Raw genomic sequence first — 57,248 nt, forward strand, 5'->3', positions numbered from 1 at the left:
GGGGCGCGGTGTGGGCGGGGGGGGGGGGGGGGGGCCCCCCCCCCCCCGCGCCGATACGCACGACGACACCGTTTCGGCAGGCTGCGACCGGTGGCTCGACTCGGCACGCGACGAGGGCCGCGGCGAATGGCGCGGCTGGTGTGCGCGACGCGACGGCAGCGTCTTCTATGCGCACCTCGGTCTGGTGGTCCACGCCGACGGCATGGCCGTGGCATGTCACGACGTGACCGTGCGCCATGCGGCCGAGGAGCGCGCGGAGCAGGCCGAGGCCCGGCGCGCGCAACTGGCCAACGCGCTGCACGATCGTGCGGTCTGTGAACTGAGCCTCGATGGCACGATTCTGGAATGGAACGATGGCGCGACCGCGCTGACGGGGTATAGCGCGAGCGAGGCGATCGGCCAGCCCATCTCCCTGCTGTACTCGCGGCAGGACATCGCGGCCGGCAACGACCTCGCGGCACTCGAGGCGGTGCGCGCGCAGGGCGCGTGGAGCGGCGAAGACCGGCTGCAGCGCAAGGACGGTTCGCTCGTGCGCTGTGCCATCGGCCAGGTGCTGTCGCGCGACGCGGCAGCTTGTCCCACGGGCATTCTCTGGACCGCCCACGACATGACCGATGCCGCGCGATTGCGGGAGTTGGAGGGCGCGGGCCGTCGCGTGCAGGCTTTCCTGGCCATTCTCGCGCATGAACTGCGCAATCCGCTCGCGCCTATCCGCAATGCGGTGGACGTCATCCGCCTGACCTCGCCGGCGGACGGCCGTATTCGCCATTGCGCGGACATCATCGGCCGGCAGGTCCATCTGCTGACGCGGCTCGTCACGGACCTGATGGATGTAGGGCGCGTGACCACGGGCAAACTCAAGGTGCAGCTTGCCCCGACCATGTACAACGAGATCGTCGGCACGAGCATCGAGGCGATTCGCCCGGTCATCGAGGCAGCCGGACAGCGCATCTCGGTGACGTTGCCCACCGATCCGCTGTTCGTCAATGCCGATGCGGGCCGGCTGGGACAGGTCCTGTCGAACCTGCTCAGCAACGCGACCAAATACACCGCGCGCGGCGGCGCCATCTCGGTCGATGTCGTCGCCGAGGGCGGAAGCGTCATCACCACCGTGGCCGACACGGGCGAAGGCATCGCACCCGAAGCGCTCGATCGCATCTTCAACCTGTTCACGCAGGAGGGCGATGCGGCGGGACAACGCAGCGGTCTCGGCATCGGCCTTGCGCTGGCGCGCGCCGTGGTGGAAGCGCATGGTGGTGCGATTCAGGCCAGCAGTCCCGGCGAGGGCCGGGGCAGTACGTTCACCGTGATCCTCCCGGAGGTGGAAATGGACGGCGAAGCGGTGGTACGCGCGGTGCCCGAAGCAAGCGTCTCGCGCCGCGTGCTGATCGTCGACGACAACGCGGACTCGGCGGACAGCATGGTGGAACTCCTCGCGGTGCTCGGCCACGAGGCCCGCGCCGCTTACGGCGGCGCGCAGGCGCTCGAGGTGGTGCGCGACTTCATGCCCGACGTGGTGCTGCTGGACCTCGAGATGCCCGAGATGAACGGCTACGAGGTGCTTGCCGCCATGCAGGCCCACGGGCTGCGGGCGAGCGTGTTCGCGCTGACGGGCCGCGGTACCGCGGACGACCGGCGCCGCGCACTCGATGCGGGCTTCGCCGAGCATCTGGTCAAGCCGGTCACCGTGGAGTCGCTGAACGGCGCGCTGCGGGGCTAGCGCCCCGCATTGCCCGCATTGTCGGCATTCCCTGCGTTCACGCATCCCCGCTCCGCAGCGCGCGCACGCGCGCGGCAACGTCGCTGCGTGCGAACAGCGCCCGGACATCCACATCGATCCGCCGCTGCCAGTTCGGATGGCCGCTGATCGTGCCCGGGAGATTGGGCTGCTCGACCGCACCGGTCAGGTCCTCGATCGGCACGAGCCGCAGCGGCGTGCGCGTGCGTCCCAGCCACGCGAGGATGGCCTCGATCGGCGGCTCCTGTGGCGGAAGGTCGCGCGCTGCGCCGTCGATCATCCCGCCCTCGACGAGCGCATGCCATAACGCCGCCCGATCGGCCGCGCGCACGGCCATCGCGCTGGCCTCGGTTTCGCCGGGGCCCAGCTGCCCGAGGCTCGCGCGCCAGGCGATATCGCGGCCGGCCCACCAGCCCGCGATGCTCGGCAGATCGTGCGTGGTCGTCGTGGCCACCGCCTGCACCGGCCATTCCGCTGCGGGCACGAAGCGGGCGGTCGTCCCCGCCGGTGGCTCGGCATCCCGCTCGAACCACAGCACGTCGATGCCGAGCACGCCGCGCGCCGCGAGGGCGGCATTGAGCGATGCGGGCACGGTACCGAGGTTCTCGCCGATGACGATCGCGCGATGCCGCCACGATTCCAGCGCCACGAGCCGCAGCAGATCGTCCAGCGGATAGGTCAGATAGGCGCCTTCGCGCGCGGAAGCGCCCTCGGGCACCAGCCACATGCGCGCGAGGCCCAGCACATGATCGATGCGCAGGCCACCCGCATGCGCGAGATTCGCGCGCAGCATCTCGATGAACGCCGCGTAGCCGTGCTGGCGCAGCCCGCGCGGCGAGAACACCGCGACGCCCCAGTCCTGCCCGAGCGGGTTGTACACGTCGGGCGGCGCGCCCGCATGAAAGCCGTTGAGGATCTCGGCCTGCCGCGTCCACGCGTGGCTGCCACCGGGATCGGTGCCCACGGCGAGGTCCGCGATCACGCCGATGGCCATGCCGGCAGCGCGCGCGCGACGCTGCGCGGCGGCGAGGCCGTCCGCGGCCAGCCACTGCAGGAAGGTGTGGAAGGCCACGTCGTCGGCATGATCGCGCGCAAAGGCGGCCACGGCGTCGTCGTGAGGGTCCCGCCATTCGGCGGGCCAGTTGCGCCAGTCGGCACCCGCCTCGCCATCGCGCTGCAGGCGATGCTGCTGCATCGCCTCGAAGCAGGCGTGCGCGTGCAGGGCGCTGCCACCCAGCGCGCGAAACGCCGAAAAGCGTTGCAGCACGTCCGCCGGCAGAAGCTGCGCCTGACGTTCCCATAACCATCGCAGCACGGCATAGCGCGCGGGAGACAGCGCGAGCCAGTCGATTTCGTCGCGCGCCTCTGCCGCGCGGAACGCCTCGGCCAGCGACAGGGCGTCGATCGCCGTCGCGACCGCCTCCGCGCCGAATACCGCGGCGGGGTCGACATAGAGCGGATTGAAGAACAGCCGGCTCGACGGCGAATAGGGGCTATAGCGTGACGGCAGCGCGGCAAAGCCCGCATGCAGCGGATTGATCGCGACCGCCTGCGCGCTCGCCTTGGCCGCGGCTTCGCAGGCATCGGCCAGCGCGGTCAGGTCGCCGAGGCCGGTCGGGGCACCCCGCCGCAGCGAATAAAGCTGCACAGCCAGTCCCCATGGATGAGCGTCGGGCTTTCCGCCGCCATGCTCGTTCAGGGCATCCTCCACGCCGTAGCAGCGCGGCGGGGCGACGGCGATGGTGGTGTGCAGGTCGCCGAGTACCAGGCGGTGATAGCCGGCCGTGGCGATGGGCGCCAGCGCGAGGACGCTGCCGCTTCTGCCCAAACCGGTGTCCGCGGCGGAAGTCCATTCCACGCGCCGCGCCACGTCTTCCACGACGCTGCCGTCTTCCATCTCGATGCGATACGGCCGCTGCGCGATCGCCTCGCGCCAGGGCACATGCACGGGGCGATCGATGTCGGCGGTGATCAGGGGCGGCAAGCCATGCGCGGCGTCTTCGGCCTCGAGCCGCGCGCGCGAGGCTTCGCACTGGTCATCGGTCTCGCACGGCAGGCCCATGGCCGTCAGCACGGTGCGGATTGCCGCGGGCGACAGCGTCTGCGGCTGGCCCCACGCGTCGTCCCATTGGGTTTGCAGGCCTGCCTGCGTGGCCAGCGCCGCGAGCGGATCGGTGTGATGTGTCGTCATGTTCAGCCGTTCTCTTCCTTCGATACGTCTGCCGCGAGAAGTACCGCCCCGTGTGCGGGCACAAGCTGCATCGCGCGTCCGTCGTCGCCATAGCGGACAGGGGTTTCCTCGTCGCCGGGCGCGGTGCTGTCGAACAGCACGCGCCACTGCGTGCCGGGCGCGGGCGGATGGAACACGGCGTCCTCGCAGCCCGCGTTCAGGCAGAGGAGGATCACCTGCACGACGTCCTGCTGGGCATGGTCGTGCGCGGCGCGGCGCAGCGCCAGCGTGCGTTCCTCGGGGTTGGCCCACTGCTCGGGGCTCAGTTCGTTGCCATCGGGGTCGAACCACGCGATATCGGCGAGGCCGGGCGCGGGGCGCGTGCGGCCGTGCACGAAGCGGTTTTCCGTGAGCACGGGCAATTGCCGGCGCAGCGCGAGCAGACGCTTCACGCATGTGAGCATCGGCGCGTTCGCCGGATCGGCCGCGGCGTTCCAGTCGAGCCAGGAGAGGGGGCTGTCCTGGCAGTAGGCATTGTTGTTCCCTCCCTGGCTGCGGCCCCATTCGTCGCCGGCGGTGATCATCGGCGTGCCCTGCGACAGCAGCAGCGTGGTCATCAACGCGCGCGCGACGCGGGCGCGCGTCTCGCGGATGGCGGGATCGTCGGTCGGTCCCTCGACGCTGCCATCGGGACTCCAGTTCGCGCTCGCGTTGTCGTCGTTGCCATCGCGGTTGTCCTCGCGGTTCGCCTCGTTGTGCTTGTGGCTGTAGCTCACGAGGTCCGCGAGCGTGAAGCCGTCGTGCGCGGTGATGAAGTTGACGCTCGCCCATGGCTTGCGGTGGCGGCGGTCGAACAGGTCCGCGGAGCCTGTCAGCCGCGCCGCGAGCTCACCGCGCTGGCCGGCATCGCCGCGCCAGTAGCGCCGCACGTTGTCGCGGAACTTGTCGTTCCATTCGGCGAAGCCCGGCGGGTGATTGCCGACCTGGTAGCCGCCGGGACCCAGATCCCATGGCTCGGAGATGAGCTTCACGCGCGACAGGACGGGATCCTGCAGTAGCGCGTCGAAGAAGCCCGAGCCCGGATCGAACCCCTGCGCCTCGCGGCCCAGCGTGGTGCCGAGATCGAAGCGGAAGCCATCCACGCGATAGCACTGCACCCAATAGCGCAGCGAGTCCATCACCATCTGGAGTACGCGCGGATGCGACATGTTGAGCGTATTGCCGCAACCGGTGTCGTTGATGTAATGGCGTTCGTCGCCCGGCATCAGCCGGTAGTAGCTGGCATTGTCGAGGCCGCGCCACGATACCGTCGGCCCGAGTTCGTTGCCTTCGCACGTGTGGTTGTAGACCACGTCGAGGATGACCTCGATACCGGCCGCATGGAGCCGCCGGATGGCGACCTTGACCTCGTGCAGCTGGTTCGCGGACAGGAACTGCGGCTCGGGCGCGAAGAACGCGAGCGAGTTGTAGCCCCAGTAGTTGCGCAGGCCGCGCTCGATCAGGAAGCGGTCCTGCAGGAATGCATGCACGGGCAGCAGTTCGATGGACGTCACGCCGAGCGCATGCAGATGATCGACGAAGCGCGGATCGGCCAGCGCCTCGAACGTGCCGCGGACATGCGGCAGCAGGTCCTCGCGCTGCATGGAAACACCGCGCACGTGGGCCTCGTAGATCGTCGTCTGCGGCCAGGGAACGGCGGGTGGGCGGTCGTCGCCCCAGTGGAAGCTTTCGTCGACGACCACGCCCTTCGCCATCATCGGCGCGCTGTCGCGGCGGTCGGGCGTGAGGTCCGCGCGCGGGCTGTTGAGCCGGTAGCCGAACAAGGCGTCGGACCAGCGCACGGGACCCGAGAGCTGGCGCGCATAGGGATCGAGCAGCAGCTTGTGCGGATTGAAACGGTGGCCGCGCGCGGGCTCGTAAGGCCCGAACGCGCGAAAGCCGTACACGGTGCCGAGCGGAGCGTGGGGCAGGTATCCGTGCCAGATCTCGTCGGTGCACTCCGGCAGCTGCAGCCGTTGCATCTCGCGGCGGCCGTTGGCCGAGAACAGGCACAGGTCGATGCGGCTCGCATTGGCGGAGAACACCGCGAAGTTGACGCCTAGCCCGTCCCAGTGCGCGCCGAGCGGATAGGGCTTGCCGGGCAGCAGGCGGTCGATGGGTGCGCTCGCCATGAAGTCAGCTCCTTCCTGAGATGTCGTTACGGTTGTAGTGATTGTTCTTGGACCGGGGGCTCACCTCGTGCAGCAGTCTCAATAAACTTACCCCGCGAATCGCAATACCAGCGTCGCCAGCGGCGGCAGCGTCAGTTCGACCGACGCGGGCTGGCCGTGCGACGCCGTGTCGCCGGCTTCCACGCGCCCGCCATTGCCGATATTGCTGCCGCCATAGACACCGGCATCGCTGTTCAGGCATTCGTCCCATGCACCCGCGAACGGCACGCCGAGACGGTAGCCGGGCCGCGGCACCGGGGTCATGTTTACCACCACCAGAACGACGTCGCGGCTGCCCTTGCCGGCACTGCGCAGATAGGCGAACACGCTGTTCTGGTGATCGTCGCCGACCACCCACTGGAAGCCCTCCGGGTGGTGGTCCATCGCATGCAGCGCGGGCAGTTCCCGATAGAGCCGGTTCAGGTCGCGCACGAGCGAGTGCACGCCGCGGTGCTGAGGCTGGTCGAGCAGCGACCAGTCGAGTTCGTCGTCGTGATTCCATTCGCGCCACTGCGCGAACTCCCCACCCATGAACAGCAGCTTCTTGCCCGGATGCGTCCACATGAAGGCGTAGTACGCGCGCAGGTTCGCCAGCCGCTGCCAGTCGTCGCCGGGCATGCGGCCGATCATCGAGCCCTTGCCATGTACCACCTCGTCGTGCGACAGCGGCAGCACGAATGCTTCGGACCACGCGTAGACCATGCCGAACGTCATGTCCGAGTGGTGCCACGGACGATGGATCGGCGCGTGCGCCATATAGCGCAGCGTGTCGTGCATCCAGCCCATGTTCCACTTGAAGTCGAAGCCGAGCCCGCCCGATTCCACGCTGGCGGTCACGCCGGGCCATGCGGTGGATTCCTCGGCGATGGTCAGCGCGCCGGGGCAACGTTCGTGCACGACGGTGTTGAGATCGCGCAGGAAGGCCACGGCCTCGAGGTTCTCGCGGCCGCCATAGCGGTTCGGAATCCATTGGCCCGCCTCGCGGCTGTAGTCGCGATACAGCATCGACGCGACCGCATCGACGCGCAGCGCATCGATATGGAAACGTTCGAGCCAGTGCAGCGCGCCGGCGAGCAGAAAGCCGCGCACCTCGTTCCGGCCGAGGTTGTAGATCAGCGTGTTCCAGTCCTGATGGAAACCTTCGCGTGGATCCTCGTGCTCGTACAGCGCGGTACCGTCGAAGCGCGCGAGGCCGTGCGGATCGGTCGGAAAATGCGCGGGCACCCAGTCGAGAATCACGCCGATGCCGGCCTGATGGCAGCGATCGACGAACGCCGCGAACTGCTCGGGGCGCCCGAGGCGCGCCGTCGGCGCGAACAGCGACAGCGGCTGATAGCCCCACGATCCGCCGAATGGATGCTCGGTCACGGGCAGCAGTTCGATATGCGTAAAGCCGAGGTCGCGGATATACGGCACCAGCCTGTCCGCGAGAATCTCCCATCCGCGTTCCGGATCGTTCGCGGCACGCTGCCACGACATCGCGTGCAGCTCGTACACGGACATCGGCGCGGTATAGGGATTCGCGGAGGCGCGCTGCCGCATCCACTCGCCGTCGTTCCAGCCGAACGGCGGCGCGCTCTGGCCCGCGCAGGCGACCACCGATGCGGTGGCGGGCGGCGCCTCGGTGGCCAGCGCCAGCGGGTCCGCCTTGTCCGGCAACGGGGTGCCATCGGCACCGATCAGGTCGAACTTGTAGCGGGCGCCCGGGCCCGCGCCGAGCGCGGACGGGAGGAACAGTTCCCATACCCCGGAGCCGTGGCGCACGCGCATCGGATGGCGGGACGCGTTCCAGCCGTTGAAATCCGCAATCACGGATACGCGCTGCGCATTGGGGGCCCATACGGCGAACCGTACGCCAACCTCGCCATCGATGGTCATGCACTGCGCGCCGAGACAACTCCCGAGCTCGAGATGCCGGCCCTCGTTGATCAGATGCAGGTCCAGCTCGCCCAGCAGCAGGCCGAACGCATAGGGGTCGGCCGTGACCTGCTCGCTGCCGTCGGGCCAGCGGATGCGCAACCGGTAGTCGCGGGAAACGGGCTCGCCCTTGCCCCAGTTGGGTAGCCGGCCCGCAAAGACGCCGCCGCCATGGAGGCGCTTCATCTCCGCGACAGGCTTGCCGTCGGCGTCGGTGAGCCAGGCGCCCTCGGCACCGGGCAACAAGGCGCGCACGACCACGCCGTGGTCGTCGCGATGCGGGCCGAGCACGCCGAACGGGTCGGCCAGACGGCCGGCGAGCAGCGCCTCGATGACGGGATCGGGCAGGGTGGGCGTATCGGGCTGCAGGTCCATTTCTGCGGTGTCATGACTGGCCATCGGCGGCTCCGGTTCCCAGCAGTTTGCGCACGAGGCGGGCCAGCCCGCTGGCCGGCAGGTCGATCCAGGCGACCCGGTTGGCGGCTTCGTAGCCGACCTCATACGCCGCGCGTTCGAGCAGGAAGAGGTCGAGCAGCGGTTGCAGCTGCGCGGGTTCCGCCCACGGGCGCGACGCCTGGCGCATCGTCTGCTGGTAGCAATTGAGAAAGGCGCCGGTCGCCGCTTCGCGGAAGCGTTCGAGCAGCGCCGCGCGCCGCTCGGCCAGGGCCGGCGGCAGCGTGACGTGGGTGCGTTCGCGGCGATCGGTGCCGACCGTCGCGGCCGCGTAGTCGATCGAGCGCAGCAGGCCGGCCGCATCGCGCAACGGTGAGGTCTTGCGCCGGCGCACGTCGAGCGAATGGCGCGGCGAGCCTTCGAAGTCGACGATATAGGTGTCGTTCTGCGCGATCAGCACCTGGCCCAGATGGAAGTCGCCGTGAATGCGCGTCTGCAGCGTGCCGGGCGCCGCCGCGGCAAGCTGCTGGACCAGTCGCGGCAGCGCGTCGCGGGCGTTCATCAGCGTGTCGATGTCTTCGGCGAAGCTGCCGCGTGCCTCGCCGCGCCGCGCTTCCAGCAGCGACAGGGCCTCGTCGATCGACGCCATGGCCTCACGTGCCCACTCTTCCGCCTGCGCCTCGCCGGCCACCTCGGGCGCGAACGGCGCCTCGTCCGTCGGCTGGGCGAGCACCGCGTGCAGTTCCGCGACGCGCCGGCCCAGTGTGCCGATCATGGCCGCGTAGCCCTTCAGCGCTTCGTCGAAATCGTCTTCGCTGCGGTCGGCGGGCAAGGCGTCGTCGATAGACCGGCCGAGGTAGTCGAGGGTCCAGTCCCAGCCATCCCCCTGGTTGAGGATGTACCCCTGCAGCAGCATCAGCGTATGCGGCGTGCCCGCCGCGTTGGTGCGCACCACCTCGCCGAGCAACGGTGCCGAGTGGGTATAGCCGTGGCTCGTGAGGTAACGCGTCATTTCGGCTTCCGGATGGATACCGCCCGCGATACGGCGGACCATCTTCAGCACCCCGTAGTTGCCATAGGCCAGCGAGCTGTTCGTTTGCTCCGCGGACATCCATTGCACCGGCTCCTGCTCGAGCGGCACATTGGCCAGCCCCGGCTCCGCGAGAAATCGAATGACGCCATGCGAGGTCTCTGCCTGGGTGCCTTCGCGCAACGCGGTGACCACCTGCCGCGCGAACGGCTCGATCACGAAGCCGTCCGTGGCCATGCCCACTCGCGCGCCGCGGCGCACGCGGGCCATGGACAACCCATAGGCGAGCTGCGAGACCCCGTCCTGGCTTTCGCGGTCCCAGAGCAGCGCCACGGGCAACTGGTAGCACTCGGAGCGGTTCGACAGCACCACCTCCACTTCGCAATGAAACACTTCCTCGCCCGAGGTGGACTTGGCGAAGGGCCAGGCGTAAGCCACGTTCACCCGTTCGATCTTGTCCCCCTTGGACGCGAACCAGCGACGGCGCGCGAGGTAATGCGGCAGGACTTCGGTGGTGAGCGCGCGGCGCGCCGACTCGGTCAACTCCGAGCGGCCAGCCACGTTCTGCACGACAAGCGTAATCTGGTCGGTCATCTGTTCTGGCGCGTCAACGTGCCAGGAAGGCGGTTGCGCGTCTTCGCTGAGCACAAACCAATAGAATCCATAGGGCGGCAGCGTGAGCAGGTACGTGAGCTGACCGATGGCCGGGAACGGCGTGGCGCCGAGCATCTCCACGGGCACGCGGCCCGCGAACGCGGAGAGGTCGAGCTCCACGGCCTGTGGCGCGCGCGACAGGTTCGCCACGCACAGGATGTGCTCGCCGTTGTACTCGCGCAGGTAGGCGAGGATCTTGCGATTGCCGGGGAACAGGAAGCGCAGCGTGCCGCGGCCGAATGCGCGATGCTGGCGGCGCAGCGCGAGCATGCGGCGCATCCAGTTGAGCAGCGAATGCGGATCGCGGTTCTGCGCTTCCACATTGACGGCTTCGTACCCATACAACGGTCCCTGCAACGGCGGCAGCACGAGCCGTTCCGGGTCCGCGTGCGAGAAGCCGCCATTGCGGTCCGGCGACCATTGCATCGGCGTGCGCACGCCGTCGCGGTCCCCGAGGTGGATGTTGTCGCCCATGCCGATCTCGTCGCCGTAGTAGATGACGGGCGTGCCCGGCATCGAGAACAGCAGGCTGTTCATCAGCTCGATGCGTCGGCGGTCGCGTTCCATCAGCGGCGCCAGCCGGCGGCGAATGCCGAGGTTGATGCGCGCGCGGCGGTCGGAGGCATAGACCTCCCACAGGTAGTCGCGCTCGCTGCTGGTCACCATCTCGAGCGTGAGCTCGTCATGGTTGCGGAGGAAGATTGCCCACTGGCAGTTCGGCGGCACCTCCGGCGTCTGCCGCATGATGTCCGTGATCGGGAAACGATCCTCGCGCGCGATGGCCATGTACATGCGCGGCATCAGCGGGAAGTGGAACGCCATATGGCATTCGTCGCCGGCGATGCCGTCCGGGCTCGCGGCGCCCGTGGTATCCGCCGTGGCGCCGCCGCTCATGCCGCCGAAGTACTGCTGCGCATCCTCGGGCCACATATTGGCTTCGGCGAGCAGCAGGCGGCCCGTGTAGTGCTCGTCCAGATGGCGGCGAATCTGCTTGATCACCGCGTGCGTCTCGGCGAGGTTCTCGTTGCTCGTGCCCTCGCGTTCCACGAGGTATGGCACGGCATCGAGCCGGAGCCCGTCGACGCCGATATCGAGCCAGTAACGCATGACCGACAGGACTTCGTTGATGACCTGCGGGTTGTCGAAGTTGAGATCGGGCTGGTGCGAATAGAACCGGTGCCAGAAATACGCGCCGGCCTCGGCGTCCCAGCTCCAGTTGGACTTCTCGGTGTCGCAGAAGATGATGCGCGTGCCGGCGTAGGCCTGGTCGTTGTCCGACCACACGTAGTAGTTGCGCGCCGCCGAACCGGGCTTGGCCTTGCGCGCGCGCTGGAACCACGGATGCTGGTCCGACGTGTGGTTGATCACGAGTTCCGTGATCACGCGCAGGCCGCGCGCGTGGGCCGCCGTGACGAATCGCTTCGCTTCGGCCAGCGTACCGTAGTCGGGATGTACACCGCGGTAGTCCGCGATGTCGTAGCCATCGTCGCGGCGCGGGGACGGATAGAACGGCAGCAGCCAGACCGTATCGACACCGAGGTTGACGAGGTAGTCGAGCTTGGCGTGCAGTCCCGCGAAGTCGCCGACGCCGTCACCGTTGGCGTCATAGAACGACTTGATATGCAGTTGATAGATGACCGCGTCCTTGTACCAGAGCGGGTCGGCGTTGAGCAGGGCGGCGTTGGCGCGATCGGTTAGACGCTTCATGCCGTGTCTCCGGATGTTGTTGTCGGTTGTGGCCTGACGTGCCAGAGCGAGAACGGCAACTCGTGCGGATTCAGGCGAATATGCTGATGCTTGCCCTGCCACGTGAACCGGTGGCCGAACATCTGGTCTTCCACGAGCAGCGACGCGTCGTCGGGCAGACCCCACTCCCACAGCGGCAGTTCGATATCGGCTTCGCGCGGCGCGCGCGGGTCGAGGCTGATGGCCCCGAGCAGCACGTCGTCGCCGAATGCGCCCGTCTGCTCCGCACCGCTCGGCACGAAGCGCGCGAAGTACAGCACCGCGTCGTCGCTGGCGTGATAGAAGCGCAGACCCAGATGGTTCTGCAGCGCGGGGTGGTTGGCGCGGATCTGGTTGAGGCGCGAGATCTCGGCAACGATGTTGCCGGGCTGCCGCCAGTTGCGCGTGCGCAGTTCGTATTTCTCGGAGTCGAGGTACTCCTCCTTGGTGACGCCGTTGACGACGAGCGGCGCGCTTTCGCAGACCTCGAAGCCGTTGTACATGCCCCAGAGCCCCGACAGCAGCGCGGCCAGTGCCGCGCGGATCAGAAAGGCCGGCCGTCCACCTTCATGCAGGAAGTACGGGTTGATATCGGGCGTGTTGACGAAGAAGTGCGGACGGTAGAACTCGCGCATCGGGCCGCGCGTGAGCTCGGTCATGTATTCGATGAGCTCGGCCTTCGTATTGCGCCACGTGAAGTAGGTATAGGACTGCGCAAAACCGAGCTTGGCCAGTCGCGCCATCATCTTCGGGCGCGTGAACGCTTCCGCGAGGAACAGCGTATCCGGGTAGCGCGCGCGCACGTCCGCGATCATCCATTCCCAGAACGGCAGCGGCTTGGTGTGCGGATTATCGACGCGGAAGATGCGCACGCCCTGTTCGGCCCAGAACATCACCACGTCGCGCAACGCTTCCCACAGCTTGTCGCCGCCGGGCGTCGCATAGAAGTCGACGTTGACGATGTCCTCGTACTTCTTCGGCGGGTTCTCGGCATAGCGCAGCGAGCCGTCGGGCCGATGCTGGAACCACTCGGGATGCTCGCGCAGCCACGGGTGGTCGAGCGAGCATTGGATGGCGAAGTCCAGCGCGAGTTCGATGCCGAGGTCGGCGGCCGCGCGGCGCAGACGCTGGAAGTCCTCGAGCGTGCCGAGTTCCGGGTGGATCGCGTCATGGCCGCCCTCGGCCGCGCCGATGGCATACGGGCTGCCCACATCGCCGGGTTCGGCCTTGAGGCTGTTGTTCTTGCCCTTGCGGTGCTGAATGCCGATCGGATGGATCGGCGGGAAGTACAGCACGTCGAAGCCCATGGCGCGGATATCGGGCAGCCGGCGGATGACGTCGGCAAAGGTGCCGTGGCGCTGGGTATCCCCGCTTTCCGACCGCGGGAACAGTTCGTACCAGCTGGCAAAGCGCGCCGCGAGCCGATCGGCTTCGACGGGCATCGTCGTCGGGAAGCGGCTCAGGAACGGACGCCCCGACGGATGCGCCATCGAGGCGCGCATCGCGGCGTCGGTGCGCGGCGAGAGCAGGATCTCCAGCCGCAGCGCATCGTCGCCGCTTGCCGCGCCCAGATCGGCCACGATCGCACCGGCACCCTCGATCTGCGCCGACTCCGGTCCGGCCAGCGTGGCCAGCACGAGGCGCGCGCCTTCCTCGATCTCGAGCGTGATATCGACGCCGGCCTTGCGCTTCTTGCCGACTTCGTCGAGCCAGCTGCCGAAGCTGTCCTTCCAGGCTTCGACCGTATATTCGTGGCGGCCCATCGCCACCATCGGGAAACTGCCGCGCCAGCGATCGTTGACGATCGGCACCATGGGCGACGACTGCCACGTCGATTCACCCGGTGCGCGCCAGACGACCGCGGCGGCGAGCTTGTCGTGCCCATCCATCCAGATATCGGCGCTGACCTCGACGCATTCGCCGACGACGCGGCGTACCGCAAAGCGGCCGGCATCGCACGATGGCGTCAGGTTCTCGATGGCGACGCGCGGTGCGGCCATGGCATCGGCGGTGGCAAGCGCCGGCTTGGCCGTGCCGTTGGCCTTGGCTTTCGCTCCACGCTTGCGTGCCGGCTCGGCCGGCGCGCGCGCGGCAACCGGTGCGGGGATGGCGCGATAGATACGAATATCGGCGGGCGCCAGCGTAATGATGCCGCAGGGGTCCAGCGTGTCCTGCCGCGCGAGCGCGCTGCCGGGGCCGCCTTCGCTGGGCAGCAGCGTGGCCGCCGGCTGCGGCAGGCCCTGCAGGATGCGGTCGGCGCCGAACGACGCCGGATCATCGGTGCACGGGTTGAGCACGACCGTCAGCGCCGGCGGTTCCGCCGCCGCGGCATCGGGTGCGTGGCCATTCGCGAGGTGCCGGGGCAGGCGGGCCAGCACGGTCAGCGGCGCGTCGGGCCCGCTGAGCTGGCGTACGGCCACGGCCGGGCCCCCGCGCTGCGCGCCGATCCACGCATTGACTTCCATGACCTCGTGCGACAGATCGAACGGTGTGTCGTGGGCTTCCAGTTCGGCAATGAGTCCGCCACCGCCGGTCTCGAACCCGGCCGGTACCAGCAGACCGTCGCCGATGGCCGCCGCCGTCCACAGCGCGCGGCGCGCCGCGAGCACGTCGAGGCCATTCGGCGTGAGCGACGGCGCGGCCAGCACGCGACCGAACCGATGCAGGCGCGCGATTTCTTCGGTCAGCCACGCGCTGCGATAGTCCCACCACGGCAGCGAACAGAAGGCGCCGTCGAATGGTGCCTGCGCGAGGTCGTCGAGCTGCTGGGGCGTGGTGCCGGGCGTCCAGGCGAGAAAGAGTCCGTGTGGTCCCTGTGTTCCCTGTGTCCCCTGTGTCCCCTGTGCCGTGCCGCCACAGCGAACCTCGTCGATGAGCTCGGCCCAGTGGAGCCCGAGTACGCGCGTCGGCGCGCGGCAGCAGAACCCGGCCACGCCGCTCTCGAGCGCATCGCGGACCTGTGTGGCCCACCATTGCACGGCAGCGGCCGCCACGGCGGGATCGTGCCAGCGCAGGCGTACGCCGGGCAGATGGTGGTCGGTGGCATCGGGGCCGCCACCGGGGCGCGCGTGATCGAGCCAGCCGTCGTGATGCGCGGCGGCATCCTGGGGAAAGCGGTCGAGCGAGAGATCGAGCAGCACGCCGAGGCCGTGCCGGCGGCACGAGGCCGCAACGGCGGACAGCGATTCGGGCCGGTTGTGCGGCACCGACCATCCGGCTAGCAGCACATGGTCGAATCCGAGCGATGCGGCACGCGTCAGTGCGGCATCGTCGATGGGTCGTGAGTCGGACGGAGTAAGTTGGCAAATTCGCACGTGACGTTCCTTGGCGGCAAGCCTTGGGCCGGGAATTGGATCTGGCGAGGCATGCGAAGGCTGTGCCAGAACGTCAGCGTTGCGGGAAAAAACCGAAAAGCCTTGTGAGGCAAGGCGTTGGAGCGAGTGACGCGCGCGCTGCAAACCTTGGGCCGCGCCGTCCCATGTAATTCCTACATGCGGCAGGCGCGTCTTTGCGCGTTGCAGCACTCGGGCGCGGCAGGGCGCCCGACTCAGCTGGCGCGATACACGTCCAGACGGTTGTAGAGCGTCTTCAGGCTGATGCCGAGCGCGCGCGCGGCCTGGCGCTTGTCGCCGTCGTAACGGGACAGCGTGGCGAGGATGATCTCGCGCTGCGTGTCGGCGAGCGTGGTGCCCACGCGCACGCTGACCACACCATCGACCGTGGTCGGGCGGGGCGGCTGGTTGGCGAGATTCGGGTTGCCGATCTCCACGAGCTTGTCGGCGAGGATATACGCGCGATAGACCGCGTTCTTGAGTTCGCGCACGTTGCCGGGCCAGTCGTACCGCACGAGGCGCTCGAGCGTGCCGGGGGAAAACGTCTTGTCGGTCTGCTCCATCGCGTTGAACTCGGCGAGGAAATGCCGCGCGAGCGGGACAATGTCCTCCGTGCGCTCGCGCAACGGCGGAATCTGCAGCGGAAACACGGCAAGCCGGTACAGCAGGTCCTCCCGCAGATGGCCACTGCGTACGGCGTCCATCGGGTCGCGGTTGGTCGCGGCCAGAATGCGGACGTCGCTGACGAGCAGCGTATCGCCGCCCACGCGCTGGAACGTCCGGCTCTCCAGTACGCGCAGCAGCTTGATCTGCATCTCAAGTGGCATTTCAGTCACTTCATCGAGAAACAGCGTTCCGGACTGGGCCTGCTCGAAGTAGCCGGCTTTCTGTTCGAGCGCACCCGTGAATCCGCCCTTTTCGTGGCCAAACAGTTCGGACTCGATGAGGGTGGGAGCGATCGCGCCGCAGTTGACTGCGATAAACGGTCCCTGGCGGCGATTGCTGCGTTCATGCACCGCGCGCGCCACGACTTCCTTGCCTGCGCCGGATTCGCCAACCGCAAGCATCGTGACATCGGTGGCAGCCACGCGATCGAGCTGGTTCAGCAGCCGCTGCATCGCGGGAGACGTGGATTCCCATAGCAGAGAGACCTGGCCGGGCACGGCACGGCGAGCCGGCGCGCGGGGCGGCGGAGCAGTGCGGCTCGGAGGGCTGGTGACGGTAGTGGACACGGGTGTCGCCTGGGCCGGGACGCCTTGCCACTTCCATCGCTGCAACAGGGGCGGCAGGAGGAGGTCGCAATCGCGTCGGCATTGGTGGTTGATGGCTCTTATGCTATCTGTTGAGGCAAGCAGTGGCTACCGCCCGCGCACGGGTCGCGGCAAGGTCCGACAGCCGTGTCAGACGAACACTGGCATAACGCACCTGACGGCACCATTACACTTCGAGTTATCTTTCCGCCCTGCGCCCGCCGCCAACCCATCCGACCATGCCACATATTTTGATCGTTGACGACGACGAGAACGCTTGCGCCGCGCTGGCCGAGATTGTCGCGATCGAGGGCTTTTCGTCGGCAACGGCAGGCAACCTGCGCGAAGCGCGCCTTCAGATCGGCTGGCGCATGCCCGATGCGGTCCTTGCGGACCTGCGGCTGCCCGACGGCAGCGGCATGGAATTGTTCGGCGAAGTCAGCTCTGCCGGGGTCGAGGTCATCCTGACCACCGGCTATGCGAGCGTCGAGTCCGCGGTGGAAGCGCTCCGCATGGGCGCCACCGATTATCTGGTCAAGCCAATCAACGTCACGCGCCTGCAGGCCGTGCTCAAGCGCATCGCCACCACGGGCGAGCTGAAGGCGGAAATCCATTCGCTGCGCGGCGAACTGCGCCGCTATGGACGCTTTGGCCGCCTGCTCGGCAGTTCGGAGGCGATGCAGGCCGTCTACGATCAGCTCAGCAAGGTCGGCCCGACGGAGGCCACGGTACTGCTGATCGGCGAGTCGGGCACGGGCAAGGAGCTTGCAGCCCAGACCGTGCATGAACTCTCGTCGCGCCGCCGCCAGCCCTTCCTCGCCGTGAATTGCGGCGCGATCTCGCCCACGCTGATCGAATCCGAAATGTTCGGTCACGAGCGCGGCAGCTTTACCGGTGCCGACCGTCAGCACAAAGGCTACTTCGAGCGCGCCGACGGCGGCACGCTGTTCCTCGACGAAATCACCGAGATGCCGCTCGAGCTGCAGGTCAAGCTGCTGCGCGTGCTCGAGACCGGTACCTTCATGCGCGTCGGGACCAATCGCGAATGCCATGCGGACGTTCGCGTGCTGGCCGCGACCAACCGCAATCCCGAAGAGGCCGTGGCGGACGGCAAGCTGCGCGCCGACCTCTACCACCGGCTGAACGTATTCCCGATCGAGCTGCCGCCGCTGCGCGTGCGCGGCGACGACGTGGTGCAGATTGCCAACACGATGCTGGAACAGCTCAATGCGGAGCAGGGCACGCAACGGCGATTCGCGAGCAATGTGCTGGAGAGCCTGCGCATGCATTCGTGGCCGGGCAACGTGCGTGAGTTGCGCAACTTCGTCCAGCGCGCGTACATCCTGGCCGACCAGGACGTGATTACCGAGGTCCAGATTCCGCTGCAGGTGGCCGCGACGCCGTCGCCAGGCACGGCCGTGGTATCGGTGCCCGTGGGCATGTCGCTCGCGGACGCGGATCGCCAGTTGATCTTTGCGACGCTCGAGCAATGCGCGGGCGTCAAGAAGCACGCCGCCGAGATTCTCGGCATCAGTCTCAAAACGCTGTACAACCGGCTCGAAGACTATGCGGCCAAGGGTGAGCTGCCGGAATGGCTGCGCGCCTCGCGTAACGGCGACAACAGCCCGCCGGCCGCATGACGACACCATAATGGCCGACGCAATGAACTCTCCCATTCCCAACGCTTCCAGCGGAAGCGCTGTGGGCACCGTTACGGCCGAAGATCCGTCACGTATTGCGCCGCACATCGAAAGCGCGGCGGAAATCTCCACCCTGATCGAGCAGGCCGCGCATGACCTGCGCTCTTCGCTCAACGCCATCCAGAGCTGGAGTTATGTGCTGGACCGCTCCGTCGAGACGCTGCCGCCGCCTGCGCAGCGCGCGCTCGAAGGCATGCGCTCGGGCATGCAGCAGCAGCTCGCGCTGATCGAGGAAATGGAAGAGGCGGTACGCCTGCTCTTCGACGAGGCAAAGCCCACCTGGGAGACGACCGATCTGCAGGTCGCCACCGAACAGGCGATTTCGGACAAGCGTGCCGCCGCGGAAGCGCGTGGCGTGCAGCTTATGCCGCTCTCCAGCGAACTGGGCGGCGGCGACGACTTCGTCGTCCAGGGCGATGCATTGCGCCTGGCGCCCCTTCTCCGTCATCTGCTGATTCACTGCGTGTGGCGGGCGCCCACCGGCGGCACGGTGACCGTGTTCCTGACGGCGGAGGCGAACTATGTAAAGTTCCGCATCTCCGAAAGCCAGCCTGTCGACCGCACGCGCGGTGCGAGCCGCCTGGCCACGCTGACCGATTTCTTCGGCCGCAGGCTGCCCGTCGATGGCACCCCCACGCCACGCCAGAGCACCGCGCTGCTGCTGACGCGCCGCATCGTCGAGATGCAGGGCGCGGAACTGACCGCCGAAAATATCAACTGCGATGCCGACAACGTCACCGTCTGCATCGCCGTCCGCTTTCCACGCGTGCAGTCCTGAGTGCGGCGCGCGTCCGCGCGGTCCTCGCTCGTCCATTTTCCCCACGCATCGCCATTTTCAAACGCGCACCCGCCCACGCGGGTGGCGCGCGCACCTCGCGCGCATTTCTTACCTGTCTCGCGCACAATGTGCATACCCATGGACGTGGGTTTCCGCACGAATGCGGGCAATGCTCCCGATGCCGATCTGGCGCGCAGTTTGCATGATGGAGGGGGAGCCAACCAAAGGCTCCAACCGAAGGAGAGACCGCCATGCAAAAAGCCAATGCTTCCGCACAGGCCAGCAAGGGACCGCAGAAGTCCTCGGCAACCGCTGGCAAGGGCAAGCAGCAAAAGCCCGATACGTATCAATCGGCTGTCGATGAATCGCTGGACATGACGTTTCCCGCGAGCGATCCGATTTCGCCGGGCGCCGCCGCACATGCCGAGAAAGAGACACAGACCCGCCGCGACGACGTCGACTGGACGCTCAAGCGCGGGAGCGACCATCAGCCGGCGGGCGAGAAGCCCGCAGCCCATCGCAAGGGCTCCACGGACAAGTCGCCCGGTAAAACGGGCAGCAAAACTTGAACACGGAGGGAAACGATGTCTACGATCATTGCAGGACGCTTCGAAACCTTCGCCCGTGCCGAGAACACTGCCAACCGCATGCTCGAGCAGGGCTTCCGCAAGGATGACCTGAGCATGTTTTACGTCAATCCACCCGGCCAGCACGGCACTTACCCGATCGGTGGCGATCGCGCGGTCGATCCGGCCGCGCGCAACACCGGGAAAGGTGCGGGCCGCGGCATCATGCTCGGCGCCGCGGTCGGCGTCGGCGTGGGCGTATGCGCGTGCGCCGCGATGCGGGCGTGGACGGAGGCGCCGCTGCAAAGCTGGCTGCTCGTGCTCGTCCTCGCGTTGACCACCGGTATCGGTGCCTATGTCGGCTCCCTGGTCGGCGCCCTGAGCCAGACGAGTACCGCGCGCCGCGATCCGCGCACCGGCGAGGCCCGCGTGCGGAATGCCGGCGTCCTGTTGGCCGCCCATGTATCGCCCGATAACACAGCCCTTGCCACCCAGCTGCTGCATACCGGCGGCGCCGAAGAAGTCGAACGCGCCGAAGGGCAGTGGCGCGACGGCCGCTGGGAAGATTTCGATCCGCTCGAGCCCCCGAAACCCGCCGAAATAACCCCTGTGGAGACGCGTTGACATGCTCGTTCCATTCTGCCCCCGCCGCCTGAGGCTTACGTCCCCGGGTCTCACGTCCGATTCGCTGACCGATGCGTCCGCCGATACGAAGGCCGCCATGCTGGCCGACACGCTGCAACCCAAGGAGAGATCCATGAATGTCGATGAACCGCAAGCGCCCTCGACCCTGCCGCCGCGCGGCGCCGCCATTATCGGCGGCGCGGACCAGCATCCCACGGGCGGATGCGGGCCGTTCGTGATGGCGTCGGACACGCTGGAGGGCAACAAGGTCGTGGATCCCTCGGGCCAGGAGATCGGAACGATCGACCACATCATGCTCGACGTGATCGGTGGCCGGATTGCCTACGCGGTGCTGGCGATGGGTGGCTTCCTCGGCATCGGCGAGAAGCTGCACGCGCTGCCGTGGTCCGCGCTCACGCTGGACACGCGCCGCAAATGCTTCGTGCTGGGGGTGGAAAAAGAACGCATCAAGGCATCGCCGGGCTTCGACAAGGAGCATTGGCCGACGATGGCCAATTCGGAATGGGCGACCAGCATCCACGAGTACTACGGTATCTCGCCGTACTGGGAGTCGGATCGCTACGATCCGTGGGCGTAAGACGCTTTCGGTCTGGCACGCGCCAGACCGAACCTCTTCAACGCCGCGTCATACCTTGTGATTGATCTGGCCCGCGGGCCGTTCCGCGGGATCCGCGCGCATGCCGCTCGCCGGCGGTTGTCCCGGCGGCTCCTCGGGCGGCGGAATGCGCGTCGTCAACTGGTTCGAGACGCCGAGGATGCCCGGCGGCGTCGCGGCGGCCTTCTCGAGCCGCTGGGAAAGATCGATATCCTCCACGCGGCCGGACAGCGTCACGCGCCGGTCCGCCACATGCACGGTGACCGTATCGGGCATGTCGCCACCGCATACTTCCGCGATACACGTCCCGACGCGCTCCCTCAGCATTTCGTCGTCATCGTCATGGTCTGCCATGGGCCCTCCTTTTTCTCGTCTCGACGGATTGCGATGTTTCCAACGTAGCACGTACCGTGCCGTGCGGGGAGCCGCATCCGCGTACCGCCCCGTGTAGGACGGCACCGGGTTACCGCCGCCGCGCGCGCTCCCTAGAATTTATCCAGAACCGATCCCCGGAGCGCAGCCATGGATATTCCCCGCCATGCCGAGCCAAACCAGGCCGATGACTCGCAGGATGTACACGACAAGCCACCCGCCCATCGGCGCCTGATGCATCTGTTCGATCGATTCGCGGGCGCCGCCACCCGGCAGGCCGGCTCACCCGCGGCGTTCGCACTTGCGGTCGCCGTGGTACTCGTCTGGGCCGTCACCGGTCCGTTGTTCGGCTTTTCCGAGACGTGGCAGCTCGTGATCAATACGGGCACCACCATCATCACGTTCCTCATGGTGTTCCTGATCCAGCAGAGTCAGAACAAGGATTCGATGGCCGTGCACCTGAAGCTCAACGAGTTGCTGGCCTCGCACAAGCAGGCCAGCAATCATCTGATTTCGATCGAGGACCTCGACGAGGACGAGTTGCGCCAGCTCGTCATGTTCTATCGGCATCTCGCGAAGCTGGCCGACGAGGAAGGCGGCGTCAAATGCAGCCATTCGCTCGACGAGGCCGACGAGATTCACGAGGACAAATCGCGCGCGCTGCACGAACGGATGGAGCGGGCGAAGCGGCACACCGGGCGCGAGCCGGCTTAGGCGCGGGCGAGAACGATTGGCACGGTTCTGGCAGTACAGGAAGCGCAGTACGCGATAGCAATACCGGCGGCCTATCCCTGACAGGAGATCACCTTGGCGACCACCGCAACCACCGCAGCCCCGCAAGCAGCGCGCGTTCCCGCTCAGCAACCCGACTCGCGCGCCGTTCAGCGCGACATATGCGTCGTCGCCTATGGGCGCGCCGACGTCGATGACCCAAATAGCCATCAAGGCGCCACGCTCGCTCGCGTGGCGCGGGAAGTGGCGCAGATTGCCGGCTACCGTTTCGGCGGCAGCTACGACGCCGTGCGAAACGCCAATGCGGCGGTCGGCCGCATGTATTTCGTACCCGCCGACACGCTCGTCGGCGTGGACAGCGCGCGGCAGCTCGGCATTGCGAGCATCGACGATCTGTTCGGCGGCGTCGTTCCCCATGCTTTCATCGCAACGAAGGCCATCTCGCACGGACTGATCCGGCCCGATGCGCGCGCGCCCGTGGGGTGGAGCGAGGACTTTGCCGCGCGCGTGCGCGATTGCGTGCTGCCCGGCTATACGGCGTTCGATCGCGACGACGCCCTGGCGGCGGGACGAGAGATGCTGAAGGCGGGCGCGGTGCGCGTGAAGGAGCCCTGCGGTATCGGCGGTCTGGGACAACAGGTTGCCGCGACCGATGCCGAACTCGTCGCCGCGCTCGATTCGATCGACGCCTCGCGTATCGAAAGCGAAGGGGTCGTGCTCGAACGCAATCTCGAAGACGTGACCACGTTCAGTGTGGGACAGGTCGAGCTCGGCGGCCTGCGCGCCAGCTATTGCGGCACGCAGACGCTCACCCGCAATCACGCTGGCGACATGGTCTACGGCGGCTCCACGCTGCGCGCGGTGCGCGGCACGCTCGAAGACCTGCTCTCGCATCCGATAGAAGCGCATCTGCGCGATGCCGTGCGCGCGGCCGTCGCCTATCACGCGGCGGCCGTCGAATGTTTCCCCGGCATGCTCGTCTCGCGTTGCAACTATGACGTGGTAATGGGCACCGACAACGGCCAGCCACGGCTCGGCGTGCTCGAGCAGTCCTGGCGCGCGGGTGGCGCCACAGGCGCGGAGCTCGCGATCCTCAAGGCGTTCCGCGACGATCCGCGCTGTGTGCGCGCCACCGCGTCCACACACGAGCAGTACGCGGCGGACGTCAACGTTCCGCCGGGCGCCGACGTGTACTTTTCGGGTGAGGACCGAAACGTTGGCGCGCTCGTCAAATTCGCAATACTGGAGTCCGCATCCGATGGCAACACATGAAGAATCGATCCAGATCCCTACAGAGGGAGGTACCATCGCCGGCACCGTGATCATGCCAGCGACCAAGCTGCCCGGCGTGCTGTTCGTGCACGGGTGGGGCGGCAGCCAGCAGCAATACCATGCGCGCGCGCGCGAAGTCGCCGGCCTGGGCTGCGTCTGCATGACCTTCGACCTGACCGGCCATGCGGGAACGTCCGCGCAGTACGAGACCGTCAGCCGCATGCGCAATCTCGCCGACGTGCTCGCGGCCTACGATATGCTCGTGCGGCATCCGGAAGTCGACCGCAATGCGATTGCGGTGGTCGGCAGCAGCTACGGCGGCTATCTGGCGGCCGTGCTCAGCGAACTGCGGCCCGTGCGATGGATGGCGTTCCGTGCGCCGGCGTTGTACATGGACAGCGGCTGGGACTCGCCCAAGCGGCAGTTGCATGTCGATCAGGATCTCGTGGCGTATCGCCGCAAGGTGGTGGCCCCCGATACCAATCGGGCGCTGCGCGCCTGCACGAATTTCAAGGGCGATATCCTCGTGGTGTCTTCCGAGCACGATGCGATTGTCCCGAAGACCGCAGTGCTGAGCTACGTCGATGCCTGCGTGCAGGCGTCGTCGATTACCTATCGCGAGCTCAAGGGCGCGGACCACGGGCTGTCCACCGAGGACAGTCAGCGTGCCTACGGCAAGCTGCTGGTCGGCTGGCTGCGCGAGATGGTCACGGAAGCGCGTGCCGGTGCCGCGATTGCGGCGCGGCCATCGAAGCCCGCGACGGGATCGGCGAAACCGATCGCGTCGGCCGACGGGGGGCTCGAACCCGAGTCGCCCGAGACCGCTGCCCCGGTATCGGTCGTGATCGCCCCCGCGGACGCGCGCGCCGCAGAGTAGGCCCGCGCGGATCAGGTCTTCGCGTCGCTGGCGCTGGCCGTGACGCGGCTCTCCATCGCGCGCCCGTTTTTCAGATGCTCGCGCAGCGTCGGCAACAGCTTCTCGGCATAGCCACGCAGGGCGGCATCCTTGCCGCGCGTGGCCTGGTTCTGGAATAGCAGAACGGCCTGTTCGTGGGCATCGACGGCAACGGTACGGATGTATGCTTCCTCGAACTGCGGCGACTTGAGGCCCCGTAGCCGCGCGATCTCGGGCGACTCGGGCACGCGCTTCTGCGGCGTCACGCCCTTCTCCCGCGCGATCTGACGCAGCGCCTCTGCCGCCGCGCCGTGATCCCTGATCATCTGGCGCGCAAACGCCTGCACCTTGGCATCGGCGGATACCTTCAGCGCAAGCTCGCTGGCCGCCACTTCCATTTCGCTTGCCATCAGTGCCTCATCGACAAACCGCAGGTCGTCCGTCGAGAGCGACGAGGAGGGCGGTTTGGCCGGCGTCGGGGTTGGGGGGACGGAAGAGGCGGCGTCGCCCGGCGACACCACCTCGACCGGCACGAAGGCGGACGGCTGCGCCAGCGCGTGCCCAGCGGAGAGCACCGCCGTCAGCATCGCGCAAACCGCGACGTGTAAGGCCGGATGCCGTGACATGTCATTTTGAATCGGCTTCATGGCGGATACTCCTTGAACGGTGGGTCGCCAACCGCATTGCGCAAGAAGCATTCCCGAGCGATGCGATCGCAGGCCGGGATAGCGGCGTTGTAGCAAAAGGGGGCGGCCCCGCGGCCTGCGGACGTTTCTGCATTCGAGATGCGCAAATATTGCAAATGCTCCCGCGTTACGTCATTGTCGTCCCCCTTTTTGTCCCGCGATGACGATGGCACGAGACATGCGTGGCGCTGCGGCATGACTACCTCCGTCCCCACGCGCCTGCGTCACGTCGATGACACCGAACCCGGCATTCTGCGGAAGCGCGCGGGTACAGGCTTCTACTATGTCGATGCGGCGGGCAAGCGCGTCGAGGACGAAGCGACCCTTGCGCGCATCCATGCCCTGGCAATTCCGCCGGCCTACGAATCGGTATGGATCTGCGCGGATGCGGCGGGACATCTGCAGGCCACGGGCCGCGATGCGCGCGGCCGCAAGCAGTACCGCTACCACGAGGACTGGACCGCGCTGCGCGATACCGACAAGTACGCGCGGCTGCTGGCATTCGGCTTCGCGTTGCCGCGGTTACGCAGCCGCATCGCGCGCGACCTCGCCCGCAACGGCATGCCGCGCGAAAAGATACTGGCAGCCGTTGTCACGCTACTGGACGCGACGCTCGTGCGGGTGGGCACGCCGCGCTATGCCGAACAGAATCGCACCTATGGGCTGACCACGCTCAAGCGCCGGCATGTGGCCGTCCGCGGCAGCCGGTTGCGCTTCCAGTTCACGGGCAAGAGCGGCGTGACGCACGACGTATCGGTCAACGATGCGCGGCTGGCTCGCATCGTCCGCAACTGTGCCGATCTGCCGGGCCAGCAGTTGTTCAAGTACAAGGACGCCGACGGCGAGATCCGCGACATCGGCTCGTCCGACGTGAACGCTTATCTGCAGGAGATCACGAACGGCGATTTCACGGCCAAGGACTTTCGCACGTGGGCGGGCAGCGTGCATGCGCTCGCATTGCTGCGAAAGACCCCCGCGGACAGCGAAAGCGCGCGCAAGAAGGCCGTGGTCGCGGTGATCAAGGCCGTGGCGCAGCGGCTGCGCAATACGGTCGCCGTCTGCCGCAAGTGCTACGTGCATCCCGACGTGCTGGCGGCATTCATGTCCGATTCGCTCGATGCGTTACCGGGACCGCGCGCGGGGTTGCGCCTGCGCGCGGACGAGGCGCGTCTGCTCGCGCTGCTCGAGTCCAGCGTCGCGTCGCCTGCCGCGCGCGCCATCGCGCGCAAGGCGGCATGACGGGCACGGCAATTGCATGGACAGGGATGATGTTGGAGGAAGCCGCGAACGCGGCAACCATTCGAATAACGACAAGATTGACGTAGTACGAGGCCCCAAGTGGAACAAGCCGTTTTCCCTTGCGCGCAGGCATCAGGCAGCTGCGCCGCAACGGACTCCGCGGAAGCGATTCAGGCTTCCGCCTCTGCTGAACCTTCCCGGCTGCACCGGCTGGCAACATTGCCGCAGCTATCCAAGCGCGGCCGCCAGGGTGCCCGCGCCTTGCGCGGACCCGATCTGCGCCAGACGCGCGTGCTGTTGCACGCGCTTTGCTCGATGCGGCTCGAACTGTATGCGGGTCATCCCGCATGGTGCGACGGCACGCTCGCGAGCCGACGCGCGGATCTGATGGCGCTGTGGGAAGACCGGCCCCGCGAGATCTTTACGCAGCCCGATGTCGAGCGCGGCATAGAGGCCCGTCTGGACGCCGCCTTCGTGCATGCCCAGGCAGGCAGCGCCCGCGAGGCCGCCGGCGAATTCAAGCGTGCCTATCTGCTGTTGTGCTGCGTGCTCACGCATGCGCGCGATCAGGCGCGACGCACGCGCACCGCGCCCGCCGCGCCGACGGGCACGCCCGCGCTCGCTTAGCCTTGGCAGGGCCCCAGGTAGCCCGGAAGCTTGCGTGCCTTCGGACTATGGGCAAGTCTGACCCCGCGCGCGAGCGCGACCGCGAAGGCGTGATGGCTGTCGAGCGGGCCATCGATCTCGCGCCTGAAAAAGTCGGCCCAGCGGAAATCGGGGTAGGCGGTCTTGACCTTGCGATAGCCGCCAGCCAGCTGCACGAATGCCTCCAGGCTTCGATACGGATCGTCCCGCATGCCATGGATATCGACAGGCAGCGCCTTGATAGGTTGCCGCTTGCCGTGCTCGTCGTAGGGGTGCACGAGGTGGTGCTCGACCATATGCAGCCAGAACGCGCGCCATGACAGATGATTGAGGTCCTCCCGCACGATCGCGGGTACGGTGGCGATACCCATCTCATGCCATGCGCGGACCCAGTGATGATGATCCACCACGAACATCGTGTGTTCGGGGCCGATGACGATGTGGATGCGATGGCGATCCAGAAACGCCCCGAGCCGCTCCCGCGGCAGGCGCCGCGTCACGTGAATCTTCTGTGAGACGTGATAGGCGCCGACAGTGATCTGTGTCGGGCGAAGATGATCGACGGGACCCGGAGACACGCTCCCTTGCGCAGGCGAACTGCCATGATGCGGACTCTCTGGTTGTCTGGTCTCCCGCATGGCAGCAAAAAACATGCCTTTGCGCCACATGGACCCCGTGGGCCGAAAGGACTGGCGCGTGCAGCAATCATTGCCTTGCGTTGTAAGGGTTACCGTCCATCGCGCGCACGCGGCACCACGCGGCGGGGAATGCGCCGCGGCACGATACTTGCGCCAGCCCTGGAACAACGACATCCACCCCGAAACGACCATGGCGACGTCCGACAAGTCCCGCACCGCAAGCCCCGACAGGCCCCCCGAGCAGGTGCCGCCGCAGCACCAGAACCGGCAGCCCGGCATCGAAGCGGCCATGACGCCTGCACCCGATAGCGGGGCCGACGACTATGTCGGCTGCGGCCGCCTCGCGGGCAAGCGGGCGCTGGTCACGGGCGGCGACAGCGGTATCGGCCGCGCGATCGCGGTGGCGTTTGCACGCGAAGGCGCGGATGTTGCCATCGCCTACCTCGACGAGCATGACGATGCGAAGGAAACCGTCAGGTTGATCGAGGCGGCCGGCCAGCGCGCGCTGGCCATCGCGGGCGATCTCGGTGACATTGCGCACGTCGATGCCATGGCGCGGCAGGTGCTGGAAGCCTTCGGCGAACTCGATATCCTCGTGAACAACGCGGCGGAGCAGCATCCGCAGGAATCCATCGAGGACATCGATGCCGACCAGCTCGAGTCCACGTTCCGTACCAATATCTTCTCGATGTTCCACGTCACGCGTGCATTGCTGCCGCATCTGCGCGAGCGCGGCGCCATCGTCAATACGACCTCGGTCACCGCGTACCGCGGCAGTGCGCATCTGCTCGACTATTCTTCGACCAAGGGCGCCATCGTGGCCTTTACGCGCTCGCTTGCGTTGCAGATCGTCAAGCGCGGTATCCGCGTCAACGGCATCGCGCCGGGGCCGATCTGGACGCCCCTCATTCCGTCGACGTTCACCGCCGAGGAAGTGGCGGAGTTCGGAAAGAAGACGCCGATGGGCCGGCCCGGCCAGCCGTATGAAGTCGCGGCGGGATATGTGTTCCTGGCCTCCGATGCGGCGAGCTATATCACCGGCCAGGTCCTGCATATCAACGGCGGCGAGATCGTCAATGCCTGACGATTCCGCCATCACAGGCATCACGCCAAAGGGAGCCATCATGTCTTCGATCGTAGCCGGACGCTTCGCGTCCACCGCGGATGCCGAGGAGGCGTCCCGCAAGTTGTACGCGCGCGGGTTCTCGGTATGGGACGTCTCCATCATGTCGCTCGGCGAGGAGGGCGGCGTCATGCTGGCGGCGCGCGCGAAGGGCGAGCGCCGCAAGGAGGCCACCGACGTGATGCGCGACGCCGGCGGCAAGGACGTGGAGCATGCCGAGGGCAAGTGGGAGGGCGGACAGTGGGTCGATTTCGCCAGCCCGGCCGAGGGCGAGCCGTGGCCTGCGCCGAAGTCCGATGGGCACGAGGCCAACGACAAGGCCGTACCGCACCCCCACGCAAAGCCGGTCGCTGAAGAGGCCGTCGCTCTGGACAGCACGGGCAACGAAGATCCCGGCAGCGAACTCGAGCACTTCGTCGACCAGCAGGTCGCTCGCCACAACTGAGGCGCGATGGGGAAACCAAAACACGAAATGGCGGACCTTGCCACGCTGCGGCCCACGCAGCTCACGCTCGGTCTCTATCAGGTTCGCCACAAGATGGACGTGTCCGCGCGGCCGCGCGGCGCCGGCGGCCTCCGCCGCTTTCTGCGCAGCCACCGCATCCGCGTGGTTCGCGGTCCTGGCGGCGGTCTCTATATCGCCGATCATCATCACTGGGCGCGCGCGTGGCTCGAACTGGGCTGGCGCCGCGGGCCGGTTTCCGTCGATCTCGATCTGAGCGGCCTCGACGTCGATGCGTTCTGGAAGAAAATGGATGCGCTCGGCCATTTGCATCCGTACGACGAACACGGCGACCGGCTCGGCGTGGAGGCGCTGCCGCCCAATGTGCTCGGCATGCGCGACGACGCCTACCGCAGCCTTGCCGCGTTTGCGCGGGACGCGGGCGCATACCGGAAGCCCGGCAACGCGTACGGCGACTTTACGTGGGCGGCTTTTCTGCGCAAGTACGTGCAAGAGGATATGCACAGCATCGCGGGCTTTGCGCGCGCATTGTCGCTGGCGATCGAACTCGCGCGTAGCCGCAAGGCGCGCAGGCTGCCCGGCTTTATCGGGCGTTGCGGTACGCGTGAAGGATGAGAACGTAAAAAGCCCCGCGTGAGCGGGGCGTGGCGGCGCATGATGAGGCGGCGTGCGCCTCAGCCCTTCGACTTATGGCCGGGCTTGCCTTTCTGCTTCGTATGCGCCATCTCCTTGAGCTCCTTCTCGCTCATCGAGCCATACATCGAGCGCGACGCGCCCTTGAGCGCACCGGCCTTCGTATCGCCCCGCTTGGCCGAGAGCGCGGCGCCCGCGGCCATCTGCTGTGCTTTCGATTTTGCTGGCATTTACGGTCTCCTTTGCGGTCTTGGATCCTGCCCTCTAGATTCTGCCTAATACCACGAGCAGAACCACGATCACCACGATGAGACCAAGGCCGCTGCTCGGCCAGTAGCCCCAGCCGCTGCTGTACGGCCACGCGGGAAGCGCGCCGATCAGCAAGAGGATCAGGATGATCAGAAGAATGGTGCCGATTCCCATGGAAGCTCTCCTTTTCTTGTCATGTCTCAAGATTAGGACAGCCCCTTCAGGCAAAGAGGCGGGAAGGGACTGATAACGCTGTAGGAATCGGACGACGCGTCGCGAAAAGCCCTCAGAAGGCGGCGCTGTAGATCTCGAACGCGTCGCGCTCGGTCACCTCGCGCGGGTTGTTCACGAGCAGTCGGGTCTGCAGCATCGCATCGCTTGCCAGACGCGACACGTCGCCTTCCTTCACGCCGACCTCGCGCAGCGTGCGCGGAATACCGGTCGCTTCGATCATGCCCTCGATGTGTCGGATCAACGCCGCGGTCTTCGTCTCGCAGCTGCCCGTGGTACCGGGCACGATCACGTCGGCCAGTTCCGAGTAAAGCCGGCTGGCATCGCGCGCGTTGAACTTCATCACATGCGGCAGCACGAGCGCGTTGGACAGGCCGTGCGGCACGTGGAAGATGCCGCCGATGGGATAGGCCAGCGCATGCACGGCCGCGACCGGTGCGTTGGCGAAGGCTTGTCCCGCGAACATCGCGCCGACGAGCATCGCTTCGCGCGCGGCACGGTCGTTGCCGTTGTCGCAGGCAAGCATCACGTTGCGCGAGAGCAGGTCCAGCGCGCGCACGGCCAGCATGTCCGAGATCGGATTCTTCAGATGCGCGCTCGTATAGGCCTCGATGGCATGCACCATCGCGTCGATGCCGGTGGCCGCCGTCGCGGCGCGCGGCAGGCCAAGCGTGAGTTCCGCATCGAGGATGGCGAGGTCCGCATAGAGCTGCGGTGCCACGACGCCCATCTTCGTCGTTTCGCCCGTCGTGACGATCGACACGGCTGTGACCTCGGAGCCCGTGCCCGCGGTGGTGGGAATTTGCGCGAGCGGCAGGCGCGTGCCGGTGACCTTGCGCACGCCATACATGTCCTTGAGGGACTGCGTGGCGGGCAGCAGCACCGCAATCAGTTTCGCCACGTCCATCGACGAGCCGCCGCCGAGGCCGACGATCGCTTCCGCCCGCGCGGCACGCGCGCGTTCGGTCGCTTCCAGGACCACGTGCTCGGGCGGATCGGCGACCACGTCGTCGATGACCGTCACTTCCCAGCCGTGGCGCGCGAGGTCCTCGAGCGCGGGCACGAGCAGGCCGCTCTTCGAGAGGAAGCCGTCGGTCACGACGACGAGGCGGCGCGCCGCGGGCCACGACTCACGCAGCAGCGCGCCAAGGCGGCGCGCGGCGCCGTATTCGACGACGATGCTCGGCACCGTCTGGAAGCGGAATGGGTTCATGCTGTCTCCAAAATCTGTCTTGTCTCGACGATGCCCTGTCGGGCGGCCGGAACAGTATGCACCGGCCGGCCCGACAGGGTTGCCGATTACATCTGCAGGCAGAGGTACTTGATCTCGAGGTATTCCTCGATGCCGTGGCGCGAACCCTCGCGGCCCACGCCCGACTGCTTGATGCCGCCGAACGGCGCCACTTCGTTCGAGATCAGGCCCGTGTTGAGGCCGACCATGCCGTACTCGAGCGCTTCGGACGTCTTCCAGGCGCGCGCGATATCGCGCGTGTACAGGTAAGCAGCCAGGCCGAATTCGGTGGCGTTGGCGGCCGCCACGGCTTCCGCATCGTCCTTGAAGCGGAACAGCGGGGCCACGGGTCCGAAGATTTCCTCGCGTGCCATGCGCATCTCGGCGGTGGCGTCGGCGATGACGGTCGGCGCGTAGAACGTGCCGCCCAGCGCGTGGCTGCCCCCCCCGGTGATCACGCGCGCGCCCTTGGCCTTTGCGTCATCGACGAGCGACTTGACCTTGTCCACGGCCTTCGGCTCGATCAGCGGTCCGATCAGCACGCCGTTCTCGAGGCCGTTGCCGACCTGCAGCTGCGCGGCGCGCGCGGCAAACTTCTCGGCGAACTTGTCGTAGATGCCGTCCTGGATATAGAAACGGTTGGCGCAGACGCAGGTCTGTCCGCCGTTGCGGTACTTCGCGGCGATGGCGCCTTCCACCGCGGCATCGACATCGGCGTCGTCGAACACGATGAACGGCGCATTGCCGCCAAGTTCCAGCGACAGGCGCTTGATCGTCGGCGCGCACTGCGCCATCAGCAGGCGGCCCACTTCGGTGGAGCCCGTGAACGACAGCTTGCGGACGATCGGGCTCGATGTCAGCGCGCCGCCGATCGGCTTCGAATGGCCGGTGAGCACCTGCACCACGCCGGCGGGGATGCCCGCGCGCGCGCCGAGCTCGGCCAGCGCGAAGGCCGACAGCGGCGTCAGTTCGGAAGGCTTGATCACGATCGCGCAGCCGGCGGCCAGCGCCGGGGCGACCTTGCGCGTGATCATCGCGGCGGGGAAGTTCCACGGCGTGATGGCCGCGCAGACGCCCACGGGCTGACGCAGCGTGACCAGACGCTTGTCGGCGGCGGGGGAGGCCAGCACTTCGCCGTCGACGCGCTTGGCTTCCTCGGCGAACCACTCGATAAAGCTTGCCGCGTATGCGATCTCGCCGCGTGCCTCGGCTAGCGGCTTGCCTTGCTCGCGCGTCATCAGGTACGCGAGGTCGTCGGTGTTCGCGATCATCAGGTCGAACCAGCGGCGCAGAATGACCGCGCGCTCCTTGCCGGTCCTGGCGGCCCAACTCTTCTGCGCGATCTCCGCGGACGCGATCGCCCGCTCGGTTTCCGCGGCGCCCAGGTTCGGCACCTGCGCGATGACCTCGCCCGTGGCAGGGTCGTTGACGGGCAGCGTCTCGCCGTTGTCGGCACCGACCCATTGGCCGTCGATGTAGGCGAGTTGCTTGAGAAGCGAGGGGTCCTTGATGTTAATTCCGGTCACGTTAATCCTTCCTTGCTTATTTTTTCAAAGTATCGTTCAATAGATGGAACAATATTCGGCTGGTAGAACGCTGCCACCGCAGTCTATAACTATTCGCCGAGAAATCAAAGATCGAAGGAAAGACGTCCCTGAGCTCCTGAGCTACGTCCATGAGCTACGTCCCCGAGCCACGTCCCTGAGCCCCGAAATGCCCAAGACTGCGTACGACACCCCTCCCGCCGCGCCCGGCCAGCCGCCGCTGAAAACGACGGCACCCGCGGTCGTCCGCGCCGTCCAGGTGCTCGACGCCCTCTCCGCCGCGCCGGCCCCGGTCTCCCTTGCCGACCTCGCCCGCGCCACGGGCGCCCCGAAGAGCTCCCTCCACGGCCTCTGCGAAACGCTCGTGCATCTGCGCCTCGTCAAGCGGCTCCCCGATGGCACGATGGCGCTCGGCCCCCACGTCATGGGCTGGGCCAACGCGTTCCTGTCGCAAACGCAGATCACCGAGGAGTTCCGCACGCTGTGGGAGGCCACCGAGGCCTTCGGAGAGGCCACGGTCACGCTCTCGATGCTCGACGACACCGAGGTCGTCTATCTGGCCTGCCGCAATGGCAATCGTCCGCTCGGCGTGACGTTCCGCATCGGCATGCGGCTGCCCGCGCCCTATACGGCGACCGGCAAGGCCATCCTGAGCACGCTGTCGCCGGAAGTGGTGCGCTCGCTGCTCGTGGACCGCTGGCCGGACCCGCTGACGCGCGCGAGCGTGGCGAGCCCCGATGCACTGGCCATCGAGCTCGATACCGTGCGCGCGCTCGGTTACTCGACGGACAACGGCCAGATGCGGGAAGGCATGACCTGCTTCGGCGCGCCGGTCTTCGACGCGAGCGGCCACCACGCGGTGGGCGCGATCGCGGTCAGTTACCTGACCAACGAGATCGACGCGGCGACGGCCGCGCGGGTCGGCCCGCGGGTACGCGACCTCGCCGACAAGCTATCGGCGCGGCTCGGACATCGCAAACTGCTTAAATTTTAGGCATCCCAGTGCGGTAGCGCACATATGGGCGTCCGGCGGCAGGAAAGCTCAGGATATCCACAGAACCTGTGGATATCTGTGGCGGGCCGCGGCCGTGAAAGTTCCGGCCCGTTTCGATGTGGGAAAGTGTACGTTTCGGACTGTCGGCAGGCGGGACTGGCGGGTATGCTCGGGCATCCCGGACCCTCAGTCACTGGCCGGTCGGTCGGGCCGACGTGACTTACGCCATGCTACCTACGCGACGCCGCACCTTCCCACGCGCTTCGGGCGGGCTCGCCCGCAGGCTGCCGGCAGCCGTGCCTGCATCGCTGTCTGTGTCGCTGTCTGTGTCGCTGCCAGTGTCGCTGCCAGTGTCGCTGCCGGCGTCGCTCCTTGTGGCCCTGCCGGTATCGCTCCTGCTCGGTGGGTGCCTGCCGCAGTACCGCGTCCCCACCGGTGCGCCCAGCGCCACCGTGCGGCTGCTGACCACGACCGACGACAACACCGTGTTCACGGTCGCGGATCCGGCCGGCTGCCCGACGCCCACCCGCCCCCGCGTCCTCGCCGGCACGGGCAAGCAACTGGCCGCCATGGGCCGGGAGCCGAGCCTCGGGATGGCCGGTGCCTCGCCGGAACCCCCGTCGCGCACGCGCGAGCGAAAGGTCGAGGCCGGGCATCGTGTCTATATTGCGGTATCGTCGTCGGCGGCGCCGCCGGCACCGGAGATGCGCTGCGCCGCCGGCGTATCGTTCGTGCCGCAGCCGGGCGGGCAATATGAAATCCGATTCGCGCGGGACGATGCCGCAAGTGTGTGCTCGGCACGCGTGCTGCGTGTCGAAGCCAGGCCGGAGGGCGGGGCCGCGCTATTTCAGGAAACGAGCCAGCAGGGATTTCGGGCGCTACGCCGCGACTATATTTGCGAGCGTCCCGCGGACTGACATTTCAGGGGGAATTTCAGCGCGCCGGGAAGCGAGTATGCGTAACCGTCATGCACAGGCCTCGGCACACGTCTTACGCACACTCGTTTGATACGAAGGTTCCGATTGCAGAAAGGCGCTTGCCTCAGGCTGTCTGCTCGATCAGAAAACGCTCGGGACGCTTGCCAAGCCATGCCGGTGCGCGGCCACGGCCGGACCAGGTCTTGCCGGTTTTCGGATCCTGATATTTCGGCGGCAGGGAAGAGGTCTTTCGCGCGGCCCCCGTGCCGCTGCCCGCCGGGCGTCCACGACGACGCTTGGGCGCAATATCCTCGACCGTCAGGTCGTAATCCGCCATCAATTGACGAATCTGGTCGATCACGCCCGCGACTTCATTCGCGCGAACTTCGCTGAGCTTGGCTTCCAGTGCTTCTTTTTCGGCCAGTAGTTGCTTGTAGGTCGGCATTTTGGATCCCCGTTCAGTGTTGGACTGCATGGTACAAGAAATCATCGCATGCCAGCAGAATTAATCTTACAAAATAATACTGGGATTGCACGATTTAAACGCATTGTGGTGCGTCTTCGTTGACCTCATTGTCGATGCATTGGTTGGGCAATCGCAATTTCCGTAGTTCGTCGATGGATTTTATCGATTACGTCTCGAGAAGGTGACAAAGCCGATGCCCAACATTGGCGCAGGGTTTCCATGCAGGCTCGTATTTCCGCGAATCTGTTGGTGAGGACGATGCCGTAAGTCGCATGATTGTCAGCGATGATATTTTTGTCACGTTGCTGACAGAGATCTCCATATACGCGGGGGCGCGGCCATAAAAAAAGAGCCGGCATTGCGCCGGCTCTTTTCCTCTTTTCTCTCCCCCTCTCCCTTCAACCCGCCATCAAATCGCCCATCCTCCGGCATAGAACGCCGCGAGTGCAATCGCGATGGCGACGGTGCCGACATTGAGCTTTTTCCATTCCCCGGAGACGATGCGGCCGATTACGAGCGTGCAAAAGCCGAGCATGATGCCGGTGACGATATTGCAAGTCAGAACGATGAATACGGCGCAGACCAGTCCCGACATCGCGTCGACGAGGTCGTCCATATGCAGGCGGCTGACGCTGGACAGCATCAGCAGGCCCACGTACATCAGGGCGGGCGCCGTGGCATAGGACGGCACCAGCGCCGCCAGCGGCGAGAAGAACATCACCGCGAGGAACAACGCGCCGACCGTGACGGCGGCCAGGCCCGTGCGCGCGCCGGCGGCCACGCCGACCGTCGATTCGATATAGGCAGCCGCGGGTGCGCCGCCGAACATGGCCGAGAAGATCGAGCTCACGGAGTCCGCGGTCAGTGCCCGGCCGCCGTTGTGGATGCGGCCGTTCGCGTCGAGCTGGCCCGCCTGGCCCGCCACGGCGCGGATCGTGCCCGTGGCATCGAACACCGCGGTCATCACGAGCGCGAGCACGCTGGGCAGTACCGCTGCCGACAGCGCGCCGCGCACGTCCATCGCCCCGATCAGCGAAGCGTGGCCCGGTGACGACAGCGACGGCAGCGCGAATACGCCCGTGAATTTCACGGCCGGATCGAAGATCAGCCCCAGCACCGAGATCGCAACGATCACGAGCAGGATGCCGCCCGGCACGCGCCGGCGTTCGAGGCCGAAGATCGCCGCGAGGCCGAGCACCGACATCAGCACCGGAAACGCGGTGATATGGCCTAGCGCGACGGGCAGTCCCGCGCCGGGATTCTTCACCACGAGCCCGACCTCGTTCGAGGCGATCAGCAACAGGAACAGGCCGATGCCGATGCCCGCCCCGTGCGCCACGCCGGCAGGGAGGTTCCGCAGGATCCATGCGCGTACGCCCGTGACGGAGATGGCGGTGAACACGACACCCATCAGGAACACCGCGCCCAGCGCGACCGAAGGCGACAGATGCTGGCCGAGCACGAGGCCGAAGGCCATGAACGCGGTCAGCGAGATGGCGCAGCCGATGGCGATCGGCAGCCGCGCCCAAAGACCCATCAGCAACGATCCAAAGGCGGTGGTCAGGCATACCGCCACGAACACGGCGCTGGTATCGAACCCGGCCTTGCCGAGCATGCCCGGCACCACGAAGACCGCGTAGACCATGGCCATGAACGTGGTGATGCCGGCCACGACCTCGCGCCGCGCGGTGCTGCCGCGCGCGGAAATCTGGAAATACCGGTCGATACGTTGGGGAGGGGGCGCATGCGCGCCGTCGATGTCCGCCGCCGCCGGCGACATGAGCGGTCGGTCGTAGGGCTGGTCAATCATGGTGATGTCTGCCTCCTTGCAGGGTCCGCGCGTGGCCGCGTACAGCCGGCGTCGGTGCTGTCTCGTTCGTTTCTCGGTGCAAGGACGATGCGCCCGGCGCATCGGGCAAAGGTGTGGGCGTCTCTGTCCTCGGCGGTGGCCGGCGCTGGCGCCGGCTTGCCGGCCCCTGCCTCTGACGGGCGGGATCCGGCGAGGCTCAAGGCTAGTCAAGGCGGGGAGGGCCGGCATCATCATCCCGGCATGCGCGGTATCGGGCGACGGAAATACCCACGTATCCGCCTGTCTCGCGCGGCATCAGGGATTTCCCTCGGTGCGGCCGCCGGGTGGCGGCGACTTACCTTGGCTAAATATTCGGCCGCGCGCGCCGTTAGACGCATCGCAGTCCTTGTACATATATCAACCAACAGCCAGGCGAGCGGAGCACAGCATGACCAGCGCGATGAGGGAAATCGACGAGCGCACCAACCTAACCAACAACAACCAGTTCGAGTTGTTGCTGTTCCGACTCGGCGACGCGGAGACCAGCGGGCAATCGGAACTGTTCGGCATCAATGTCTTCAAGGTCCGCGAGATCCTGGTCATGCCGAGCGTGACCACCGTGGTCGGCGCGGAACCCGCGATTCTCGGCATGGCCGACATTCGCGGGCAGGTCATTCCGGTCATCGACCTGCCGCGGCTGTTGTCGTGCAAGCCGGTCACCGGTCTCAATATCATGCTCGTGACCGAGTACGCACGCTCCACGCAGGGGTTTGCCGTGGAAGCGGTGGAAGAGATCGTGCGGCTCGACTGGAGCCAGGTGGTCTCGGCCGAGACCAGCGTGAAGGGCGGCCTCGTCACGAGCATTGCCAAGCTCGACGTGGGCGGCGACAATCCGCGCCTCGTGCAGGTCCTCGACGTCGAGCAGATCCTGCGCGACGTGCTGCCGACCCGCCAGCCCGATGTGGACCCGGCGACGGTGGGTCCGCAACTGACACTGCGCCCCGGCACCAAGGTGCTGGCCGCGGATGACTCGGCGCTCGCGCGCGGTCTCATCGAGAACGGCCTCAAGGCCATGGGCGTGGAAGTGGTGATGACGAAGACGGGCCAGGAAGCGTGGGACCTGCTCGGCAGCATCGCCGAAGGTGCCGCGGGCCGTGGCAAGACCGTGCGCGACGAGATCGCGCTCGTGCTCACGGACCTCGAGATGCCCGAGATGGATGGCTTCACGCTGACGCGCAAGATCAAGGCGGACGCGCGGCTCAAGTCGCTGCCGGTGGTCATTCACTCGTCGCTGTCGGGCGAGGCCAGCGAGGAGCACGTGCGCAAGGTCGGTGCCGATGCGTACGTGTCGAAGTTCCTCGCGAAAGATCTTGCCGACACCATCCGTGGTGTGCTTGCACGGCATCCCTGAGTCAATTGCCCAGAAATTAGGCACGCCAGCTCTTTCCAGAGCTGGCGCGGCTTGCAGGGAAGTCAATAGGCAGGATATCCACCAAGTCTGTGGATAGAATCGCGCGGTGCCGAGACGATTGCGGCGCCGTTCAGCGCGGCTGGGCCACGGTGCGCAGGTACGGCTTGAGCGTCTTGAAGCCCTGTGGATACTTCTTCTTCGCGTCGTCGTCGGAGACGGAAGTCGGGATGATCACGTCGTCGCCCGGCTTCCAGTTGACGGGTGTCGCGACCGTGTGCTTCGCGTTCAGCTGCAGCGAGTCGAGCAGCCGCAATACCTCATCGAAGTTACGCCCCGCGCTCATCGGATAGACGAGCATCGCCTTGACCTTCTTGTCGGGGCCGATCATGAACACCGAGCGGATGGTCGCGTTGTCCACCGCCGTACGCGGACCGCCACCGGCCTCCGGATGGATCATGTCGTAGAGCTTGGCGATATGCAGGTCCGCATCGCCGATCATCGGATAGTTGACCTTGCTGCCCTGCGTCTCCTCGATGTCCTTGACCCAGCGATTGTGATCATCGACGGGATCGATCGAGAGACCGATGATCTTCGTGTTGCGCTTGTCGAACTCTGGCTTGAGCCGGGCCATGTAGCCGAGCTCGGTCGTGCAGACCGGTGTGAAATCCTTCGGATGCGAGAACAGGATCGCCCAGCCGTCACCGATCCACTCGTGGAACTGGATCTTGCCTTCGGTCGTATCCGCGGTGAAGTCCGGTGCCGTCTCGCCTAATCGAATTGCCATGGTGGGTCTCCTTGTCCGTTCGGGATGGCGCTCGCAGGGGCGAGGCGCCATCCAGTATAGGAACTGGCAAGGAAAAAGTTACTGTCAGGCCGGCTTCCACACCGGCGACTGCGCCACGGCGACCTTGCGCGGCAGGATCGACTGCGCGGCGAAGGCATCGGCAATGCGCTGTTGCTCGGTGAGCGACGCGGCATCCACGGTCTGTACCTGATAAGTCCGGCGCGCGTTCGCGGCCTCGACCGTCGCGGCGTCCAGGCCGAGCAGCGGCGCGTTCCATGCCGCGGCCGGTCCGGGATTCTGCTTGATCCAGGTACCGGCACTGCGCAGTTCCTCGTAGACCTTCGCCAGCACGTCCGGCCGGCGTTTCGCATACGGCGTGGCCGCCAGATAGAAGCGCCGGTAGCTCGCGAGTCCGGTGCCGTCGCGCAGCACGCGCGCGTTGGCCTGTCGCTGCACCGCGGCAAGGAACGGATCCCAGATGACCCACGCGGCCACGGCGCCGCGCTCGAATGCCGCGCGTGCGTCCGCCGGTGTGAGGTACGCGGGCTCGATATCGCGCAGCGAGAGCTTTGCCTCGGCCAGCGCCTCGAGCAGCAGATAATGCGCGCCCGCGCCCTTGGCGAACGCCACGCGTTGCCCCTTGAGTTGCGCGATGGATCGAATCTCGGAGTCCTGCTTCACGACCACGGCCTGCGCGGTCGGCGACGGCGTCTCGATCGCGTAATACGTGAGGCTGGCCCCGGCCGCTAGCGCGAACGGCGGCACGGCATCGGCCACATCGGCGGTGAGGTCGAGGTTGCCGACGTTGAGCGACTCGAGCAGCGGCAGGCCCGATGTGAACTCGTGCCATTGCACGCGGACGTTCAGCGGCGCGAGCGCTTTCTCGAGCGTCTCGCGCGACTTCAGCCAGATCATCAGCGTCGAGGATTTCTGGTAGCCGATCCGCAGCGTTTCCTGTTCGCCCGCGGCGAACGATCGGTTGGCGACCGACAGTGTCGGCAGGGCAAGGCCGGCCGCGAGCAGCGCGCGCCGATGGGCGTTGATGGTCATGATGGGGAGTCAGGGGTAGGCAAGCGCACAGGCTATTGCCTGGCCTCGGCGCGCGGAACGAACGAAACCGCATTTGCATATGCATATATGCATATGCCAGTTCGACGATCCATATGCGATTGGCGCATATGCCCCGGCGATTTGATTCGTTGTCCGCGCGCACCGCGGTGTCTACAGTGGGTCCCTCTGCTTTCCCCCGAGCAAAAGACACCATGACCTCTGCCGTTGCCCCCGTTCTCCAGGATTTCGAAATCCGCCCGCTCGATGCCGCGCTTGGCGCCGAAGTGATCGGGCTCGATCTGTCGCAACCGATCGCGGAAGAAGACTTCCGGCGCATCCATCGCGCGCATCTCGATCATCACGTCGTGGTGTTCCGCGACCAGCGCATCACGCCGGCGGAGCAGATCGCGTTCAGCCGCCGTTTTGGCGCGCTCGAGATCCACGTGCTGCACCAGTTCCAGCTCGCGGGGCATCCCGAGATCCTGATCGTGTCGAACGTGCGCGAGAACGGCAAGCCGATCGGTCTTGGCGACGCGGGTCACTTCTGGCACTCCGATCTTTCGTACAAGGAGAAGCCGAGCCTCGGCTCGCTGCTGCACGCGCGGGAATTGCCGCGCGAGGGCGGCGATACGCTGTTCGCCAACATGCACGCCGCATGGGACGCGCTGCCCGCCGACCTGCAGCGCAAGGTGGAGGGCCTGAAAGCCGAGCACACCTACCTGGCCAAATACAAGGAACTGCAACGCCGCAGCCCGTGGCGCCCGGACCTGTCGCCGGAGCAGATCGCGCAGGTCAAGCCCGCGCTGCAGCCCGTGGTGCGCACGCATCCGGAGACGGGCCGCAAGGCGCTGTTCGTGAGCGAGCATTTCACGACGAAGATCGTCGGCCTGCCGGAGGACGAGAGCCGCGCGCTGCTCGACGAACTGTTCGCGCACAGCGTGAAGCCCGAGTTTGTCTACCGCCATCAATGGCGCGAGCATGACCTCGTGTTCTGGGACAACCGCTCGCTCATGCATCTGGCCGCGGGCACGCCCGATACCGAGCGTCGCGTGATGTACCGCACCACGATCGAGGGCGATCTGCCTTTCTGAATTCCTTTCCCTACCGGAGCCATCTGAATGTCCCTGTTCACCTCCCGCTGGCCGCGCCGCGCGGCCGTGTCGATGCTCGTCGCGGGTCTCGCGCTGACCGCCAATGCGCACGCTGAAGGCCGCATCCGTATCGCCGAGCAGTTCGGCGTGGTCTATCTGCTGCTGAACGTTGCGCGCGACCAGCAGTTGATCGAGAAGCACGGCAAGCAGCAGGGCGTGGACGTCAAGGTCGAATGGACGCAGCTCTCCGGTGGCTCCGCGGTCAACGACGCGCTGCTGTCGGGTTCGATCGATATCGCCGGCGCTGGCGTGGGCCCGCTGCTCACGCTGTGGGACCGCACGCATGGCCGGCAGAACGTCAAGGGCGTGGCCTCGCTCGGCAACTTTCCCTACTACCTCGTCAGCAACAACCCGAAGGTGAAGTCGATTGCCGACTTCACGGAGAAGGACCGTATCGCGCTGCCGGCCGTGGGCGTGTCGGTGCAGTCGCGCGTGCTGCAGTACGCGGCCGCCAGGCAATGGGGCGACAAGGAATTCAACCGCCTGGACAAGTGGACCGTCGCGGTGCCCCATCCGGACGCCGCGGCCGCGATCATCGCGGGCGGGACCGAGATCACGGGCCACTTCGGCAACCCGCCGTTCCAGGAGCAGGAACTGGCCGGCAATCCGAACGCGCGCATCGTGCTCAACTCGTATGACGTGCTCGGCGGCCCGAGTTCGGCCACCGTGCTCTATGCCACCGAGAAATTCCGCAACGACAATCCGAAGACCTACCGTGCGTTCGTCGATGCGCTGGCGGAAGCCGCGGACTTCGCCACGAAGCAGCCGGAAGCGGCCGCCGATCTCTATATTCGCGTGAACAAGGCGAAGATCGATCGCGCGCTGCTGGTCAAGATTCTCAAGAACCCGCTGGTCCAGTTCAAGGTCACGCCGCAGAACACGTTCCCGCTGGCCGAGTTCATGCACCGCGTGGGCGCCATCAAGAACGCGCCGAAGTCGTGGCAGGACTATTTCTTCCCGGACCCGGCCACCGCACAGGGGAGCTGAACATGGCAACGCACGAACATCAGCGCGCCGACCTGCGTGTCGTCGGGGGCGGCCTGCCCCTGCTGCAGGTCGATAACGTCTCGCTCGAATACCGTACGCCCGATCGCGTGGTACGCGCCACGCACCGTGTGAGTTTCGACGTGCACGCCGCCGATCGCTTCGTGCTGCTGGGGCCGTCGGGCTGCGGCAAGTCGACGCTGCTCAAGGCCGTGGCCGGCTTCGTGCCGCCGGCCGAGGGCGAGATCCGCCTCGATGGCCAGCGCGTGCGCGCGCCCGGCCCCGATCGCATCGTCGTGTTCCAGGAGTTCGACCAGTTGCCGCCGTGGAAGACCGTGCGGCAGAACGTCATGTTCCCGCTGCAGCGCGCACGGGGCCTGTCGCGCGCGGAGGCCGACGAGTGCGCGATGCACTTCCTCGACAAGGTCGGCCTGGCGGGGTTTGCCGATGCCTATCCGCATACGCTGTCGGGCGGCATGAAACAGCGCGTGGCAATCGCCCGCGCGCTGGCCATGCGACCCAAGGTGTTGCTGATGGACGAGCCGTTCGCCGCGCTCGACGCGCTGACGCGCCGCCGCATGCAGGAGGAACTGCTCGCGCTCTGGGAAGACGCGGCATTCACGCTGCTGTTCGTCACGCACTCGATCGAAGAAGCGCTCGTCGTGGGTAGCCGCATCCTGCTGCTGTCTCCGCATCCGGGCCGTGTGCGCGCGGAACTCAACAGCCACCAGTTTTCGCTGGCGAGCCAGGGCAGCGCCGATTTCCAGTCCGCGGCGCAGCGCATCCACCGGATGCTGTTCGAGGAACCCGAACACGCCACGCATGCCGGGGGCTCGCATCCCCAGCGCGCTCAACACACGTACTGACCATGTCCGACACGCTGACCATCCGTCCCGAATACGAGCGCCGGCTCGAACCCTTCACGGCCGCACCCGTGGAACGGCCGTTGCCGTGGCATAGCCGCGTGCTGCGGCAAGGCTGGCTGCGCAAGCTGCTGATCCTGATCGTGCTGGCGATCGTGTGGGAGGTCATCGCGCGCGTGCAGGACAACGACCTGCTGCTGCCGACGTTCGGTGCCACCGCGCGCGCGTTCGTCGATGGCATCGCCAACGGCGAGCTGCCGGGCAAGGCCGCGGTATCGCTGTCTGTCCTGCTGCAGGGTTACCTTGCCGGCATCGTGCTCGCGTTCGTGCTGACCACGCTCGCGGTCTCGACGCGTATCGGCCGCGATCTGCTGGACACGCTCACGGCGATGTTCAACCCGCTGCCGGCCATTGCGCTGCTGCCGCTCGCGCTGCTGTGGTTCGGCCTCGGCAAGGGCAGCCTGATCTTCGTGCTGATCCATTCGGTGCTGTGGCCGCTCGCGCTCAATACTTATGCGGGCTTCCGCGGCGTGCCCGAGACGCTGCGCATGGCGGGCCGCAACTACGGTCTGCGCGGGCTGCGTTACGTGGTGCTGATCCTCGTGCCGGCCGCACTGCCGGCCATCCTGTCCGGGCTCAAGATCGGCTGGGCGTTCGCATGGCGCACGCTGATCGCGGCGGAGCTCGTGTTCGGCGCGTCGTCGGGCAAGGGCGGCCTGGGCTGGTACATCTTCCAGAACCGCAACGAACTCTATACCGACCGCGTATTCGCGGGCCTCGCCACCGTCATCCTGATCGGGCTCGCGGTCGAAGGCATCGTGTTTGCCTCGCTGGAGCGCCTGACCGTGCGGCGCTGGGGCATGCAGAACGGCTGAGACGCGCTTCGCGTCTTGTCCCTGCAACGGGAGCGGAGTATGGTACGTGGCGGTTTGCCCAATAACGATTCACGACAATTCCCATGACCGCCATCCACCACGCCGCCGCGCAGGGTTTTTCGAGTCAAGCCGACACCTATGCCCGCGGGCGCCCCGACTATCCCAAGGAAATCGCCGAATGGCTGCGTGACACCGTAGGCCTCGCCGCCGGCCGCACCGTGGTCGACCTCGGTGCCGGCACCGGCAAGTTCACGCGGCTGCTCCAGCCGACCGGTGCGACCATCATTGCCGTGGAGCCCGTGGCGCAGATGCGCGACCAGCTCTCCGGCGCATTGCCCGGCGTGCAGGCCGTGGCGGGCACCGCGGAGTCCATGCCGCTGCCCGATGCGAGCGTCGATGCGGTGGTCTGCGCGCAGGCGTTCCACTGGTTTGCCAACACGGCCGCGATGCGCGAGATCCGCCGCGTGCTGCGTCCCGGCGGCCGGCTCGGCCTCGTCTGGAACGTGCGCGACGAATCGGTGGACTGGGTGGCCCGGCTCACGGACATCATGAAGCCGTTCGAGGGCGATGCGCCGCGCTTTCATCGCGGCGACTGGCGCAAGGTGTTCCCGGCGGATGGCTTCGGCCCGCTCGCGCTGACGAGCCTGCCGTATTCGCATACGGGCGCGCCGGAGCAGGTGATCGTGGACCGCGTGATGTCGGTGAGCTTTATCGCGTCGCTGCAGCCCGCGCAACAGGATGCCGTGCGCGCGCAGCTGCACGACGTGATCGCGCACCACCCGGCCCTCGCGGGCCAGGACATCGTGTCGTTCCCTTACCGCACCGAGGCGTACTGCTGCGAGCGCTCGTCCTGACCGTAGCGCACCGCGATCACGCGGCTCATCACGAGCGCGGCGATCGCGCATAGCGACGCGCACAGGTACACCGGCGCATAGCCGGCATGCTTCACCACGAGGCCGGCCAGCGGGCCGGTCAGGCCCAGCGCGAAATCGAGAAACAGCGAATAGGCGCCGAGCGCGGAGCCGCGGTTGGTCTGCGGCACGCGCTTGACGGCTTCCATCCCGAGCGACGGGAACACGAGCGAGAAGCCGAAGCCCGTGACCGCGGCGCCCGCGAGCGCCTGCCAGGGCGACTGGGCGAGCCACAGCATGGCCAGGCCGGCCGCTTCCACCGCGAACGACGCGATGGCCACGGTATAGCCGCCGAAGCGGTTGATACTGTCGGCGAGCAGCAGGCGCGAGAGGATAAAGCAGGTGCCGAGCGACGTCAGCGCGAAGGCCGCGTGATCCCAGCCGCGGCTGCCGTAATACAGCGTGATGAAGGCGGTGATCGATCCGAAGCCGACCGAGCCCAGCGCGAGGCAGAACCCGAACGGCGTCATCGCGCGGAACACGCGGCGGAACGGCAGGCGTTCGCCCTTGACGATCGCGGACGGCGACTTGCGGCGCGCAAGCAGCAGCGCGATCGCGGTAATCAGCACGGTCACGGCACCGATCGACGCGAGGCCGCCGAAGTCCGCGAGGACCACGCCGAGCGGGGCGCCCGCGGCGAGGGCGCCGTAGGTCGTCATGCCATTCCAGGAAATGACCTTGCCCGTGTGGCGCGAGCCCGCGCTGCCGATGCCCCAGGCGATCGTGCCCGTGGTGACGAGGCTCTCGCCGGCGCCGAGCACGAGGCGCGCGGCAAACAGCACCGTGAGGCCCAGCCATGCGGTGCCGCCGCACAGCGCCGCCGCCAGCGTCAGCGCGCCGCTGGCCACGCACAGGGCCAGGCCCGTCAGCACCGAGCGCTTCGGCCCCTGCACGTCGCAGAGCGTGCCGGCCCAGGGGCGCGACAGCAGCGTGGCCAGATACTGGATGCTGATCGACAGGCCGGCGACGACGGCGCTGTAGCCGAGGTGGTCGTGCACGAAGCCGGGAATCACGGCCAGCGGCAGGCCGACCGCGAGGTACGCTACGAAATTGAATGCTACGACGCTGAGGATGCGGCGCAACACACGGTCATCGCCGGGATAGTCGTGCGCGGCGTCCAGTGAAGGAGAGGGGGCGGTCATCGGGGAAAGAGGGGCGCTACGGCGGGAGGGCGCTGCGGCAGGGCCTGCTGACAGTTGAACTAGGGAAAACCCGTAAAGCAGTAATCATACCGGGAATGGTCGATGGCTGCCCTTGCGACGCATGACGCACATGCCGTGCCAGCGGCCGCTTGCGATTGACAAGGCACACACCGTTCTATACGGTGGTCAAACGTTCCAACATGCCGCGCAAGCCGCTTCCGGCGTGCGCCTCCGGTGAAGCCGGTACTGACATCCAACGCCAATGCCACGTAAAGCCGCCCAACTCTCCGAAGCCGACAAGCATGCCGCGGAAGGGGGCGCTGTCGCCGTGGACCGGGCGCTGTTCGTCCTGTCGGTGTTTCGCGAGGGCGACAGTGCGCTTGGCCTGGCCGAGCTGGCGGTGCGCAGCGGGCTGTACAAGAGCACGCTGTTGCGGCTGCTGGCCTCGCTGGAACACGCGCGGCTGGTGCAGCGGCTGCCCGACGGCCGCTATGGGCTCGGGCCCGAAGTGGCGCGGCTCAATGCCGTGTATGCGGCGTCGTTCTCGCTCGAGGCCGTGGTCGTGCCGGCGCTGCGGCAGCTCGTGCAGGTGACGCGGGAGTCCGCGGCGTTCCATATCGAGCAGGGGGAGCATCGGCTCTGCCTGTACCGCGTGGATTCCCCGCAGCCCGTGCGCGACCATATCCGTGCGGGCGATGTGCTGCCGCGTAACCGTGGCGCGGGCGGGCGCGTGTTGCGGGCGTTTGCGGGCGCGCGCGGAGAGATCTACCAGCGGATCCGCGACGAAGGCGTGATCGCGCTGGTCGGCGACCGCAGTCCCGATATCGCCGGGGTATCGTCACCGGTCTTCGGCCCGGCGGGCGACCTGCGCGGGGCCTTGACGCTGACGTGCCCCACGCCACGCTTCTCCGTGACCTTCCGCGACCAGGTCCTCGATGCCGCGCGGCAGCTGACGAAGGCGCTGGGCGGCACCTTTCCGGACTTTGCGCCGGCGACCGAGACGCCGCTGACCGAAGGTTCGTCCAAGGACTGACGGTTTTCTCTTCCCGTCGAGAGGGTCTCCCCGCGTCCGATCGGGGGCGATGGCCAATCCATCCGTTGCTTGCATGCGAATGCACCCCTTGTCGGGGGTGCCTGCCCTAAGACTGCGCCGTTATGATTCGCGTTTTCGCGCGCCGTCTGATCGAGGAAACCCGTGCAACTGGCCCAGCAGACGATCGTCGTCGTCATGATGGTGGTGTTCTCCAGCACGCTGCTGATGTCGGCAGGGCTGGTCGTCGCCCTGCGCGCCAGCGAAGCGGGACGCCAATGGGCGCTCGGCCATGTGGTCGCGTCCGCCGCCGGGCTGCTCGTGGTGGCATGCACGGCGGGCTACGACCTGCTGCACCCCGGTTATCCGCAACACGGGATCGCGCCGCCCGGCGCCCTCCAGCTGAGCGCCCTGGGCGCCGGCTGCTACATCCTCGGCCGCCTGACGATCTACCGCGGCGTGCGCACGTTCTACGGCTTGCCGCCGCATACCGTCCCCCTGCGCCTGTTCGGCCTCGTCGTGGTGACGCTGCTGGTCATCGCCACGGGCCTGTCCGACGCCCGGCTGCTCGTCCACGCGCTGGCCTATGGTGTCCTCGCCATGGTCTCGTTCAGCACCATCGTGATCATGCTCCGCAGCGATCGCGGCCGCACGGGCATTGGCGGCCCCGTCGTCATGGTCTCGCACCTGGTGCTGCTGGCCGGTCAGGTCGTGGCGCTGACCTCGTTCGCCTCCCCCATTTCGGGCGATGGCGCCGCCGTGACGCCGTTCTTCATGCAGCCATCGGGCATGGCCTGGCCGCTGCTGTCGATGATCGCCGCCATGATGGCCGTTCTGCTCGGCCTGTTCGGCTTCTGCATGATGGCCACCGAGCAGATCATCGCCCTCAACGAAAACGGCGCCCGCGTCGATGCGCTGACGGGCCTGCTCAACCGTGGCGCCCTCGACCAGTCGGCAGCCAGCCTGATTGCACGCTGGCAGCGGGATGGCGAGGCGTTGTCCTGCCTCGTGATCGACGTCGATCACTTCAAGCAGGTCAACGATATGTTCGGCCACGATGCGGGTGACGGCATCCTGCGCGAAATCGCCGCCGCGCTCGACCATTCGCGCCGCGCCTCCGATATCGCCGCGCGCTACGGCGGCGAGGAGTTCTGCATCCTGTGCCCGCACACGGACGAACTGCAGGCCACGGCGCTGGCCAACCGCATTCTGCGCAAGGTGCGCGCGATCCCGCTGCCGGGCCGCGAGCGCTACGCAAGCGTCAGTATCGGCGTGGCCCAGCTCCGTGCCGCGACCGGCGCGCGCGACGTGATCTGGCGCGGACTCTTCGCGGAAGCGGACCGCGCGCTCTATAGCGCCAAGGAGCGTGGCCGCGACCAGTTCGTGATCGCCTCCCGTGTGATGGACGAAGTGCCGGTAACGTCATCCGATACCGACACCATGCTGCCGCTCCGCGAGCCCGACCCCCTCCCCATCTCGGTGTAGTCCGCACCACGGCACGTCACGCGGGCGCCGCTGACGCGCCATTCCGGTGCCATTTCGGCCTTATGCGAAAAACGCTTTTCGATTTGCGAAAACCTGTCTATACAGTGTTAGACAAGCTGCTTAACATTCGGGCCACAACGCTTACACGGGGAGCTTTAGCGTGAATCGATTTGCATACAAGTTGGCGGCATGGCTGATGCTGCCTGGGACCATGCTGGCCGGAATGTCCGGCGCCAGCGCGCAGGGGGACAACGCCGCCTATCCGTCGAAACCGGTCCGCATCGTCGTGCCGTTTGCGGCGGGCGGCGTGGCGGATGCCCTGCCGCGCCTCGTGGGGCAGAAGCTGTCGGAGCAGTGGGGCAAGTCGATCGTCGTCGATAACAAGCCCGGCGCGGCCGGCAACATCGGCATGGAGATGGTCGCGCGCGCCGCGCCGGACGGCTACACGCTGGGCCTCGCGCCCGCCGGCAACCTGACCGTCAATCCGATCCTGTTCCCGAAACTGGGCTTCGAGGTGCGTGACCTCGTGCCCGTGACGATGCTCGCTTCCTCGCCGAACGTGCTCGTGGTCAATCCGGCCGTGCATGCGCGCACGCTCAAGGACCTCGTGGGCTATGCGAAGGCGCATCCGGGCGAGCTCAATTTCGCATCGCCCGGCAACGGCAGCGGCGCGCATCTGGCCGGCGAACTGCTGAACCTCGAAGCGGGCATCAAGACCGTGCACGTGCCGTACAACGGCATGGCCACCGCGCTCAACGACGTACTTGGCGGACAGGTGCAGATGATGTTCGGCGGCATTTCGACCGTGCTGCAGCATATCCGCACGGGCAAGCTCGTGCCGATCGCCATCGCCGGTCCGCGCCGCCTGCCGCAGCTGCCCAACGTGCCGACGGTGGCGGAGTCCGGCTACCCGGGCTTCGATGTCACCTCGTGGTACGGGCTCGTCGCGCCGAAGGGCACGCCCGACGCGATCGTGCGCAAATGGCAGACCGACGTGGCCGCCGTGCTGCGCCAGCCCGACGTGCGCGAGAAACTCGACGGCCTGGGCCTCGAGCCCGTGGGCAGCACGCCGCAGGCCTTCGGCACGCAGATCTCGAGCGAGACGCTCAAATGGCGCGCGATCGTGCATCGCGCCAATATTCCGCCCCTGCAGTAAGGAGACCCCCAAGTGGAAGAGAAGCAGATTCACCTGACCTACCTCAACGGTCCGGACGTGGCCAAGCTGGCGCTGACCGATGCCGAGATCCTCGCCGCCGTGGAATCCGCGCTGGCCGCGCAGGGCCGCCGCGAGACCGTCATCGAGCCTCGCGTGCACCTCGTGCCCGAGTCGTCCGACAAGGGCCACTTCAACGTGCTGCGCGGCTATATCCGCCCGCTGCACGTGGCCGGCGTGAAGGTGGTGTCGGACTATGTGGACAACTACAAGCAGGGGCTGCCGTCGGAGATGGCTATCCTCAACCTGTTCGATCCCGACAACGGCGTGCCGCTCGCGATGATCGACGCCACGGCGATTACCGATATGCGCACCGGCGCGGTGACCGCGCTCGGCGCCCGCCATCTGGCGCGCAAGAACAGCAAGGTGCTTGCGCATATCGGCGCGCGCGGTACGTCCTACTGGAACGTCCGGCTGCTCGACTCGATCTTCGATTTCGACGAGATTCGCGTGCACTCGCGCCGCCCGGAGAGCCGGGACGCGTTCGCGGCGCGGCTCACGCGCGACCTCGGCAAGCCGGTGATCGTGACCACGGACTGGGAATCGTGCGTGCGCGGCGCCGATATCGTCGTGGAGGCCTCGCGCCTGCCCGCGCCGACGCCGATGCTGCTGACCGAATGGATCAAGCCCGGTGCGCTCGTCATTCCGTACGGCACCATGAGCGCGGTGGAACTGTCGCTGACGGACATCATGAGCAAGATGGTCGTCGATGACTGGGGTCAGTGCCGCAAGGGCCTGCCGTTCGGCGCGCTGCGCCAGCATGTGGACAGCGGACGCCTCAACGAGGAGAACCTGCATGCGGAACTCGGTCAGATCGTCGCCGGCATGAAGCCCGGCCGCGAGCGCGACGACGAGACGATCCTGTTCTGGCATCGCGGCCTGTCGACGACCGATATCGCGCTGGGCCATGCGATGCTGACCAAGGCGCGCGCGCTCGGCATCGGCCAGTCGCTGCGCTTCGCCTGACGACGACAGCGAGGACCCGGCATGGCCAGCGGCATTGCATCGTTCCGCATGTACAACGCCACGCCCGCGGTCGCGGTCGCGTGGCAGGCGCTGTTCGTGCAGGTATTCGAGGACCTGCGCTGGCCCGTGGAGGTCATTCCGCATGCATGGCCCGCGCCGCTGACCGATCTCTGGCAGCGGCGGGACCTCGTGTGCGGATTCATGTGCGGGTTGCCGTTCGTGCGGGGGGCGGCGCCCGTGGTGCCGCTCGTCGCACCCGTGCTGCGCGGGCACGCGCGTTATCGCTCGGAATTTCTCGTGCGCGCGGAATCGGGCTGGCACACGCTTGACGATACGTTCGGCCATCGGTTCGGCTGGATGGCCGAGCACTCGCAGTCGGGCTACCAGGCAGCCCGGCGCGCGCTGGCCCCCTTCGCGCGCGAGCGGGGACCGCTGTTCGGTGCCTCGATCGGCCCGCTCGACACGCCGGCACGCACGCTCGATGCGCTGCGCCAGCGGCAGATCGACGTGACCGCGCTGGACGGCTTCTACCTCGACCTGCTGCGCCGCCATGACCCGGCGGCGCTGGCGGGCATCCAGACCGTCGGCGCCACGCCATGGACGCCGAACCCGCTGCTGGTGGCCGCGGAAAGCCTGCCGGCGGAAGACCGGCGGTTGCTCGTCGACAAGCTGGTTTCGCTCGGCGCGCCCGGCGAGGATCCCCGGTATCGCGCCTTGCTCGACGATGTCTGCATCGATCGCTTCGTGGAACCCGATCTGCCAGCCTACGACGTGCTGCTGACGCCGATCGACGGCTATCCGGAGATCCGGTAGCTCAGACTTCCACGTCGCGCTGCGGCTTGCCGTCGTACGTCCACAGAAACTGGCGCGGAATCGGTCCCTTGTTGCGGCCGCCCTGCTGGGTTTGCTCCCACGCATGGGACAGGATGCCGACCGAACGCGACAGGCAGAACAGTCCGCGCGCGAGCGGCGCCGGAAAGCCGAGCTCGGCATAGATCACCGCGGTGGCGCCATCGATATTCATCGGAATGGGCTTGCTGCGTCCGGCACCGAGCGCGGCTTCCACCGCGCGCGCGATCTTCGCGTAACGCCCGGACACCACGCCATCGGCCGCGGCCGCATCCACGAGTTCGAGCAGGCGCGGCGCGCGCGGGTCGAGCGGGTGGAAACGATGGCCGAAGCCCGACACGAACTTGCCGTGCAGATCGCGATAGTGCTGCAGCGCTGCCGCAACCGCGTCCTCCTGCGGTGCGCCATCGTCGATGCGCCGCGCGATGTCCTGGTACAGCTCCACCGCCTGCTCGCCCGCACCGCCGTGCACGTCGCCGAGCACGTTCACCGCCGAAGCCATCGCATTGTTGAGGCCCACGCCGCAGGTCGCCGCCATGCGCGCGATGGCGATGCTCGGGGCCTGCGGGCCATGATCGACGGCCGCCATCAGCGCGGCGTCCAGCAGTTCGCCCTCGCGGCGCGCGGGCAGTTCGCCGCGCAGCATCAGCCAGATCATCTGCGCGAACGACACGCGTCCGATCAGTTGCTCGATGGGATAGCCGCGATAGCGGATCTCGCCGGGACGCATGTCGATGATCTCGGTGCGCCACCAGTCCTGCGATGCCTGCTGGCCGGCGTCCATGGCCGGCTTGTCGTGTTCTGTCGTCATACCGCGCGTGCCTCCTTGAGCGATGCGATGTCCGTGGCGTCGTAGCCGAGCTGCGCGAGAATCTCGTCCGTATGCTCGCCCAGCTGCGGCGGGGGCGTGTCGACCGACGGCGCCTCGTGGTTGACCTTGAATCCCGTGCGCACGAGCCGGATGTCGCGGCCCACGCCGGGCACGTCGGCAAAGTGCCCGATCATGCCGCGATCGCGCACCTGCGGATGGGCGAGCGTGTCGGGCACGTCCATCACGGGTCCCGCGGGCACGCCCGCGTCGTTGAGCAACTGCCACCATTCGGTGGCGGACCTGGCCGCCAGTTCCGCCTCGAGCGCCTGCTTGAGCGCGCCACGATTGGTCAGGCGCGCCTGACGCTCGGCGAAACGCGGATCGGCGGCGAGGTCCGGGCGTCCGATCACGCGGCACACGGCCTCGAACTGCTCCTGCTTGTTGGCCGCGATATTGAGCAGGCCATTGCCCGTATGGAACGTGCCCGACGGGCTCGCGGTCATGTTCTCGTTGCCCATCGGCGACGGGTTCTTGCCCGCGATCAGATGGTTCGACACGACCCAGCCCATCGTTGCGAGCGTGGCCTCGAGCATCGATACGTCGAGGAAGTAGCCCTCGGTGCGTTCATGATCGGCCAGCGACGCGGCGATCGAGAACGCGGCCGTGATGCCGCCGATGGTGTCCGACACCGGATATCCCACGCGATAGGGCGCGGTATCCGCATCGCCGGTGATGCTCATCACGCCGGACATGCCCTGGATGATCTGGTCGTACGCGGGCAGATCGGACAGTGGACCGTCCTGGCCGAAGCCCGAGATCGCGCAATAGATCAGGCGCGGATTCTCCTTGCGCAGTGCCTCGTAGCCGAGCCCGAGGCGCGTCATCACGCCCGGCCGGAAATTCTCGACCACGACGTCCGCGCTGCGTACGAGCTTGCGGAAGACTTCCTTGCCCTGCGCGTGCTTGAAGTTGACCGTGATCGAACGCTTGCCCGGGTTCTGCGCGAGGAACGACACGCCCATCAGGCGCTTGTTCAGTTCGGCATCGGCGCCGAGCTGGCGCGCGAGGTCGCCCGTGCCCGGCGTTTCCACCTTGATGACCTCCGCACCCATGTGCGCGAGCTGGTGGCAGCAGAACGGCCCGGCCAGCACGTTGGTCAGGTCCAGCACGCGGATATTGCGTAGCGGCTTCTGCATCGAAAACCCTCCTTACTCCACGCGAGCGCCGGATTCGCGCACGATGGCGCCCCAGCGGGTGTTCTCGCTCTTGATGAATGCGGCCAGCTCCTGCGCGGTGCCGCCGCGCGGCTCGCTGCCTTCCTCGCGCATGCGCGCGATGGTGTCCGGCTGCTTGAGCGCCTTGTTGACTTCGTCGTTGAGTCGCGCCACCACGTCGGCGGGCGTACCGGCCGGCGCGACCAGCGCCTTCCAGTCTTCCGCGGCAAAGCCGGCATAGCCCTGCTCGGCCACGGTCGGCACGTTCGGCAGCAGCGCCAGGCGCTTGGGCGAGGTCACCGCCAGCGCGCGCAGGCGACCGGCCTTGAGCATCGGCAGCGCGATGGGCGGCGTGGCGAAGTAGAAATCGGTCTGGCCGCCCATGAGGTCGGTCAGCGCGGGGGAGGCGCCCTTGTACGGGACGTGGAGCGCCTTGAAGCCCGCGCGGCGCTGGAACATCTCGCCAGTCAGATGGCCGACCGTGCCGGTGCCGGCCGATGCCATCGACGTCTGCTTCGCCTTGGCCGCGGTCACGAATTCGGCCAGCGTCTTGTACGGGGCGTCCTGTTTCACGATCAGCACGACGGGCTGCGCGGACACGAGCACCACGGGCGTGAAGTCCTTGATCGGGTCGAACGGCAGCTTGGGATACAGCGTGGGGTTGATCGCGAGGTTCGCGGTCTGGCCCATGCCGATCGTGTAGCCATCCGGCTTGGCCTTGGCCACGGCATCCAGACCGATATTGCCGCCCGCGCCCGCGCGGTTCTCCACCACCACGGTCCAGTGCGCGGCCGGGCCGACCTTGTCGAACACCAGGCGCGACAGCACGTCGGTGCCGCCCGCGGGCGGGAACGGCACGACCAGCCGGATCGGCTGCGTCGGATAGCCCGCGGCGATGGCCGAGGCGATCGGGGTCAGCAGGCTCGGAACGGCAAGGGTGGCGGCGATGGCGGTGAGCCGGCGCATGGCGGCGCGGCGCGGGGCGGAATGCATGGAATAGTCTCCGGAACTTTGTTTTCGTTATTCTGTAAGATAGAACAACGATCTTAAAGAAAGAACAAGCGCAGAATAGAAGCGACGGTAGTCCGTGTCAAGCGGCGCGCGCTACCCACGTACCGCCATCCGCGTCCACTACAATGGCGCCCCAAACCACCCCATTCGGCATTCCGTCATGTCTCACGCCTGCGGCCTCGACTTCGGCACCTCCAACTCCACGATGGGCTGGTTGCGCCCCGGTCAGCCGGTATTGCTGCCGCTCGAGGACGGCAAGTCCACGCTGCCTTCGGTGATCTTCTTTCACGCCGAGGATCCTCTCGTCGCCTACGGCCGCGCGGCACTGTCGGACTATCTCGCCGGCTACGAAGGGCGGCTCATGCGCTCGCTCAAGAGCCTGCTCGGCACATCGATGATGGACGACAGCACCGAGGTCATGGGCCGCGCGATGCCGTTCCGCGACCTGCTCGCGCACTTCATCGGCGAACTCAAGCGCCGTGGCGAGGCCGCCGCGGGCACGACGTTCACCCAGGCCGTGCTGGGCCGGCCCGTGTACTTCATCGACGAGGATCCCGTCGCGGACAAGCTGGCCGAGGACACGCTCGCGGACATCGCGCGCAAGGCGGGTTTCAAGGACATCGCGTTCCAGTACGAGCCGATTGCCGCCGCATTCGACTACGAGGCGGGCATCTCGCATGAAGAACTCGTGCTGGTCGCCGATATCGGGGGCGGTACGTCCGACTTCTCGCTCGTGCGGCTGTCGCCGGAGCGCGCGAAACGGCTCGACCGCCATGAGGACATCCTCGCCAACGGCGGCGTGCATATCGGCGGAACCGACTTCGACCGCGCGCTGAGCCTGGCCAGTGCCATGCCGCTGCTCGGGCTCGGCAGCACGCTGCGCAATGGCAAGGAAATGCCGTCGAGCCAGTACTTCGACCTCGCGAGCTGGCACACGATCAATCTGGTCTACACGCGCAAGGCGTGGTCGGTGGTGATGGACAACTATCGCGACGCGGCCGATACCGAGAAGCTCGACCGCCTGATCCGGCTGATCAAGGAGCGCGCGGGCCACTGGCTGGCGATCCAGGTGGAGGCGGCAAAGATCGCGCTGTCGGACACCGAGGAGGCGAGTGTGGATCTGGGCCGCATCGCGCCGGACCTCGTGCTGTCGATCACGCGCGACGACTTCGACCAGTCGATCCACAAGCTCGTGACGAAGACGGAGACCGCCGTGCGCAATATGCTGGCCGACGCCGGCGTGGGCGGCGACAAGGTGGACACCATCCTGTTCACGGGCGGCTCCAGCAGCGTGCCGATGCTGCGCGAGCGGCTGTCGCATCTGCTGCCGCATGCGCGGCGCGTGGAGGGAGATCTGTTCGGTGGCATCGGCTCGGGTCTGGCCCGCGATGCCATGCGGAAGTTCGGCGGTTGATACCGGCGACCGATCGTCGCCGAGGCTGGACGACTAGCGCTGGCCCGGGTGCGGGGCCGCGCCCAGTGCCATGCCCGCCATGGCGCGGGCACGCGCCAGCGCCGCTTTCGCGGCCGCCGCGTCGCGGCCCAGCCGCATCAGCCCGCCAAGCTCCCACGGCGCCCTGAGCAGGCCCAGCAGGATGGCCCCGATATCGGTGCTGCCATCGGCTGCCATACCGGCCACGGCCAGCGGCGGCACCGGACGTTCGGCTGGATCGATCACGATGCGCAGCGCCGCGAACGGCAGCCCGCAATCGCGTGCCGCGCGCGCGGCGATATGCGATTCCATATCCACGGCCAGTGCGCCGCGCGTGCGATGCAGCGCGGCCTTGTCGGCCACCGTGGTCACCGCGGCATCCATGCCCGCGATCGGCCCCGACACCGAGTGTGGCAGCGCGGCGCGCAGCGCGTCATGCCATGCGGCGTCGCAGGGGAGCAATGTGTCCCCATCCTGTACCGATGCGGCGACGATCACGGCGCCGGGCTGCAACCGTGGTGCGAGCCCGCCCGCCACGCCGATGCTGATCACGCCGCGATGGGTGCCCGGTCGCCGTGCCAGCAATTCGGCCAGCTTTTCCTCGAGCCGACGGTCGCGAAACCCATGCAGCGTCGTGACACCCGGCCCCTCGGCGATGCGGGACTCGAACGTCATCCCGCTCACCGCGAGCACCGTGGCGTCCGTCATCTGTCACATGCCCCAGGTGAGGGCACCGTTGCCTTCGCGCTGCAGGTTGCGGAAACGCGCGATCGCCCACAGCGGGAAGAAACGTGCGTAGCCGTGATAGCGCAGATAGAACACGCGGGGGAAGCCGACCGCCGTGAAGCGTGCCTCGTCCCACAGGCCGTGCGAGGCCTGCGTACGCAGCAGATAATCGACGCCGCGCGCCACGGCTGGATGATGGCCCTTGCCCGCGGCCATCAGGCCGAGCAGTGCCCAGGCCGTTTGCGACGCGACGCTCTGCGCGTGCTCGTGGCCCTTGTATTCGAGCTTGTAGCTGTCGCCGTCCTCGCCCCAGCCGCCGTCATCGTTCTGGATGCCGATGAGCCAGCTGGCCGCGCGCTGGACCTCGGGCGCATCCGCGCCCATGCCTGCCGCGTTCAGCGCGCACAGCGCGCTCCACGTGCCATAGATATAGTTGGTGCCCCAGCGGCCGTACCAGCTGCCGTTGGCTTCCTGCTCGTCGAGCAGATAGCGCAGCGCGCGCGCCGAAGGTTCGCTCG

The 57,248-nt window shown here is 67.2% G+C and carries 50 protein-coding genes and 1 pseudogene (1 of these 51 running past the window's edge); 28 read left to right on the forward strand and 23 right to left on the reverse strand.

Annotated features, from left to right (window positions below):
* Positions 1-1,720: PAS domain-containing hybrid sensor histidine kinase/response regulator (locus tag AAHB16_RS04870; protein ID WP_342050268.1), on the forward strand; the 1,720-nt coding region annotated here is incomplete at its 5' end.
* Positions 1,721-1,757: 37 nt separating this feature from the next.
* On the opposite strand, the gene malQ is transcribed toward AAHB16_RS04870, so the two are convergent.
* The 6 genes from malQ to AAHB16_RS04900 form a co-directional block, all read right to left on the reverse strand.
* Positions 1,758-3,929 (reverse strand): 4-alpha-glucanotransferase, encoded by a 2,172-nt coding sequence (gene malQ / locus AAHB16_RS04875; protein ID WP_150376616.1) that lies wholly within the window; start codon positions 3,927-3,929, stop codon positions 1,758-1,760.
* Between the two features lie 2 nt (positions 3,930-3,931).
* Positions 3,932-6,079, reverse strand: coding sequence for a glycogen debranching protein GlgX (gene glgX / locus AAHB16_RS04880; protein WP_342050269.1), 2,148 nt, complete (start codon positions 6,077-6,079; stop codon positions 3,932-3,934).
* 87 nt (positions 6,080-6,166) lie between these two features.
* Positions 6,167-8,410 carry a 1,4-alpha-glucan branching protein GlgB gene (glgB, locus tag AAHB16_RS04885; protein WP_342050390.1) on the reverse strand — a complete coding sequence of 748 codons (2,244 nt, stop codon included), beginning with the start codon at positions 8,408-8,410 and terminating at the stop codon, positions 6,167-6,169.
* 10 nt (positions 8,411-8,420) lie between these two features.
* Positions 8,421-11,819 carry a maltose alpha-D-glucosyltransferase gene (treS, locus tag AAHB16_RS04890; RefSeq protein ID WP_342050270.1) on the reverse strand — a complete coding sequence of 1,133 codons (3,399 nt, stop codon included), beginning with the start codon at positions 11,817-11,819 and terminating at the stop codon, positions 8,421-8,423.
* Positions 11,816-15,151 (reverse strand): alpha-1,4-glucan--maltose-1-phosphate maltosyltransferase, encoded by a 3,336-nt coding sequence (locus AAHB16_RS04895; RefSeq protein ID WP_342050271.1) that lies wholly within the window; start codon positions 15,149-15,151, stop codon positions 11,816-11,818. Before AAHB16_RS04895 ends, treS begins: the two co-directional genes overlap by 4 nt.
* Positions 15,152-15,384: 233 nt before the next feature.
* Entirely contained in the window at positions 15,385-16,401 is a 1,017-nt protein-coding gene (locus tag AAHB16_RS04900; protein ID WP_150376626.1) for a sigma-54 interaction domain-containing protein, read from the reverse strand.
* Between the two features lie 257 nt (positions 16,402-16,658).
* Here AAHB16_RS04900 and AAHB16_RS04905 point away from each other — a divergent pair, with 257 nt between their 5' ends.
* From AAHB16_RS04905 to AAHB16_RS04925, 5 genes are all read left to right on the forward strand, one after another.
* A complete protein-coding gene (locus tag AAHB16_RS04905) occupies positions 16,659-18,059 on the forward strand; it encodes a sigma-54-dependent transcriptional regulator (RefSeq protein ID WP_150376628.1) in 1,401 nt (466 codons plus the stop codon).
* Between the two features lie 61 nt (positions 18,060-18,120).
* The gene (locus AAHB16_RS04910; RefSeq protein WP_223851626.1) at positions 18,121-18,897 is read left to right on the forward strand and encodes a sensor histidine kinase; all 777 of its coding nucleotides are present in this window, start codon (positions 18,121-18,123) and stop codon (positions 18,895-18,897) included.
* Positions 18,898-19,148: 251 nt separating this feature from the next.
* Positions 19,149-19,466, forward strand: a complete 318-nt coding sequence (locus AAHB16_RS04915) for a hypothetical protein (protein WP_150376630.1) — start codon at positions 19,149-19,151, stop codon at positions 19,464-19,466.
* 15 nt (positions 19,467-19,481) lie between these two features.
* Positions 19,482-20,087, forward strand: coding sequence for a hypothetical protein (locus tag AAHB16_RS04920; RefSeq protein ID WP_150376632.1), 606 nt, complete (start codon positions 19,482-19,484; stop codon positions 20,085-20,087).
* A 133-nt stretch (positions 20,088-20,220) separates the two neighbouring features.
* Positions 20,221-20,685, forward strand: coding sequence for a PRC-barrel domain-containing protein (locus tag AAHB16_RS04925; protein ID WP_150377537.1), 465 nt, complete (start codon positions 20,221-20,223; stop codon positions 20,683-20,685).
* Between the two features lie 48 nt (positions 20,686-20,733).
* Here the strand turns inward: AAHB16_RS04925 and AAHB16_RS04930 are convergent, their stop codons facing one another.
* Positions 20,734-21,057 (reverse strand): BON domain-containing protein, encoded by a 324-nt coding sequence (locus AAHB16_RS04930; RefSeq protein WP_150376634.1) that lies wholly within the window; start codon positions 21,055-21,057, stop codon positions 20,734-20,736.
* A gap of 168 nt (positions 21,058-21,225) precedes the next feature.
* Between AAHB16_RS04930 and AAHB16_RS04935 the strand changes: the two genes are divergently transcribed.
* The 3 genes from AAHB16_RS04935 to AAHB16_RS04945 all read left to right on the forward strand — a co-directional run bounded on the left by AAHB16_RS04935 (position 21,226) and on the right by AAHB16_RS04945 (position 23,956).
* Positions 21,226-21,789: a low affinity iron permease family protein gene (locus AAHB16_RS04935; RefSeq protein WP_150376636.1), complete on the forward strand. Its 564-nt coding sequence runs from the start codon at positions 21,226-21,228 to the stop codon at positions 21,787-21,789.
* A 93-nt stretch (positions 21,790-21,882) separates the two neighbouring features.
* Positions 21,883-23,079: a DUF3182 family protein gene (locus AAHB16_RS04940; RefSeq protein WP_342050272.1), complete on the forward strand. Its 1,197-nt coding sequence runs from the start codon at positions 21,883-21,885 to the stop codon at positions 23,077-23,079.
* Positions 23,066-23,956, forward strand: a complete 891-nt coding sequence (locus AAHB16_RS04945) for an alpha/beta hydrolase family protein (RefSeq protein ID WP_150376640.1) — start codon at positions 23,066-23,068, stop codon at positions 23,954-23,956. The genes AAHB16_RS04940 and AAHB16_RS04945 overlap by 14 nt, the downstream gene beginning before the upstream one ends.
* Before the next feature lie 11 nt (positions 23,957-23,967).
* Here AAHB16_RS04945 and AAHB16_RS04950 read toward each other — a convergent pair whose 3' ends face one another.
* Complete coding sequence (locus AAHB16_RS04950) at positions 23,968-24,621, reverse strand: DUF4142 domain-containing protein (RefSeq protein WP_342050273.1); 654 nt, start codon at positions 24,619-24,621, stop codon at positions 23,968-23,970.
* Between the two features lie 234 nt (positions 24,622-24,855).
* Between AAHB16_RS04950 and AAHB16_RS04955 the strand changes: the two genes are divergently transcribed.
* On the forward strand, positions 24,856-25,899 hold the full coding sequence (locus AAHB16_RS04955) for a DNA topoisomerase IB (protein ID WP_150376644.1): 1,044 nt from the start codon (positions 24,856-24,858) through the stop codon (positions 25,897-25,899).
* A gap of 99 nt (positions 25,900-25,998) precedes the next feature.
* The gene (locus AAHB16_RS04960) at positions 25,999-26,526 is read left to right on the forward strand and encodes a hypothetical protein (protein WP_342050274.1); all 528 of its coding nucleotides are present in this window, start codon (positions 25,999-26,001) and stop codon (positions 26,524-26,526) included.
* On the opposite strand, the gene AAHB16_RS04965 is transcribed toward AAHB16_RS04960, so the two are convergent.
* Positions 26,523-27,182: a ParB-like protein gene (locus AAHB16_RS04965; protein WP_342050391.1), complete on the reverse strand. Its 660-nt coding sequence runs from the start codon at positions 27,180-27,182 to the stop codon at positions 26,523-26,525. The genes AAHB16_RS04960 and AAHB16_RS04965 overlap by 4 nt on opposite strands.
* Before the next feature lie 190 nt (positions 27,183-27,372).
* Between AAHB16_RS04965 and AAHB16_RS04970 the strand changes: the two genes are divergently transcribed.
* The 3 genes from AAHB16_RS04970 to AAHB16_RS04980 are packed head-to-tail and all read left to right on the forward strand — an operon-like array spanning position 27,373 to position 29,383.
* Positions 27,373-28,266 carry an SDR family oxidoreductase gene (locus AAHB16_RS04970; RefSeq protein WP_342050275.1) on the forward strand — a complete coding sequence of 298 codons (894 nt, stop codon included), beginning with the start codon at positions 27,373-27,375 and terminating at the stop codon, positions 28,264-28,266.
* Between the two features lie 40 nt (positions 28,267-28,306).
* Entirely contained in the window at positions 28,307-28,750 is a 444-nt protein-coding gene (locus AAHB16_RS04975; protein WP_150376652.1) for a hypothetical protein, read from the forward strand.
* Positions 28,751-28,777: 27 nt separating this feature from the next.
* Complete coding sequence (locus AAHB16_RS04980; protein ID WP_223851627.1) at positions 28,778-29,383, forward strand: ParB-like protein; 606 nt, start codon at positions 28,778-28,780, stop codon at positions 29,381-29,383.
* 59 nt (positions 29,384-29,442) lie between these two features.
* Here AAHB16_RS04980 and AAHB16_RS04985 read toward each other — a convergent pair whose 3' ends face one another.
* The 4 genes from AAHB16_RS04985 to AAHB16_RS05000 all read right to left on the reverse strand — a co-directional run bounded on the left by AAHB16_RS04985 (position 29,443) and on the right by AAHB16_RS05000 (position 32,629).
* A complete protein-coding gene (locus AAHB16_RS04985; RefSeq protein WP_150376656.1) occupies positions 29,443-29,631 on the reverse strand; it encodes a DUF3008 family protein in 189 nt (62 codons plus the stop codon).
* A gap of 34 nt (positions 29,632-29,665) precedes the next feature.
* Positions 29,666-29,824, reverse strand: a complete 159-nt coding sequence (locus AAHB16_RS04990; RefSeq protein ID WP_109583499.1) for a DUF3309 family protein — start codon at positions 29,822-29,824, stop codon at positions 29,666-29,668.
* Positions 29,825-29,936: 112 nt separating this feature from the next.
* Complete coding sequence (locus AAHB16_RS04995; protein ID WP_342050276.1) at positions 29,937-31,094, reverse strand: iron-containing alcohol dehydrogenase; 1,158 nt, start codon at positions 31,092-31,094, stop codon at positions 29,937-29,939.
* An 86-nt stretch (positions 31,095-31,180) separates the two neighbouring features.
* Positions 31,181-32,629: an NAD-dependent succinate-semialdehyde dehydrogenase gene (locus AAHB16_RS05000; protein WP_342050392.1), complete on the reverse strand. Its 1,449-nt coding sequence runs from the start codon at positions 32,627-32,629 to the stop codon at positions 31,181-31,183.
* A 196-nt stretch (positions 32,630-32,825) separates the two neighbouring features.
* On the opposite strand from AAHB16_RS05000, the gene AAHB16_RS05005 reads away from it, so the two are divergent.
* Positions 32,826-33,650, forward strand: coding sequence for an IclR family transcriptional regulator (locus tag AAHB16_RS05005; RefSeq protein ID WP_150376660.1), 825 nt, complete (start codon positions 32,826-32,828; stop codon positions 33,648-33,650).
* 314 nt (positions 33,651-33,964) lie between these two features.
* Positions 33,965-34,567 (forward strand): hypothetical protein, encoded by a 603-nt coding sequence (locus AAHB16_RS05010; RefSeq protein WP_342050277.1) that lies wholly within the window; start codon positions 33,965-33,967, stop codon positions 34,565-34,567.
* A gap of 124 nt (positions 34,568-34,691) precedes the next feature.
* Here AAHB16_RS05010 and AAHB16_RS05015 read toward each other — a convergent pair whose 3' ends face one another.
* Positions 34,692-35,012 (reverse strand): H-NS histone family protein, encoded by a 321-nt coding sequence (locus tag AAHB16_RS05015; RefSeq protein ID WP_150376662.1) that lies wholly within the window; start codon positions 35,010-35,012, stop codon positions 34,692-34,694.
* Between the two features lie 430 nt (positions 35,013-35,442).
* A pseudogene (locus tag AAHB16_RS05020) lies at positions 35,443-36,759 on the reverse strand (NCS2 family permease); the annotation flags it as partial.
* Between the two features lie 511 nt (positions 36,760-37,270).
* On the opposite strand from AAHB16_RS05020, the gene AAHB16_RS05025 reads away from it, so the two are divergent.
* Positions 37,271-38,233, forward strand: coding sequence for a chemotaxis protein (locus tag AAHB16_RS05025; RefSeq protein WP_150376666.1), 963 nt, complete (start codon positions 37,271-37,273; stop codon positions 38,231-38,233).
* Between the two features lie 130 nt (positions 38,234-38,363).
* On the opposite strand, the gene AAHB16_RS05030 is transcribed toward AAHB16_RS05025, so the two are convergent.
* Positions 38,364-39,017, reverse strand: a complete 654-nt coding sequence (locus tag AAHB16_RS05030) for a peroxiredoxin (protein WP_150376668.1) — start codon at positions 39,015-39,017, stop codon at positions 38,364-38,366.
* Between the two features lie 84 nt (positions 39,018-39,101).
* Positions 39,102-40,067, reverse strand: a complete 966-nt coding sequence (locus tag AAHB16_RS05035; protein ID WP_150376670.1) for an aliphatic sulfonate ABC transporter substrate-binding protein — start codon at positions 40,065-40,067, stop codon at positions 39,102-39,104.
* Between the two features lie 212 nt (positions 40,068-40,279).
* Between AAHB16_RS05035 and AAHB16_RS05040 the strand changes: the two genes are divergently transcribed.
* The 5 genes from AAHB16_RS05040 (at position 40,280) to AAHB16_RS05060 (ending at position 44,794) form a co-directional block, all read left to right on the forward strand.
* Positions 40,280-41,158, forward strand: coding sequence for a TauD/TfdA dioxygenase family protein (locus AAHB16_RS05040; RefSeq protein ID WP_342050278.1), 879 nt, complete (start codon positions 40,280-40,282; stop codon positions 41,156-41,158).
* 27 nt (positions 41,159-41,185) lie between these two features.
* Positions 41,186-42,205, forward strand: coding sequence for an ABC transporter substrate-binding protein (locus AAHB16_RS05045; protein ID WP_342050279.1), 1,020 nt, complete (start codon positions 41,186-41,188; stop codon positions 42,203-42,205).
* Between the two features lie 2 nt (positions 42,206-42,207).
* Complete coding sequence (locus AAHB16_RS05050) at positions 42,208-43,068, forward strand: ABC transporter ATP-binding protein (RefSeq protein ID WP_150376676.1); 861 nt, start codon at positions 42,208-42,210, stop codon at positions 43,066-43,068.
* Between the two features lie 2 nt (positions 43,069-43,070).
* On the forward strand, positions 43,071-43,940 hold the full coding sequence (locus AAHB16_RS05055; RefSeq protein WP_150376678.1) for an ABC transporter permease: 870 nt from the start codon (positions 43,071-43,073) through the stop codon (positions 43,938-43,940).
* A gap of 83 nt (positions 43,941-44,023) precedes the next feature.
* Positions 44,024-44,794, forward strand: coding sequence for a class I SAM-dependent methyltransferase (locus AAHB16_RS05060; RefSeq protein WP_342050280.1), 771 nt, complete (start codon positions 44,024-44,026; stop codon positions 44,792-44,794).
* On the opposite strand, the gene AAHB16_RS05065 is transcribed toward AAHB16_RS05060, so the two are convergent.
* Positions 44,755-45,993 (reverse strand): MFS transporter, encoded by a 1,239-nt coding sequence (locus AAHB16_RS05065; RefSeq protein ID WP_150376682.1) that lies wholly within the window; start codon positions 45,991-45,993, stop codon positions 44,755-44,757. The two genes, AAHB16_RS05060 and AAHB16_RS05065, sit on opposite strands and share 40 nt — an antisense overlap.
* Positions 45,994-46,255: 262 nt before the next feature.
* Here AAHB16_RS05065 and AAHB16_RS05070 point away from each other — a divergent pair, with 262 nt between their 5' ends.
* The 5 genes from AAHB16_RS05070 to AAHB16_RS05090 all read left to right on the forward strand — a co-directional run bounded on the left by AAHB16_RS05070 (position 46,256) and on the right by AAHB16_RS05090 (position 51,500).
* Positions 46,256-47,026, forward strand: coding sequence for an IclR family transcriptional regulator (locus tag AAHB16_RS05070; protein WP_150376684.1), 771 nt, complete (start codon positions 46,256-46,258; stop codon positions 47,024-47,026).
* Between the two features lie 162 nt (positions 47,027-47,188).
* Positions 47,189-48,508: a GGDEF domain-containing protein gene (locus AAHB16_RS05075; RefSeq protein WP_342050281.1), complete on the forward strand. Its 1,320-nt coding sequence runs from the start codon at positions 47,189-47,191 to the stop codon at positions 48,506-48,508.
* A 160-nt stretch (positions 48,509-48,668) separates the two neighbouring features.
* Positions 48,669-49,664 carry a Bug family tripartite tricarboxylate transporter substrate binding protein gene (locus AAHB16_RS05080; RefSeq protein ID WP_223851630.1) on the forward strand — a complete coding sequence of 332 codons (996 nt, stop codon included), beginning with the start codon at positions 48,669-48,671 and terminating at the stop codon, positions 49,662-49,664.
* A 12-nt stretch (positions 49,665-49,676) separates the two neighbouring features.
* Positions 49,677-50,687 (forward strand): ornithine cyclodeaminase family protein, encoded by a 1,011-nt coding sequence (locus AAHB16_RS05085; protein ID WP_150376688.1) that lies wholly within the window; start codon positions 49,677-49,679, stop codon positions 50,685-50,687.
* 21 nt (positions 50,688-50,708) lie between these two features.
* Positions 50,709-51,500, forward strand: a complete 792-nt coding sequence (locus AAHB16_RS05090; protein ID WP_342050282.1) for a phosphate/phosphite/phosphonate ABC transporter substrate-binding protein — start codon at positions 50,709-50,711, stop codon at positions 51,498-51,500.
* 1 nt (position 51,501) lies between these two features.
* Here the strand turns inward: AAHB16_RS05090 and AAHB16_RS05095 are convergent, their stop codons facing one another.
* The 3 genes from AAHB16_RS05095 to AAHB16_RS05105 are packed head-to-tail and all read right to left on the reverse strand — an operon-like array spanning position 51,502 to position 54,554.
* On the reverse strand, positions 51,502-52,347 hold the full coding sequence (locus AAHB16_RS05095) for a citryl-CoA lyase (RefSeq protein ID WP_150376692.1): 846 nt from the start codon (positions 52,345-52,347) through the stop codon (positions 51,502-51,504).
* Entirely contained in the window at positions 52,344-53,543 is a 1,200-nt protein-coding gene (locus AAHB16_RS05100) for a CaiB/BaiF CoA transferase family protein (protein WP_150376694.1), read from the reverse strand. Before AAHB16_RS05100 ends, AAHB16_RS05095 begins: the two co-directional genes overlap by 4 nt.
* Before the next feature lie 12 nt (positions 53,544-53,555).
* Positions 53,556-54,554 carry a Bug family tripartite tricarboxylate transporter substrate binding protein gene (locus AAHB16_RS05105; protein WP_411859859.1) on the reverse strand — a complete coding sequence of 333 codons (999 nt, stop codon included), beginning with the start codon at positions 54,552-54,554 and terminating at the stop codon, positions 53,556-53,558.
* 178 nt (positions 54,555-54,732) lie between these two features.
* On the opposite strand from AAHB16_RS05105, the gene AAHB16_RS05110 reads away from it, so the two are divergent.
* On the forward strand, positions 54,733-55,986 hold the full coding sequence (locus tag AAHB16_RS05110) for an Hsp70 family protein (RefSeq protein WP_342050283.1): 1,254 nt from the start codon (positions 54,733-54,735) through the stop codon (positions 55,984-55,986).
* 33 nt (positions 55,987-56,019) lie between these two features.
* Here the strand turns inward: AAHB16_RS05110 and AAHB16_RS05115 are convergent, their stop codons facing one another.
* Positions 56,020-56,712 (reverse strand): phosphorylase, encoded by a 693-nt coding sequence (locus tag AAHB16_RS05115; protein ID WP_342050284.1) that lies wholly within the window; start codon positions 56,710-56,712, stop codon positions 56,020-56,022.
* Positions 56,713-56,715: 3 nt separating this feature from the next.
* On the reverse strand, positions 56,716-57,248 hold the 3' end of the coding sequence (gene shc, locus AAHB16_RS05120) for a squalene--hopene cyclase (protein WP_150376700.1). 1,480 nt of this gene lie beyond the right edge of the window; 533 of the gene's 2,013 nt are visible here — the last part of the coding sequence; its start codon lies beyond the right edge, outside the window — the gene reads right to left on this strand; it ends in the stop codon at positions 56,716-56,718.

The sequence above is a fragment of the Cupriavidus sp. OTU4054 genome (assembly GCF_038440175.1).
GTDB lineage: Bacteria > Pseudomonadota > Gammaproteobacteria > Burkholderiales > Burkholderiaceae > Cupriavidus > Cupriavidus pauculus_D.

What these genes read in the sequence shown, in the direction of transcription:
- AAHB16_RS04990 (WP_109583499.1), bottom strand. Translation starts at nt 29,824, where the DNA reads ATGGGAATCGGCACCATTCTTCTGATCATCCTGATCCTCTTGCTGATC.
- AAHB16_RS04920 (WP_150376632.1), top strand. Translation starts at nt 19,482, where the DNA reads ATGTCTACGATCATTGCAGGACGCTTCGAAACCTTCGCCCGTGCCGAG.
- AAHB16_RS04985 (WP_150376656.1), bottom strand. Translation starts at nt 29,631, where the DNA reads ATGCCAGCAAAATCGAAAGCACAGCAGATGGCCGCGGGCGCCGCGCTC.
- AAHB16_RS05030 (WP_150376668.1), bottom strand. Translation starts at nt 39,017, where the DNA reads ATGGCAATTCGATTAGGCGAGACGGCACCGGACTTCACCGCGGATACG.
- AAHB16_RS04980 (WP_223851627.1), top strand. Translation starts at nt 28,778, where the DNA reads ATGGCGGACCTTGCCACGCTGCGGCCCACGCAGCTCACGCTCGGTCTC.
- AAHB16_RS05055 (WP_150376678.1), top strand. Translation starts at nt 43,071, where the DNA reads ATGTCCGACACGCTGACCATCCGTCCCGAATACGAGCGCCGGCTCGAA.
- AAHB16_RS04915 (WP_150376630.1), top strand. Translation starts at nt 19,149, where the DNA reads ATGCAAAAAGCCAATGCTTCCGCACAGGCCAGCAAGGGACCGCAGAAG.
- AAHB16_RS04925 (WP_150377537.1), top strand. Translation starts at nt 20,221, where the DNA reads ATGAATGTCGATGAACCGCAAGCGCCCTCGACCCTGCCGCCGCGCGGC.
- AAHB16_RS04965 (WP_342050391.1), bottom strand. Translation starts at nt 27,182, where the DNA reads ATGCGGGAGACCAGACAACCAGAGAGTCCGCATCATGGCAGTTCGCCT.
- AAHB16_RS05035 (WP_150376670.1), bottom strand. Translation starts at nt 40,067, where the DNA reads ATGACCATCAACGCCCATCGGCGCGCGCTGCTCGCGGCCGGCCTTGCC.
- AAHB16_RS05110 (WP_342050283.1), top strand. Translation starts at nt 54,733, where the DNA reads ATGTCTCACGCCTGCGGCCTCGACTTCGGCACCTCCAACTCCACGATG.
- AAHB16_RS05105 (WP_411859859.1), bottom strand. Translation starts at nt 54,554, where the DNA reads ATGCATTCCGCCCCGCGCCGCGCCGCCATGCGCCGGCTCACCGCCATC.
- AAHB16_RS05015 (WP_150376662.1), bottom strand. Translation starts at nt 35,012, where the DNA reads ATGCCGACCTACAAGCAACTACTGGCCGAAAAAGAAGCACTGGAAGCC.
- AAHB16_RS05100 (WP_150376694.1), bottom strand. Translation starts at nt 53,543, where the DNA reads ATGCAGAAGCCGCTACGCAATATCCGCGTGCTGGACCTGACCAACGTG.
- AAHB16_RS04905 (WP_150376628.1), top strand. Translation starts at nt 16,659, where the DNA reads ATGCCACATATTTTGATCGTTGACGACGACGAGAACGCTTGCGCCGCG.
- AAHB16_RS05050 (WP_150376676.1), top strand. Translation starts at nt 42,208, where the DNA reads ATGGCAACGCACGAACATCAGCGCGCCGACCTGCGTGTCGTCGGGGGC.
- AAHB16_RS05005 (WP_150376660.1), top strand. Translation starts at nt 32,826, where the DNA reads ATGCCCAAGACTGCGTACGACACCCCTCCCGCCGCGCCCGGCCAGCCG.
- AAHB16_RS05045 (WP_342050279.1), top strand. Translation starts at nt 41,186, where the DNA reads ATGTCCCTGTTCACCTCCCGCTGGCCGCGCCGCGCGGCCGTGTCGATG.
- glgX (WP_342050269.1), bottom strand. Translation starts at nt 6,079, where the DNA reads ATGGCGAGCGCACCCATCGACCGCCTGCTGCCCGGCAAGCCCTATCCG.
- AAHB16_RS05090 (WP_342050282.1), top strand. Translation starts at nt 50,709, where the DNA reads ATGGCCAGCGGCATTGCATCGTTCCGCATGTACAACGCCACGCCCGCG.
- AAHB16_RS04935 (WP_150376636.1), top strand. Translation starts at nt 21,226, where the DNA reads ATGGATATTCCCCGCCATGCCGAGCCAAACCAGGCCGATGACTCGCAG.
- AAHB16_RS05025 (WP_150376666.1), top strand. Translation starts at nt 37,271, where the DNA reads ATGACCAGCGCGATGAGGGAAATCGACGAGCGCACCAACCTAACCAAC.
- AAHB16_RS05040 (WP_342050278.1), top strand. Translation starts at nt 40,280, where the DNA reads ATGACCTCTGCCGTTGCCCCCGTTCTCCAGGATTTCGAAATCCGCCCG.
- AAHB16_RS05060 (WP_342050280.1), top strand. Translation starts at nt 44,024, where the DNA reads ATGACCGCCATCCACCACGCCGCCGCGCAGGGTTTTTCGAGTCAAGCC.
- AAHB16_RS05065 (WP_150376682.1), bottom strand. Translation starts at nt 45,993, where the DNA reads ATGACCGCCCCCTCTCCTTCACTGGACGCCGCGCACGACTATCCCGGC.
- AAHB16_RS04955 (WP_150376644.1), top strand. Translation starts at nt 24,856, where the DNA reads ATGACTACCTCCGTCCCCACGCGCCTGCGTCACGTCGATGACACCGAA.
- AAHB16_RS04945 (WP_150376640.1), top strand. Translation starts at nt 23,066, where the DNA reads ATGGCAACACATGAAGAATCGATCCAGATCCCTACAGAGGGAGGTACC.
- glgB (WP_342050390.1), bottom strand. Translation starts at nt 8,410, where the DNA reads ATGGACCTGCAGCCCGATACGCCCACCCTGCCCGATCCCGTCATCGAG.
- AAHB16_RS04995 (WP_342050276.1), bottom strand. Translation starts at nt 31,094, where the DNA reads ATGAACCCATTCCGCTTCCAGACGGTGCCGAGCATCGTCGTCGAATAC.
- AAHB16_RS04975 (WP_150376652.1), top strand. Translation starts at nt 28,307, where the DNA reads ATGTCTTCGATCGTAGCCGGACGCTTCGCGTCCACCGCGGATGCCGAG.
- AAHB16_RS05070 (WP_150376684.1), top strand. Translation starts at nt 46,256, where the DNA reads ATGCCACGTAAAGCCGCCCAACTCTCCGAAGCCGACAAGCATGCCGCG.
- AAHB16_RS05115 (WP_342050284.1), bottom strand. Translation starts at nt 56,712, where the DNA reads ATGACGGACGCCACGGTGCTCGCGGTGAGCGGGATGACGTTCGAGTCC.
- AAHB16_RS04970 (WP_342050275.1), top strand. Translation starts at nt 27,373, where the DNA reads ATGGCGACGTCCGACAAGTCCCGCACCGCAAGCCCCGACAGGCCCCCC.
- AAHB16_RS05095 (WP_150376692.1), bottom strand. Translation starts at nt 52,347, where the DNA reads ATGACGACAGAACACGACAAGCCGGCCATGGACGCCGGCCAGCAGGCA.
- treS (WP_342050270.1), bottom strand. Translation starts at nt 11,819, where the DNA reads ATGAAGCGTCTAACCGATCGCGCCAACGCCGCCCTGCTCAACGCCGAC.
- AAHB16_RS04950 (WP_342050273.1), bottom strand. Translation starts at nt 24,621, where the DNA reads ATGAAGCCGATTCAAAATGACATGTCACGGCATCCGGCCTTACACGTC.
- AAHB16_RS04930 (WP_150376634.1), bottom strand. Translation starts at nt 21,057, where the DNA reads ATGGCAGACCATGACGATGACGACGAAATGCTGAGGGAGCGCGTCGGG.
- malQ (WP_150376616.1), bottom strand. Translation starts at nt 3,929, where the DNA reads ATGACGACACATCACACCGATCCGCTCGCGGCGCTGGCCACGCAGGCA.